Consider the following 57,671-nt stretch of genomic DNA (forward strand, 5'->3'; position numbering starts at 1 on the left):
AAGAACGTCGATTCCGATCGACGCGGGACAGAGCGAAATGAGCGCTAGCGGCGTACGGCGGCTGATCGACGCAGGCGCCGTCGACATCATCAACTTCGATGCCTCCGAAGCCGGCGGGATCACGGAATGGCGTCGCGCAGCGGCACTTGCCCAACTCCACGGCCTGCGCGTGGGGCATCACGAAGAATCACAGATCGCGATGCAAATGATCGCATCGATTCCACACGGTGTTTGCGTCGAATGCTTCGAGGCCGACCGCGACCCGATCTGGGCCGGTCTCATTGCCAACCGTCCCAATCCGGTCAACGGCACGATTGCCATTCCGCAAGAACCAGGATTCGGACTCCAGCTGGACTGGGAGATGGTCAAGCGCTACCGGGTGAATTAGCAACCGCCGCTGGCGGCTTCAATAAAGAAAAATACGGGATCGTCTCTCTGCGATTTTTATCTTATTGAGGAAGAGCCGGGTCATGCAAGGAGGAGACGTGGACGTGCTATCGGAACAAACGGAAATTGATGCATCGACCAAAGTAGCGCGCCGGGTCATTTTCGCACTCAGCCTCGCGACCGTTGCAGAAGGGGTGTTTATCGGCGGAATTCTGCCGGTTATTCCCGCCATCGTGCACAGATACCAGATCACCTCCGGAGAGGCGTTCTGGCTGAATGCGGTGTATCTGCTGGCAGTCGGCGTGACGTGTCCGGCACTCAGCCGTTTAGGGGACATTCACGGCCACAAGAAGCTGACCGTTCTGACGATCATCGTCAGTATCATCGGCATCGCGCTCGATGTGGTGGCGCCGAATTTCGGCGTCTTTCTGGTCGGACGTTTCCTGCTTGGATTCTGCCCGGCGATTACGCCGCTGGCGATCGGTATCTTTCGCAACACCCTGAAGGAAGAGGCGGCGCTCTACGGGATAGGCGCGCTCGCCGCGGCCATGACGGTGGGCCACGCAATCGGGCCGGTTCTCGCCGGCTATGTGCTTGGCAGCACGTCGGGCATCGGCTGGGTGTTTGCGAGCTGGATTGCGTTGCTGGGTCCGGCAGCGATCGCCATCGTCTTTCTTGTGCCGACCTCTTCTCTTCCCGACACGCGCCGTACCATGGATTGGCTGGGCGCCATCATGTTGGGCGTCGGCGTTGCCGCGATCCTGTTCGCATTCGCCTATGCGCCCAAGTCGGGATGGGGGAACATCTTCGTGCTCGGCGCCATTATCCCGGGCATTGCCCTATTGATCGTCTGGTACGCGTATGAGAAACGCACGGAGTTTCCTCTCGTCGATCTGCGTATGCTGAATAACCCGAATGCACGGCCATACTATGTGTCGAGTTTTCTTTGGGGAATCGCGTATTACGGATCGCAGACGACCGTGGTGCTTTTTCTCGTTGCCTCGCATGAGAAACTCGGATTTGGCTTCTCTGTCTCCGTCCTGACACTCGGCTGGCTTCTTCTTCCGCAGTACCTGGTCACCATAATCGGTGCGCTAGGTGTTGCCAGAATCGTTCGGTCGTTGGGTGGGTACAAGGTCTGCGGGCTGATCGGCGGCACGACGCTGGGCCTCGGCTTCGCCGGTATGATCGTTGCGAACCACGTACTCTGGCAGTTCATGTTCTTCAGCATGATGACGGGCTTTGGCTCCGGCCTGTTGCAAACGACGCTGTCCGGTCGGGTCAGCCAGGTGTGTCTGCCCGAGGAGCGGGGCATCTCGGCGGGTATGTATCAAACCCTGAAGAACATCGGCGGAGCCATGGCAAGTGCTTTCGGTTCGGCGATTTTCGCGGCATTTCTGATCGACGGAACGAAGATCGCTTCGGAGCGCGCTTACATCATTGTTTTTTGCGGCTGCCTGCTTGTGTCGATCTGTATCGTGGCTGCGCTGCTAACCGAACGTTCTGACTATCAATCATAAATTCGGCGATGCCGGTATCTTGTCCGTCATCGCGAACCCGTCGACACTGGCGAACCATTAAGACAAAGGCGCACTCCGCGATCCGGCAATGGATCTCTCCATTCGGTCTTTCCCGGGATGGTTGAAGCGACCTGCGCGAGAGCCCGTCACATTCAATGAACGCTGATAAGAAGTGACTGGACGCTCATGCCGGGAATGGTAGGGATGCATCGGCATGCAATGGTCACCACGATATAGCTGGCGTTCTGCTTGCAGTACCAGTTTGTCTCCTTACAAACTTTAACGGGCGACTAAGGGAAAGGGAGTATTGAAACGTTATCTCGGATCACCTCTTATAATGAGGCCCGCAGATAAGTCACAACAGAGAAAACTCCATGTCCGACCAACAGGAACCACGCCGTCGCTTTTTGCGGCAGGTGCTGGCCGTCGTACCCGCCGCGACGGTCGCTTCAGGTGCAACTTTTACTCAAAGTGCCTGCAGCAGTAACGCGACACCCGCCACCGGGAACACCGCAGAGTACCAGCCTACTTACTTCACCGCGGCAGAATGGAAATTTTTGCATGCTGCGGTGGACCGGCTGATTCCCGACGATGAACATGGCCCAGGTGCCGTGAAGGCCGGTGTGCCCGAGTACATCGATCGCCAGATGGAAATGCCGTATGGCCACGGCAAGCTCTGGTACATGCAAGGGCCTTTTCATCCCGATGCCGTGCCCGAAATGGGCTATCAGATCAATCTCGCGCCGCGCGACGTCTATCGTCATGGCATCGCGGCCTGCGACGAGTACTGCGTGAAGCAGCACGGCGGCAAGACCTTTGCTGAACTCGACGTGGCGACGCGCGAAGCGGTGCTTCAGGATATGGAGCACGGCAAACTCGCGTTTGAAACTGTTCCTGCACGCACGTTCTTTTCATTCCTGCTCGGCAATACCAAGGAAGGTTTCCTCTCCGACCCGATCTACGGCGGCAATAAGGATATGGCCGGCTGGAAGATGGTCGGTTTCCCGGGCGCGCGCGCGGATTTCATGGATTGGATCGACCAGCCGGGTGCGAAGTATCCGTATGGTCCGGTATCGATTAACGGCAGGCGGGGGTAAGCAGTGGCAATCAGGAAGAACAAGGTCGATTGCGTGATCGTAGGTTTCGGCTGGACCGGCGCGATTCTCGCGCAGGAACTTACGGACGCGGGACTCGACGTGGTCGCGCTCGAGCGCGGCGCGATGCGCGATACGCCAACCGATGCGAACTATCCGAAAGTGATCGACGAGCTCAAGTATGGCGTGCGCGGCGCGTTGTTCCAGGATCTGTCGTCGGAAACGGTGACCATTCGCCACGGCGTGGATGATCTCGCGGTGCCGTACCGTCAACACGGCTCGTTTCTGCTCGGTAACGGCGTGGGCGGCGCGGGCTTTCACTGGAACGGCATGCATTACCGGATGCTGCCTGAAGAACTGCAATTGCGTACGCGTTATGAAGAGCGCTACGGCAAGAAGTTCATTCCGGAAGGCATGCAGGTCCAGGATTTCGGCGTGACCTATGACGAGATGGAGCCGTTCTTCGATTTTGCGGAGAAGGTATTCGGCACGTCCGGCAAGGCCGGTAATCTCAACGGCAACATCCAGGCCGGCGGTAATCCGCTCGAAGGCAGCCGTCGCAACGATTTCCCCACGCCGCCGCTGAAGAACGGCTTCGGCGCGTCGCTGTTCGAAAAGGCCGCGCGCGAAGTGGGCTTCCATCCGTATCCCGCGCCTGCGGCGAATGCGTCGACCCCGTACACGAATCCGTACGGTGTGCGTCTTGGACCGTGCAACTTCTGCGGCTTCTGCGAAGACTTCGGCTGCTATATGTACTCGAAGGCATCGCCCCAAACGACCATTTTGCCGGTGCTGCTCAAGAAGCCTAACTTCGAGCTTCGCGCGAACTCGTATGTCACGAAAGTCATGCTTTCGCCCGACAGGAAGCGCGCGACGGGTGTCACCTACATCGATGCGCAAGGCCGCGAAGTCGAACAGCCCGCGGACATGGTCATCGTCGCCGCATTCCAGATGCACAACGTGCGCCTGCTGCTGCTCTCGGGCATCGGCAAACCCTACGATCCGAAGACCGGCGAGGGGGTAGTGGGGCGCAACTACGCCTATCAGATGAACGGTGGCATCAACGTGCTGCTGCCGAAGGGCACGCAACTCAATCCGTTTATCGGCAGCGGCGCGGGCGGCGTGGGCATGGACGACTTCAATGGCGACCAGTTCGACCACGGTCCGCTCGGCTTTGTCGGCGGCGCGAGCGTTCGTCATATCCGCACGGGCGGCCGTCCAATCAAGCAGGCGGCGACCGTGCCCGGCACGCCGACCTGGGGCAGCGGCTGGAAGGCCGGTATTTCCGACGCTTACCAGCGCTATATGAGCATCGGTATTTCGGGTTCGGTGATGCCGTATCGCGACGCTTATCTCGATCTCGATCCGACCTATCGGGACGCTCACGGTCTGCCGCTTCTGCGCATGACGTTCGACTGGCACGACAACGAATACGCCATGCTCGGCTATATCGGCACGCGCATGGAAGAAGTTGCGAAGGCGATGAACCCGGAGAAGTACTTCCGCGCGATCCGCAAGAAGGGGCAGCACTACGACACGCGCGTGTACCAGTCCACGCATACCACCGGCGGCGCGGTGATGGGCAGCTCGCCGGCGACGAGCGTCGTGAACAAGTATCTGCAAAGCTGGGATGTGCCGAACGTGTTCGTGATGGGCGCTTCCGCGTTCCCGCAGAACATGGGCTACAACCCGACCGGTATCGTCGCGGCCCTCGCGTTTCACTCGGCCAAGGCCATTCGCGAGCAATACCTGAAGAACCCGGCTCCGCTGGTCCAGGCATAAGGGAGACGGCAAGCATCATGAGAAAAATCACGTTTGCCATCGCTTCTGCTGTCGTCTTTTCGGCTGCGAGCGCCGGCGTCTTCGCACAATCATCCGCGACGGCATTTCCATCCGCATCGGCCGATACGGACGCGCAGCTGATTCAAAAGGGCCGCTACCTCGCGGCCGCGGGCGACTGCATTGCCTGCCACACGGCAAAGGGCGGCAAGCCGTTCGCGGGCGGCCTCGGCATTGCATCGCCGATCGGCACGATCTACTCGACCAACATCACGCCCGACAAGTCGACCGGCATCGGCAACTACACCTTCGATGACTTCGACCGCGCCGTGCGCCACGGCATCGCGAAGGACGGTTCGACGCTGTATCCCGCCATGCCGTACGTTTCGTATGCGAAGGTCAAGCCCTCGGACGTGAAGGCGCTCTACGCGTATTTCATGCATGGCGTCGAGCCGGTTTCGCAAGGCAACCGCGCGTCCGATATTCCGTGGCCGCTGTCGATGCGCTGGCCGCTGCGCTTCTGGCGCATGGCGTTCGCACCGGAAGCCGTCAGCGACGACAGCCCGCTGCCGAACGACCCGATCGCGCGCGGCCGCTACCTCGTGGAAGGCCTCGCGCACTGCAGCGCATGTCATACGCCCCGCGGCTACGGCCTCGAGGAGAAGTCGCTGACCGATGACGGCAAGCTGTTTCTCTCCGGGGGCGTGGTCGATGGCTACCTCGCGAAGAATCTGCGTGGCGACCGCAAGGACGGTTTGGGCAACTGGAGCGCAGCCGATATTGTTGCGTTCCTGAAGAGCGGCCGCACGGCGCACTCGGCGGCGTTTGGCGGCATGGCGGATGTCGTGCAGGACAGCACACAGCATCTGGGCGACCAGGATCTCGCCGCCATTGCCGCTTACCTCAAGACGCTGGCTCCCGTCGACGCATCCGGCAGCACGCTCTCGCCCGATGCAACCGCGGCAAATGCACTGCGCGCCGGCACGGACCATAGCAACGGCGCGCTGACCTTCGTGGACAACTGCGCGGCGTGCCATCGCACGAGTGGTAGCGGTTACGAGAGCACGTTTCCGACGTTGGCGCTTTCGACGGTCGTGAACACGGACGATCCGACTTCGCTGATTCATATCGTGTTGCAAGGGGGAGAGATGCCGTGGACCAAGGCCGGCCCCACGCACTACGCGATGCCGGGGTTCGCCACGCGGTTGACGGATCGCGACGTAGCGGACGTGCTGACTTTCGTGCGATCCAGTTGGGGCAACCATGCTTCGCCCGTGACGTCCGAGCAGGTCGCCAAGGTGCGCAAGTCGTCCGGGTCTGCTTCTCAGCCTGCACGCGCTGAAAATCCGTAGCGTTTGGCGTTCGCGCTTGCGTGTGGGGTTTATTGGCAGGGTAGCTGGTGTTCTGTTCGTTGTTGACCGATCTATGCTCGCTTGGCATGTTGAGGTCAACGGAACGGGACACCAGTTGCTTTAGACGATTTGAGAAGGCTCGTGCGGTAAGGTTGATGTGTTGGAGTGGGATGGTGAGCCTTGTAAGGCTCGGGCAATCCTGTCAGGGGCGGCTGCGGGTGTCTGACTAATAGAAGTTGGGCCAGGGAATAACGCCGCGATACATTCACATTTACCCGTATTGGCCCGAAAACCGTTCTTCCAGCGATCGACGTAACTCCCCTACACCTGCTCCACCCGCCGGCGAGTCGATATCGCGGAAGCCGTCGAAATCACCAGATCCGCAAATCGCTTCTCATCGCAAACGCAGATTTCGAGCCAAATAACATCGATCAGCTTCCTTGATCTGAAGGCGGGAGGGGCTTGATAAACTGCGGTGATTGTCGACGATTCCTTCGTCGATGCCGCACGACTGCTTCCGACAAAGTGAGCGGAACAAGTACAGTCGGCCAGGAATGGTCATGGCGTTCTTTTCGTGGGATGTCAGTTCCTGGCTCGAGGGCGGCCGGTGAGGTCCGATCGGCGAACAACTGTATTCGTAGGAATGTTGACCTCTGCTCGCCACTCCGCCGAGTCGTTGGGCATCGCAAAATTTGGCGTGGCCTACGGACGGATTTTCATCGAGGCGGGCATCCAATCGCTATGTGCGAAGACCCCCCGATTTCGTCACCGATGTATTTCTGTTTCATGCAGATGCGATTCGCATAAATTCACTGGATATATCGCGATTGAGGCGATCGTATCGCAAGATCTAAAATCGGATGATTATGCTGTCGAATTATAATGGGAGCCATATTGCGAAAGCACGTCAGCAGCCCGCGCATACAGGGAAGGCAAATCCATGAACCCAACTGATCTGCTCCAGATCATCCGTGATGGACCGGTCCAGCAGGATCGTCTGATCAAGGCGGATATTCCTACGCTGCCGGACAACGCGCTCGTGCCGCGTCGTGCAGTGACGTATTCAGAAATCGGTCGCGATTTTAGTGTAACGGTCGATATGGTATCAACCGCCGGCGACATCGAGCTCAAGACGCTCATCGCGAAACCGATGACGTTGTGGATTCAGCAATCGGACAAATCATATCTCCCCATCAACGGATACATCCACACTGCGCGCAGACTTGGCGCCGATGGCAGTTACAGTGGCTATCAGGTCACTTATGCATCGTGGATGCATTTTCTGCGTTTTCGCAGTGATATGCGTTACTGGCAGGACAAGAGTGCGGACGCCATTATTACCGATGTATTCAACATGCATCCGCAGGCGCAGGGACAATTCCAGTTCTCGATTCAAAACCCATTGCTCCAGCGTTCGTACTGCCGTCAGAGCGAAACCGACTGGAACTTTGTCCAGCGCCTGATGGAGGAAGAGGGTCTGTTCGGCTTCTGGCGCCAGACAGAAGACGGCAAATCCCATATATTTGTTGTGACGGACAACATTTACGCCCTTGACGAAGTGGCAACAAATCCGATTCCATTCTCGCGATCGGGAACCGGCAGTGAAGCCGATGCGTTCACGCAATGGTCTGGCATGCGGACGCTACAGAGCACCGTCCACACTACGCGTACTTTCGACTATAAGGCTCCGTCTTCGGTTGCGAATCCCAAAGGCACCACTCTGCCGACGATGTCTGGTCAAGGCGATCTCCCAGAACAAGCGGAGATATACGAATACACGGGCGCCTATACGTATCAGGCTCAAGACCGGGGGGAGCATCTTTCGAAGATGCATCTGGAAGAATGGGAATCGCGGGCCAAGCGATTTTTCGCCGCGGGAAGCGTAAGAGCAATCGACGCCGGGCGGCGCTTCGTTTTGAGCAATCACCACGAGCATGATCGCGATCAGGCGAGCCAGCGTGAGTTTGCGACAATCCACGTACGCCGGTATATCGAGAACAATCTCCCGGCGTCGACACACGAAGCAACTTTTCCCCATTGTCTCCAGAAAGAACTGGCGCTCGCGAAAACTGAGTACACCAGCAATGCTGCTGCCAGCGTCACGCATCCGGATGGTTCGACTGGCTTCTACATTGTTGAGGTAGAAGCCCAGCGCGTAACCGTTCCATATCGCAGTCCGTTCGAACACAAAAAACCGTCGATGCACTTGGAGACGGCAATCGTTGTCGGCCCTCAGGGTGAGGAGGTCTATACGGACGAACTGAACCGCGTAAAGGTCCTGTTCATCTGGGATCGCCAGAACAGTGGAGATGCGAGCGCTTCCTGCTGGGTCCGTGTTGCACAGTCCGATACAGGCGGGGGTTACGGAAGCGTCCACGTACCCCGCATCGGCGAAGAAGTACTGATTGGCTACGTAGGCGGAGATTGTGACAAGCCAGTTGTCTTGCACCGCGTCTACAACGGAAATGTTCAGCCGCAGTGGCACGGTAACGGCATTTTGTCGGGCTTTCGTTCGAAGGAGTACTCAGGCTCCGGTTATAACGAAATGGTGCTTGATGATGCAACGGGACAGAATCGGGCGAAACTATTCAGCAGTTCGAGCAACAGCCTGTTGCACCTCGGGTATCTGGTCAATCAGAGCGGTAACACCCGGGGTTCGTATCTGGGATCGGGCTTCGACCTAAGAACCGATTCTTACGGCGCGCTGAGAGCAAACAAGGGGCTGCATGTCACTACGCACAGCACGTCCACCGGAAGCCAGCCGTTTGATACATCGAGCACGCAGCAACAGCTATCACGAGCCGAAAGCGTAACGAAAGGCCTTTCCGATGCGGCCAAACAACGAAAGGCCGAAGATCTGCAAGCAGAGGTTGACTCGCTTCGTCAATACTCGGCAGCCGCAAAGCACACCGTATCGGGCGAGTCGTCAGGCGGAAAGACGGCTGGAGGCGGAACCGGTAGCGCGGGTGCACTTCAAGAGCCATTGATCCTGCTAAGCAGCCCTGCGGGTGTTGGCATCTCCTCCGAGAAGTCCACGCGTATTACTACTGATCAGCATCTAAATCTGGTAAGTGGACAAAATACGCACATTGCTTCCGGGAAGTCTCTGATCGCCAGTGTTGCTGAAAAGATCAGTCTGTTTGTCCAGAATGCGGGCATGAAACTCTTCGCCGCCCAAGGGAAAGTCGAAATACAGGCGCAAAGCGACGGGATGGATTTGATCGCGGAGAAGCAATTGCGTGTAACGAGCGCGGATCAAGATGTGCTAATTGCAGCAAGCAAAAAAGTGGTGGTGACCAGTGGTGGTGCCAGCATCACAATTGAAAGTGGCAACGTAGAGATTGTCTGTCCGGGAAAATTCACGGTCAAGGCGGCTTCGCATTCGTTCGAGGGCCCCGCGAGCGTTGATACTCCTCTTCCTGCACTTCCCCAAGGCAATCTGAAGATCAGCAATATCTATAACCTGTCTCGATAACAACGATGATTATCAGCCCCCCTTTCCTGCCCACAGGTGTCAACAACGGGCACGGTCCGGATGACGATGATGATCCGATGATGACTGCTGTGAATGAATTCGAGCTCGCGCACGGCGTCTACCCAATTGCGGTTGACCGGCGTTGGCATACGGGTATCCATCTGATGCCTGCAAACAAAGGCGACCCGGTACGTGCGATTGCTGACGGAGAAGTCGTTGCCTATCGCATTTCGCAGAAAGCCATCGATGGCGGTTCGGGTGCGCTTGATAGCAACACTGGTTTCGTACTTCTGAAGCATCGCACTGAGACGGGTGATGGACGGTCGATCACCTTTTACTCGCTTTATATGCATCTATTAGACTTGGACAGCTATGCCGATGCTGGAGCGACCTCTGTTCTCCAAAGCTTGCCCGGTTTTCTCCAGAGTGCCACGCCCGACGAAGGGGCGGCTGGCAATAGCTCATTGAAGGTGTACCGGAAAGATGTCCTCGGCGTACCAGGCGCTTGTCATGGCCAGCGGCATATTCATTTCGAAATATTTATGTTGCAGAATGATTTCAAGGACTATTTCCGAAATACAAAGCTGGGCAATGCGCAGCCCACGACAGCAGTAGGAAATGACTGCTGGGGGCACACTTATTTTGTTATCCCCGCAGGCCAGAATTTCAAGAAATTGCCCGATGGTGCCAATCCAACGACTCACACTCTGAACACGATCAAGTTTGTACCGTTGCAAGATGGAACCAATGACACACCTCTGCACGTTGAAGCTTACTTCCATAGAGGAAACAGATACGTCAAAACGTGGAGCGTTGCTCAAGATGGCACGCGCACGCTGCTCACGTCGCAGTCCGTCGAGGAAAATTCCTTCGAATACGGAATGATTCACCGCGCAATCAAGTTGTACGATAACAATCCCAATAACGGCTACGAACAGCTACGTTTCGGTCGGATTCTGTCCGATGATCCGACTCCGCCGGTTGCTGCTACCGACACGTCGACGACCAGTTCGACCGAGTCGCTGAGCAGTACCGCACAATTGACCAACCAGTTGTACGCAGGTTCGACATGGATGCGTATTGCGTTTTCGCAAGATAGGGAAGGGTACATCGACATCAATCCGAGCAATATCGTCAAGTTGTCGGACGCAGATTTCTCTTTCGTCACCGGCTGGCAGAAAATCAGTGAAGAAACTTCGCCGTATAGCGATGACGGCATGTGTGACGTCGATCAACTGAACAAGATTTTGGCTGATGCGGCACCTGTGGCGCTCGATTCCAAAGAGTACGTCGACGAGGACGGGTTGTGCCAGTATGTTTTGGGGCACGATGATGTCAGATCGAAGCTCCGGGGATTCATATGTGAAGCGCCCACCGAATGGGACAAGACGGGCAATTCCGAACGCTATAAACGACTGAATGATCCTGACGGCTTTTACGGTAAGCAGCAGACTAATCCAGACGGCTATCACGATTTTTTGCAGCTTCTCGAGAAATTCCAGTTTTGGGATAAAACCGGAATTTCCAGTGAAAAACTATGGTTCTTTCATCCGCTTGAGTTCATCAGGACGTTTAGGAGATGCGGTTGGCTCAGCCAGGAGGAAATGGCAAGGTGTTTTCCACCTAAGTGGCTATACCTGCAGGGAACGCAGTTCGCGCAGACGACCACTAGATGGAGTACTGCGAATAGCCGTGCCCATGAATGGGTTTTACCGTTCAACAAGGGAACCAGAAAATATGGTGTGTCAGCCACGCGCCAGCGCTTGGCCCATTTCTTTGCTCACGTCGTGCCCGAGACAGGCAATCTTCATAGCGTTAAGGAAATTGGTGGGGAGCATAAGCACTATAACCCGTACTACGGACGCGGCCTGATCCAGTTGACGCTTAAGGAAAATTACGAAGCATACGGAAAATTCAGAAAATTTCCAACCGGTAATGCGCCGGCTCAATTTTCCGCAATTGGCTGGGACCCAAACGCCTTGATTGCGCGAAATAACGAAGGCGACCACAATTGCGATAATTGTGTAGACAGTTCCTGCTTCTACGTGGCCAATCGCGCTGGTATGCTTGGCCACATGGATGCGGGCGTCACTCAGAATGATGCGGCCGTGGTCAGCGGGGATGTAAACGGGCACGTAAGCATAGAGAACCTGAATGGCTACGATGTCAGACTTCAGGCTATTCTTTACATGCGAAAGGTATTGCTCGACGACGTATTTCCGGGTAACTCGATTCCTCTGACTTTCGTATGGCGACGTAATAGCGCAAAAGAACCTGTTCTGGATGAGCATGGAAATCCTGTTCCGGAAACGACTGGACATCCGCCACATGTTGTAATGATCGGCAACCCACCTCATCCGAAAATCAAAACGAAATTCTATTCGACGCAACACACGATAACCGCGTCCCTTGAATTGCAAAAACCTTAAAAATAGAGGGCTATATGAAGAGTCTATGCTTTGTGATTTCTTTTCTTTTTTTGCCTGCCATAGGGCACGCGGAAATCAGTCACGACACGTTTTGCTTTAGTTCTGGAGGGGCCAAATCGATAAATTTTGAAATGGGAACGTACTACGATTCTTCCAGCAAGTTGTCGTGGGGATACGTCGAGTACCAGAATGCAAAACAGTCTATTCCCCTGGTACTTGCAGAATCGACTGGGAAAAAGATGGGCGAGGATGTTCCAGATGAAGCCACGACAACATGGATCGAAATCTATGGGAAACAGATCACCGGCGAGTATCAGATGGTGAGCCAGGGGACCATGGTTCCATCGATGGTCTATACCAACAAAAAAAGCGGTAAAAAGGTAGCATTTGGACTCAACCCTGATGCTTCGACTGACAAGGGCGGCTGCGATTGGAAATGACAAGAGCTGCATTCGCGAGAAGACGTTGAGTCGCTATCGCATGTGATCTACAGAATGCTCTCAGATACTAAACGGCAACGAGACTACCGCAAGTGGAACCGTCGTCGCAGCACATACGATGATCCGGTTCGCCGGCAGGGATGTCACTCACGATGGCGTTCGTGTTTGCTGACACGTGAGTGCGATGTCGGAAAACACGAACGAATATCGATCAATAACGACTTTTTCTCTTTCTTCTTTAGTCTTCGTTCACTGCGAATAATCTTTCAATTTGCCGTCGATCAGGCTGGGACGCGGCTGGTGTTTTGGCCCGAAAACCGTTCTTCCAGCGATCGACGTAACCCCCCCCCCACCCCCTACACCTGCTCCACCCGCCGGCGAGTCGATATCGCGGAAGCCGTCGAAATCACCAGATCCGCAAATCGCTTCTCGTCGCGATCCGCCTGCCAGCGCGAACGCGCCACGGCGATATTGACCGCACCGATCCCCCGGCCATGCGCGTTGGTCACGGCCGCCGCCGTGGAGATATCCGCGACAAAGTACTCGTCTTCCGTATGCGCATAACCCTGCTTGCGAATCTGCGTCAAACGCTCCTTGATCTTGCGCGGCTGATACACGGTGGACGACGTGAACGCAACGAGATTCGTGCGCGAGAGGATGTCGTCGACCTCGCCGTCCTGCAAGGTCGCGAGAATCGCGAGACCGGGCGCCGTGCAGTAGGCCGGCAGCCGCGAGCCGGTAATCACGTGAGCATTGAATACGTTGCGGCTGACGATGCGCAGCACGAACACGATATCGGTGTCGTCGAGCACCGTCAGGTTGGTCGCTTCTTCCGTCTCCGAGCCGAGTTGCTGGAGATACGGCGTCGCGCGGCTCACCAGTTCGTTCGAAATCAGATAGTGGTACGTAAAATCCACCAGTTTCGGCGACAATTCGTATTTGCGGCTGTCCGGGTCTTTGAGCAGGTAGCCAAGCGCCGCGAGCGTGAACGTGAAGCGCTGCGTCGCGCTCATGTCGAAACCGGTTAGCGCGGCGATTTCGGAAAGCGACAGTTGTCGCTTGCTGCCGTCGAACGCGGTCAGCACCTTCATCGCCTTTTCGACGGATTGCACGTACAGTGACGATTCGCTCGGGTCGTCCACTTTTGGGGCGCCACGTGCGGTGCCGGACGTGGCGCCGGATGCGGCACGTTTGCGCGCGGGTTTGGGCTGGGCAGGACTCACGATCGGTAACCGGTGTTGCATGACGCTCCCATTATTGCATACCGCTATCAAGCTATCTGATAGCGATAAGTTTGCTTTTCTCCCGCTCCGCACGCGTCAATGCCGCAGACGGTCCCACGCGTCGTCCACCTCGCGCGACAGCAGGTGCTTGCGAATGCGCTCGCTCGCAGTCAGCTCGAACTGCGCGACCGCGCGGTAATAGCGCGGCAACTGAAAACTCGCGAGCCGTTCGCTGGCCCATGCATGCAGCGACTCCCATGGCACCGCGTGGTCCTTGAACTGCACGTTCAGCAGAATGTCCTGTTCGCCGACGGACGATGCCACGCCGATTGCTGCACTCGCCCGCACCGCCGGATGCGCCGCGAAAATCCGCTCGATTTCCCATGCCGATACGTTCTCGCCGCGCACCCGCATGCTGTCCGTGCGTCGTCCGATGAAGAACAGGTCGCCGTCCGCATCGCGACGCGCGTGGTCGCCGGTATGCAGCTTGCCGTCGCGCAACGCGCTGTGTGTCGCCTCGTCGTTCTTCAGATACATCGGCAGCAGCGCGCCTTCCACCTTGCTGGTCAGCACGATTTCGCCCGGTTTGCCGGGCGCGACCGCGCGCCCCTGCTCGTCGAGCAGTTCGAGATCGAACCACGGCAGCGCTTGGCCGATCGAACCGGGCTTGCCGGTAGAGTTGAGCGTCGCGAAGCTCGAGCATTCGGTCATGCCGTAGCACTCGCGCAACCGCACGCCGAAGCGTTGTTCGATCGCCTGCCACGCCGATGCCGCGATGCCCGCGCCCCATGCGACGCGTAGCGTGTGGTCGTGGGGCTCGCTGCCTGGCGGCAGTTGCATCAGGATATCGAGCATGCCGCCGAGATAATGCAACTGCGTCGCGCCCGCGCGCGCGACTTGCGGCCAGAACTGCGAGGCCGAAAAACGCGCCACGACATGCAGGCTCACCGGCAGCAGGAACGGCACGAGCAGCATCTGCGCACCGCCGATGTGGCACAGCGGCTCCCACATGAAGAGCCGGTCGCTCGCACGCACGTCGGCCACGCGCAATACGGCTTCGCTCGCAATACGCATCATCCGGTGCGTGAAGACAACGCCTTTGGGCGCGCCCGTCGTGCCCGACGTATAGATGATGCAGAGCGGATCGTGAATGCCGATGGCGGGTGTCGCAAGCGAGCGCGGCGCGGCCGCGCCGTCGAACGAGGGTAGCCGCACACGGCGCGCGCCCGCGTAATCGAGGTTCTCGCTGAGCGCGTCGAACTCGGCGTCGATCATGAAGAGTTTCGGCTCCGCGTGTTGCAATACGTATTCGAGGCCAGCCGCGCGCAGCCGCGTATTCACCGGCACCCACACGATGCCGCTTAGCATCAGCGCGTAGATCAGATAGATGTGTTCGGCGGAGTTGCCGAGCATCACGGCCACGCGGTCGCCTTGCACGACACGCTGTTCGCCGAACCATGCCTGCCATTGCGCAATATGCGCGACCGCCTCGCCGCAAGTGATCGCGCGCTCGTCGAATTGAAGGAACGTGCGGAGCGGATCGGCGCTGAGACCGGCCACGAGCAGCGGCACGCAATCGAGTTCGTCGTCGGGATAACGATGCGGAAAATAATTCGGATAGCGATGCATATGTTGTCGTTCTGGAAAGCCGAAAAGCAGCGGGAAATAAACGTGTCAGCGTGAATCCGTCAGCGCGCGCGGCGCTTGAACCATGAAGACACCGCGATCACCAGCGCGATCAGCACGACCAGTGTGGTCGAGACCGCCGCGAGCGTCGGCGTGATCGCCAGTTGAATGTCGTCCCACATCTGCTTGGGCAGCGTGGTATTGATGCCGCCGCTCACGAAGATCGCGATGGTCAGGTCGTCGAACGACACGAGGAAGGCGAACAGAAACGCCGCCGTGACGCTCGCCATCAGCAGCGGCAGCAGCACGGTGCGAATGCGTTGCAATGGCGAGGCGCCCATCACGCGCGCGGCATCGTCGAGCCGCCAGTCGAAACGCTGGAAGCCGGCGGCGAGCGTGACCACTACGTAGGGAATCGCCAGCACCGTATGACCGATGATGAGGCCGGTATTAGTGCCCGTCAGGCCGAAGCGGCTCAGCAGATACAGCAGCCCGACCGCGACCACGATGCGCGGCACGATCAGCGGTGCGACGAGCAGCGCGAAGAGCGGCTTGGTCGCGCGTTGCGGCAGGCGCGTCATCGCGAGCGTCGCGCCGAAACCAAGCGCGAGCGAGAGTACCGCCGTGCCGAAGCCGACTTCGAACGAGCGGATCGTCGCGCTTTGCCACACGGGCGAACCGAGGAACGAGCCGAACCAGCGCAGGCTGAAAAGCTTTGGCGGAAACGCAATGAAGTCGCTCTTCGTGAACGCATACGGCATCACGGAGAGTACCGGCACCACCAGCACGATCAGGATCGCCATCGTGAAGAGGCCGAGCGGGCTGAACACGCGCACGCCCTCGGTGGGCGGCTGCAATCCGCCGCGGCGCCGCACGAGCGGCGCAAAGAGCCGGCCCGCCGACATCAGCACCGCGAGCCGCAGGCCCTGCGCGCGCGAGCCGCGTTGTTTCTCGCTGACTTCGCCGGTCAGCGAGGTCAGGCCAACCACCCGGTCATAGACGAGGAAGATCGCGATCGAGCAGATCAGCAGTACTGTCGACAGCGCGCCCGCGAAGTGCATGTCGAACAGTTCGAGTACCGAAGAGATCACCAGTTGCGCGATCATCGTTTCGCGCGGCGAACCGAGCAACGTGGGCACGATAAAAAAGCCAAGGCTGGAAATGAACACCAGCAGTCCCGCCGCCGCGATGCCTGGAGACGACAGCGGCAGAAACACCGTGAAAAAGCTCGTGCTGCGTTCCGCGCCAAGCGTTTCGGCGGCCTGTGCGAGACGATCGTCGATGCCGCGCATGACCGGCAGCATCGTCATCACGGCGAGCGGCAGCATCGAATGCACCATGCCGATCAGCACGCCGGTCAGCGACGGAATCGTGCCGTTGGTCTCGCGGACCAGACCGAGTGCGAGCGCAAGAGTCGAGAGCACGCCCGTCTTCGATAGCAGCAGCATCCATGCGTAGGTCTTGACGAGATAGCTGGTCCAGAACGGCAGCATGATCCACAGCAGCCAGCGCTCGCGCATGCGATTCGACACGCGGCTCAGCAGATACGCGACCGGATAGCCGAGCACGATCGAAAACGCGGCGGTGAGAAACGAGATCGCGAACGTGATCCACAATACTTTCGCGTAGACCGGCGTGCGTGCGATGCGCTCGAACTGGGCGAAGCCGATCGAGCCGTCGCTCGATACGAGCCCGCCTTGCAGGATCTCGCCCGCCGGCACGATGAAAAACACCAGCAGGAACAGCAGCGTCGGCACCGCCGGCAGAATGCGCAGCGATGCCGCGAGCCATGCGCCGCGGCGGCCCGAAGCGTCGGCTGGACGGTTCGCGCGTAGAGCGAGAGTCATGAAAAGTCCTTGGCGGCGAAGAGGTCTCGACCGTATATCAGGCCTATATCAGGCCTATATCAGGCGTGCAGTAGCGTCGTGCGATAGGGGTCCCACGTGAGCCCGACCGTGTCGCCCACGCGCGGGCTCAGCGTACGTGCGCAGCGCGCGGTCAGTTCGCTGCCGTCGGGCAGCGACAGTTGCACATGCGTATCGCTGCCGAAGAACACCACGTCGTCGATGCGGCCATCGACGAAGCCACGGCTCGGTTCGACCAGCTCCAGTGCCTCGGGACGCAGCAGCAGCGTGTGCCGCGCCGCGGCCGCGACCTGCGTCGTGCGCGGTAACGGAATGCGTGCGCCGGCCGCCAGCAGGATCGGCTCGCCGCTGGCCCCGGTGTCATGCGCGAGCGCGCCTTCCAGCAGGTTCGAATGACCGATGAAGCCGGCTGCGAAGCGCGTCGAGGGCCGGTCGTACAGGTCCGCGGGCGTACCGATCTGTTCGATCTTCGCGTTGTTCATCAGGCAGATGCGATCCGAGAGCGTGAGTGCTTCGTCCTGGTCGTGCGTGACATAGACGAAGGTTGCGCCCAACTCCTTGTGCAGACGACGGATCTCGGCCTGCATATGCTCGCGCAATTTCTTGTCGAGCGCGCCGAGCGGCTCGTCGAGCAGAATCACCGAGGGCCGGTAGGCGAAGCAGCGGGCGAGCGCGATGCGTTGCTGTTGCCCGCCGGAGAGCTCCTTCGGAAAGCGTTTGCCGAACTCGCTCATGCGTACCATCGCGAGCGCACCGTCGACGGCCTCGCGCACTGCGTCGCGCGACTTGCTACGCATGCGCAGGCCGTACGCGACGTTGTCCCATACGCTCATGTGCGGAAACAGCGCATAGCTCTGGAACACCATGCCGATGCCGCGCTTGCCTGGCTCGACGCGCGTGACATCGCGCCCGTCGATCTCGATGCGGCCCGCGCTCGGCGCGACGAGCCCCGAGATCATCTGCAGGAGCGTCGTCTTGCCGGAGCCCGACGGCCCCAGCAGCGTCAGAAACTCGCCCGTTTGCACGGTGAGATCGGTCGGCTCCAGCGCGACGGTTTCGCCGTAACGCTTCGCGAGCCCGATCGCTTCCAGTTTTGCGCTCATGCCAATGCCTCGCGTTTAGTGCGTCATTTAATGCGTCAGGAAATGATCCACGAGTTGAAGCGTTCGGTGACTTTCTGGCGATTGGCCTGCCACCATTGCGGGCTAGGCAGCTTCATCGTCTTGATGTTGTCGGGCGCGGTCGGCAGGAGCGGGGCGCGCTGCGCGGGAATCGATTCGAATGACTTACGATTGGTCGGACCGTACGCGAGCGTTTGCGTGAGCACGGCCTGGCGTTTTGCATCCGCGCAGAAACGCACGAACTGCTTGGCCATTTCCGCGTGCGGCGTGCCTTTCGGAATGCCCCAGCCCTCGATCGAATAGAGGCCCTGATTCCAGACGATCGTCACCGGCGCGCCGGCGTCCTTCGCGGATTGTGCGCGGCCATTCCATAGCGAGATCATGTCGACGTCGCCGCTCTGGATCGCCTGCATCGATTGCGCGCCCGAGGTCCACCAGATCGCGATATGCGGCTTGATCTTGTCGAGACTTTTGAACGCGCGATCGACGTCGAGCGGATAGAGCTTGTCGAGCGGCACGCCGTCGGCGAGCAGCGCCTGTTCGAGCGTGTCGAGCGGACTGCGGCGCAGGCAGCGGCGGCCGGGAAATTTCTTCACGTCCCAGAAGTCGGCCCAGGATTTCGGGCCGTTGTCCTTGAACTTGTCGGCGCGATACGCGAGCACGGTCGAATACACGTCGACGCCGAGCCAGTCGGGCGTAATCGCCTCGGGCATGACGTCGGGGAAGTCCGAGGCCTTCAGGCCGATCGGTTCCATCAGACCTTTTGCTTCGAGGTACGGAATATCGGCGGACAGCGTCAGCGTGGTCACGTCCCACACGTAGTTGTTCGTCTTCACCATCGCTTCGAATTGCGCGACCGGCTGCGATTCGCGCGCCACGCTCACGACCTTGATGCCCGTCGCCTTTTCGAACGGATCGTAGAACGCCTGGCGGTAAGCCGTGGTGTACGGGCCGCCCGGATCGGACACGACAATCTGTTTGTCGTCGGCGCGCACCAGCGCGGGCAGCGTGCCGGCGAGCGCGAGTGCGCCGGCTCCTTGCAACATCCGGCGCCGTTTTTCGTTGAAGTTCTGCGTCATGGCTAAGGTCTCCCGTTCGCTGGCTGGGTCGGTTGGGTACTGGGTGAGGTGGGTGGCGAGCGCGGCTTGCCTGCCGCGCCGGATGGCTTTACTTCGCGCGCTTGCTGAAGAACTCTTCCATCATGCGGGCGGGTTCGCCCGAGTCGTAAGCCTCGCGCTGAATGCGAATACCCGCTTCGATGCAGTCCTGGAAGCCCGGCTCGGTCATTTCGCGGAAGCGCTGCTTGTCGAGGCGCATCGCGACCGGCGGTTTGGCGGCGAGTTCGGTGGCGATCTCCAGCGCCTTTTCGAATACTTTGTCTTGCGCGACGAGGTGATGAATGAGGCCGATGTGCCGGCACTCTTCCGCATCCATCAGACGGCCCGTGAGCGTCAGCTCGATGGTGCGCGACATGCCGAGCATCGCGTTCATGATCCAGGGGCCCGTCGTGCTGGCGATTCCCGCGTTGATTTCCGGCTGCCCCATCCGCACGCCCGGATGGCCGACGCGGATGTCGCCCAGCAGTGCGACCTGGAATGCGGAACCGGCGGCCGTGCCGTTGAGCGCCATCACCAGCGGCTTTTTCAGCCCGCGCAGCACGGCGTAGTAGCGCTGCCACTCCTTGACCCATTCGACCGCGCGCGCGCCGTCGAAATCGTGCGCTTCCGACAGATCCTGCCCCGCCGAGAACGCGCGATCGCCGGCGCCCGTCATGATGATCGCGGCGACGTTGTCGTCGTCGTCGAAGCGCTCGAGTGCTTCGATGATCGCGTTGCGCATCGGCGTGGTCCACGCGTTCAGCTTGTCGGGACGATTCAGCGTAATGACCGCGACGCGGCCGTGATTGGACAACAGGATATCTTCGCTCATTTGTTATTACATAGTAATAGTTAATGGGTGTATTGCAATATAGGTGGGTCAAAAACAGGATGCAAGTAGCAATTGGCCTCATCCACCCCGGTTTTCACGCGGCGTTTACCCCAGGTCGTTTACCCCAGGCTCGGCGGATATGTGTTGTGATGTTTTCGTTGCCGTAGCGTTGATGCGGCGATGGCGGTTTGCAGCGGTTGCCCGGTGGCGGGCGGGAGAGGGCGGAATTCTGGCGCTGGTCTTGCTGTGCGAAGCTTAGGCGAGACCTGTATTGCTGCGAGCCGGCCAAGGCGCTCGGGCCGCGCGGCATGGCGTGATGAGGATCAATGGAGCAGCGACGGCGTTAGTCGTGAGCGAAGGGTTGAGGCAGATCATCAATTTCACGGCCGTTATCGAAAGCGACTGTGGCTTGACGAGCATGGCGAAGTCAGTCGGCGAAAGTCGCTTGCGTGAAATAACGTGTCGTTAGAGCGTGTTAGGCACTGCAAGCAACTGGCCCAATGTATCTACCGCGATGCGGACTTTGCTGCCGCGTTTGCGTTTATAGCCGTCGTAACCGGCGCGAGGCACACTCTCGCAGGTCGATTGCAACATGCCTGAAGTGCCTAACGCGCTCTAACGAGAACGGCATTCCAACCAGCGCGCCGACCCACCGGTTTCACGTCGCCGAATCCTCTTCGCCGCCCAGGCGGTCCGCGATTTCCGCGCCCACGCCGCTCAGCATGCAAGGGGGCACTCCCCCGTCACAAACGGCTTATCGGTCGGTGAAGCATCGCAGCTGTGAGCGACGGCTTCAATTCGTCCGCGGTAAGCACGGGGGATTACTTTTCGTTGGATATGGAGGGGCGCGCGTCCGTAAGCGCGCGCCGGATCTAGGGGGATTCAGAAGAGCCCGATCGATCCTCCGTTCCTCAACCATGCGCGAAACGCCTGCCGGTGCGCTTGTTCCAGCAACGGGGTGACGGTTTGGCGATCGCCAAACAACATGAAGTTCCCGGTGTTGAGTTGTGGCCAGCGCAACAGGCCCGCACCGTTTGGGTTGCCGGTTTTGATGAAGTTAACCCAATATGCCTGCATCACATGCGAGATCGTTCGATCCTTGTCGGTAAACGGGCGGTTTCCAACATCCAGGGTGGCGAACACGTAAGGGATTTCGCTACTATGGAATGTACCAAATCGCGCTGCTCGCGGTCCGGGTTCAGGGTGGACGAATCGGTAGCCGTAAGCGGGTGCAGCATGTTCGGACCGGCCTTCCGACCACGCAACTACGGCTGCCGTTGACGAATCTGCAAGCAATTCGCGAACCTTCGCGGATGCATCCGCATCATTGCCGACAGGATAGAGCAAAGAAAATTGACTGGCCTGAGATTGATAGCGCTCGTCGAGAAATCGCTGATAAGCTTCTTTAGTTTCTATCATCCAGGCGGGACTAAATGCGCTTGCTTCATCTTGATTGGAACCTAACAGAACGGGTACATTAGAACGCTCAAGTTTTTCCCGAAAAGGGATACCTCCTGCGTCTGCAGGTTGAAAACGTGCGCCCTTCCCCAATCGAGGGTCGGTTTGCAAGGCCACCAACTTGTCGGTCGGCACCTCTCGCAGTGCTTTTACATCGGCAGCATTAGCCAATTCTGCAAGCTTCAAGCCCAAGTCGTCGGCATTCGCTTTCGGAACCAACTCAGTGTCCGACCACGAGTTGCTCTCGGCGATAGCTCCTGAAAAGAGACCCTCCGCAGACGGTGCCGCCAGGAGATGATGCACGGAGATCGCACCCGCTGACTGGCCCTGGACGGTAACCCGAGATGGATCGCCGCCAAAACGCGTAATGTTGGACTTCACCCATCGAAGTGCTGCGACCTGATCCATCAATCCAAAAACGCCCGCGCCATCGTTCTCTGCATCAAGAGAAGGATGTGCGAGGAACCCGAACAGTCCTAAGCGATAGTTTATCGAGACGACAACCACGCCTTGACGGGCCAATTGATCCCCGCGATAAAGAGGGACTTCGCCCGATCCTTGAGCAAATCCGCCTCCATGGATCCAAACCACCACAGGCAGATTAGCCCGCGCGCTCAACTTCGGTGTCCAGACATTCAGATAAAGGCAGTCCTCGCTAAATGGCGGGTCAGATAGATACTCCGCCGTCCAGGGAATGGCATCTGACGGCTTCCGCTGCGGTTGCGCGCAACTAGACGCAAATTTCGTTGCATCACGCACCCCCTGCCATGACGCAGGCGGGCGTGGCGAATGCCACCTCAGTTCGCCAACCGGAGGTGCAGCATAGGGTATCCCTTTGAAAACGGATACTCCCTGATTTGTTTCGCCACGCAACGCGCCATTGTCAATCTTTACCATGGTAGCGCCCGAAGCAGCCTGAACTGCCATCGCACACGCAAATATTGCGATCATCCTTTTAGGCATCACATCTCCTCCTTTTGAAAGTATTGGCTTGCTTCTCGCCGCGTCTGTGGTGCAATTCCGATGCGCTGATCTGTTACCCTCAACCTTTTGATGATCACGAGCCGATGAGCAAGCTGAAAGACATCGACGGGTTGTTCAATTGACGTCATTTCGACCGCGAAGTGATCATCCTTTGCGTGCGGTAGTACTTGCGCTACAAGCTGAGCTTTCGAGATCTCGCGGAAATGATGGCGGAACGCGGTCTTTCCCTGGTCCGCACGACGATCATGCGCTGGGTGAAGCGCTACACGCCGGAGTTCATCGAACGCTGGAATCGGTTCGCCGTAGCGGCCGGTCAGTCGTGGCGCGTTGACGAAACCTGTGTCAGGATCCGTGGCAAATGGACCTATCTTTACCGCGCAGTTGACCGAGCGGGAAAGACGATCGATTTCCGCCTCCGTACCAGGCGCGATGTGGCTGCAGCCAAGGTGTTCTTTGTGAAGGCGATCAAAACTCAAGGGCGTGCTCCTGCGACGATTGCCCTGGACGGCTGCGCGGCATCGCATCGAGTCGTCCGCGAAATGAAGACCGACGAGTCACTGCCCCGACGAACGAAATTGCGGTCCTCGAAATACCTGAACAATCTGATAGAGCAAGATATCCGGGAGACGGCCGGCTTCTCACCCGCCCACCGAATTTGCACCACAACCGCTGTGAGACCCCGACGGCAACCACCTCTCTCAATGCCTAAAAAGTTGACAACACGACCGCGCCTCGACTTCCCAGCTTCGTGAAACTCCGCAAGAATCTGTACGTTACGCCATGGCCATTCAGGACGTTGGCGCCCGACTGTGTCGCCGCTAAAATCGCCTCGCCCAAGGCGCCTGATATCGAACCGCATGCCACCAAAGTCCCGGTCGCGACGCCAGCTTTGCCGACATACAGGGCGAAGGTGCCGAACTGCTCTCGGACCATAAAAAGACTGCCATCTCCGTCCAGAGCGATTTCCAGATACTCGGACAACGTGGCCATTGCCTCTGTTGTTGAAGCATCAGTGTGTTCAGGCATCACTCGGTCACCTTGAGAGAGCTCATTACGTTGTGCGCTACCTGGAGAGAACCCGGGCGCCATGCCGAAGCCGAGCCACAGGCGAAATACCGCGAGCGAGACGAAATTCCACGACAGACCGGTGGCTGCCGCACCGGCGGTGAACCAGGCAAGCGTAATTAGCAGCGGGATCTTGCGGCCGATCCTGTCGCTCAGGCCGCCGCACGTGAGCCCACCTATCCAGCGCACGCCATAGGTCGCGGCAGCAGAAGGGAGGCTGTGGAGAGGGCGACATTGAACGTGTTCGCGACGTCTTTCAGGACGAACGTGATGGCGGGAAAGTCGAGCGCGTCGTTGACCCCGTCTCCCCACGCAGCGACGAGTACACGTCACTGCGCGCTGGTGATTTCTTGATACCAGCGCTTCGTAGCTTGTCGATTCTGAGTGATGTCCGGGGACATTGTCTCTCCCTGTGCAGATGTGGCGTTGCGGTTAATGTAACCGGTCTCATAACTTGTGATCAAGAGGTTCAGAGACAAATTGTCACGAACTAGGGAATATACCTAAACGTCTGTATTTGCGATAAAAAATGAAGGAAAAATGATAAAAAGTGATTCATCGAAAAATTGAAACCGATTTCAATTTGGTCTGCGAGGGGATCCTGAGTGGGTTCGGGCCTGCGGGTGTTATGTGCAGGGCGGGCCGCTCATCAACGACGTTGCGCGATACGAAGCGGTGCCGGACTGATAGCCGACACCGTGATTTCTACCGGGTTCTTCCTTAACCGATAGCGTTGAGTGAAGTGCTGCTACAGGCATTTGCAAAATGGATTCTTCACGAGCCTCAGGGCTTGGTGCCTTGAAGGCGCGCCTGACTTATCCGCCATCGATCACACCCACAACCGGTACACCCAGAACGATTCGTCCTCTTTGAATCGCCGGGCGAATTCGCTGGGAGAAAAACCCGTGCTGCGTTTTACGGCGCGGCTGAGATGAGCCTGGTCGGCAAAGCCCTCGTCGTGCGCGATCGCCGCCCAATCCAGTGCGTGGCCGGCTTCGGATTGCGCACGCGCATTGAAGAACACGCTTTCCGTTTTGACGAGCGCTTGCCACTCGCGCAACGAGCGCCCGCTATACGCCTTGATACGCCGCTCCACGTGACGTGGGCTATGAGAGCGCCGCCATTCATGAGCTTGCCAGGCAAGCCGCTTGACCCAGTAACGACCCGCTTCGCGCAGCGACGGCAGAATCGGGCTGGCGCGGTTGACGACGCGCCATCTCGTCGTGAGGTGATGCTGGAGTGCGGCAAGTGCTGCCTCGTCGCTGTCCGAAGCCAGCAGTTCATCGAAAAGCGCGTGCCACTCGTCTCCGAGCAACGCCTTTGCGTCGACGATCACGTCCTGGATCGCGGACAGCTCGATGTCGAAGAGCGCCTGTGCGGCGTGCGCCTCGAAGCAGATCATTCCGGCGCGGCCGCTCGTTTGCGCCCAGCACGTGGAAGGATATGAATGGCTGCCCGAAAGCACGAGCGCCGAATTGAACGGACGCCAGATAAGGCCGCTATCCGTCTGCTCGATACGTCCCGCTTCGACGTCCTGGAACCACGTCAGGTTCACCGTAGGCGTGGCGGGGAAATGCGTCAGACGTTGCGCGTCGTTCAAGGCAAAGCCGCGCGTGTCGCGGCAGAGAACGGCGATAACCGCGCCTTGCAGACCCGGCGGCGCGAGGTGAAGGCGCGTGTGCGGACGCCGGTTGCCCTGCGAAACCCATGGCGCTCGTGCCCGCGGATCGGGACACGTCGAAAGGATAGGCAAGGGCATTGCGTTCATAGCCGCGCAGTATAGGTAAGCCGAATTAGACTGTCGATGTCGTTTGCGTTCAAGCATTGGCGCGGCGACAGGTCCATGATTCGGACAGCCACTGTATTGTTCGAATCCATGCTTATCTAACTCTCCCGACATCATGAACTCGCCATCTCCGCGTCAATGCCCGTTGCATCGGAACCCGTCGCCCGTGACGTCCACTGGCGGCTCACCCGGAGCATGGCCGCCGGGTCCACCGGCCGGTCTCACGGGTTTGCGTCTGCTGGCCACCATGTCGCGCGATTTGCCGCGTGCCTTGGCCACGTGGCAAAAGCAGTATGGCGACATCGTGCATCTGCGCCTCTGGCGAGAACATGATGTGGTCGTGGCCGATCCGCAACTCGCGCGCGAGTTGCTCGTGTCCCATCACGATGCGCTGGTTCGCTGGGAGCGCGGCATTCGCGTCTTTTCGCAGGTACACGGGCATAGCGTGCTGACTTCCGAGGGAGAGGCCTGGCGTAGCCGCCGTCATGCGCTGGTACCCAGTTTTTCTCCCAAAGCCGTACAAGGTTTTTCGCCGACGATCGTCGAGGCCGCGACGCAGGCATTCTCGACATGGCCAGGAGAAGACGCCAACTGGCCAATAGAAACCGCGCTCACGATGCTGACCATGGAGGTGATTCTCCAGATGGTCTTCTCGAGCAGCATCGGCGAGGACGTGCGCGTGGCCGAGCAGGCCATACGCGTGACGAGCGCGGCGGCCAACGCGGAGTTCTACTGGCCGGCAAGCATGCCGGACTGGATGCCCTGGAAGCGCAGGAAACGGCAGGCGCTAAAGAGTCTGAAGGCGCTGATCGAGCGGCATTTGCAAAGCCGTCTGAATTTACCTCGTGATGCGTGGCCGGACGATCTGCTCACTCGTCTCCTGCAATCCGGCGACGATGGGGCCGCGTTGTCGCTGCAAAACGTGCGCGACGAGTGCATGACTATTTTTCTCGCCGGGCACGAGACCACGGCCGCGACACTGGTGTGGTGGGTATGGTGCATGGCCGCGAATCCGGCATCGCAATGCGCCGCGCGCGATGAAGTTCAGCGCGTATTGCAAGGCCGCGCTCCCACGGCTGAAACGCTGCCGGCGCTTGGTTATCTGGCGCAAACGATCAAGGAGACGCTGAGGCTTTATCCGGTCGCGCCGCTGCTCATCAGCCGTCGTGCCACGCGTGCGGTGCAACTGGGCAACTGGACATTCCCCGCGCGAACGCTGTTCATGATCCCCGTGCATCTGATGCATCACGACCCGCGCTGGTTTCCTGATCCTCAAGCGTTTCAGCCCGCGCGTTTCGCGTCCGACGCGCCGGAAGTGCCGCGCGGCGCATATATTCCGTTTGGGGTGGGGCCGCGTGTGTGCCTGGGGCAGCATCTGGCAATGAGCGAGATGACGGTGATCGCCGCCATGTTGCTGCAGCGTTTCGCGTTATCGGTCCCGCAAGGCGCGGCGCCGCCACGGCCCGTAATCAACCTGACCCTGCGGCCGGAGCAACCGATGCATCTGGCAATCGCATCGGTCGGTGCATAGGCCACTTGAACGGCGTGTGCAAGTACTCCGTATTGAGCGGAGCAACTCGCTCATCGATTCACGAGTCCTTTCACTGGAAATGTTTGTACCAGTCCAGAATATGATTTCGCGCCAGCGACGCGCCGCCGATCGAATCGCGTCGCCAGTACATATCGAGTATCTCGCGATGATCCTGGTGCGCCTTTTCGCGGCCACCGGCCGAGACGATCTTCGAGCGATAGCGGCTGCTGTTTTTTAAAAGAAGCTCGACGGTCGCGACCGCGCGTTTGCGGCCTGACGGCTCGCACAAAGCGACGTGGAAGCGGCAGTTCAGGTTGGCAAGCCCGCTCATGTCTGAATCGGGAATGGAAGGGAACTCGTCCAGGATGGCGCCGATTTTGCGTATCTGCGCATCGCTGCACTGCTCGATTGCCAGCCGTATCAGGTTCGGTTCGATCCACAGCCGCAAGTCGAGCAAGTCGCGCAGATCATCGGACGATAGTTCGGAAACGCATGCCCGATGATGAGGAAGCAGCGTCACGAGCCCTTCGGCGGCGAGGTGGCGCAGCGCTTCACGAACGGGAATGCGGCTCACCCCCATTTCATTGGCTATCACGTCTTGCCGCAGCACGGCGCCAGCCGGTATCGCTTCCGAGAGAATCCGTTCGCGGATGCGATCGACCACGCTGGCGGCGAGCGTGATGCGCGTCAACGGTTCAACCGGCGCGAAGCTCTTTTCCTCAAGCAACTCTTCCATGTCATCTTGCGCGTGCGCTTGATGTTCCACGTTCAGTCTCCCTTGTCTGGGCCGTCATCCGGGGCCGTTGATCGCTGCGTTTCAAGAATTGTAGTCGATGCGAGTCAGTGGCGTATACGGGATACGATTTTGATGTCTCAAAATCGACTATTAAAGGTAATAAGGCTAAAAAAAGACAAAATATGACCGTTTATTGCGGGTAAACCACGCCAACAATCCTGATTGACACGGAAATTTTGCATATCCAGTATACGAAAAACGCCTGCTTCAGGGCCAATCCGAGAGGAGAGTTACCTTGCAAGTCGCTACTGTCAATTCGATTGGCCTGTCCAACGATCCGCTTCTGAAGCCGTTTGCGATCAAGGGCGTGACGTTCCGGAATCGGATCATGAGCACGAGCCACGCGTGCGGTCTGGAAAGCGACGGCATGCCCGTCGAGCGTTATCAGCGGTATCACGAAGAGAAAGCCAAAGGCGGACTGGCGCTGACGATGTTTGGCGGCTCGTCCAATGTCTCGCCGGATTCACCGAACGTCTTTCGCCAGTTGAATGTCGGCAGCGATGCCATCGTGGCGCACCTGCAGTCTTTCTCGGCGCGTATTCACCAGCACGACACGCGCTTGATGTGCCAGATTACCCATCTCGGGCGGCGCGGCGAATTCTGGGCATCGAACTGGCTGCCGACCATTGGCCCTTCTCCGTTGCGCGAGCCGCTACATCGAAACTTTCCCAAGGAGATGGATCGGCACGATATCGATCGCGTCGTCAAAGACTTCGGCGATGCGGCATGGCGTTGCAAGGAAGGCGGCATCGACGGCATCGAGGTCATGGCCGCCAGCCATCTGATCGGTCAATTCATGTCGCCCTCGACCAATCGAAGGACCGATTCCTTCGGCGGCTCCCTCGAAAATCGCTGCCGCTTCGCACGCATGGTGCTGGAAGAAGTTCGCCGCCGCGTCGGCGATGATTTTCTCGTCGGCATTCGCCACACGGTGGACGAAGGGACCGACGGCTGGCTGACGTTCGACGAATCGCTCGCGGCTATACATCTGCTGGAGCGGGACGGCCTGCTCGATTTCGTCAACGCCATTTATGGCCGGATGGACACCGACGTCGCGCTAACCACGCATAACATGCCGGGCATGGCCTCGCCGATTGCGCCGTGGCTCGAACGAGTGGGCAGTTTCAAGCGCGAAATCGGCGTGCCGGTATTCCATGCCGCGCGTATTTCCGACATCGCCACGGCGCGCCATGCCATTCGGGACGGCCTGCTCGATATGGTAGCCATGACGCGCGCGCACATTGCCGATCCTTATATCGTGCGCAAGCTGGAAGCGGGCGCCGAGCACTCGATCCGACCGTGCGTTGGCGCGACGCAGTGCCAGTCGCCGCTGCGGCCTGCCTGCATTCATAATCCGTCGAGCGGGCGAGAAGCGACGCTGCCTCATCAAATCGAGCGGTCTGCGCAAGCGGGGAAAAAAGTCGTGGTTATCGGTGGCGGGCCGGCGGGATTGGAAGCGGCGCGCGTGAGCGCGTCGCGGGGGCACCGCGTCGTGCTTTTCGAAGCCGGTCCGAAGCTGGGCGGACAGATATTGCTGGCCTCGCGCAGCGGTTGGCGGCGCGACCTCATCGGCATTGTCGACTGGCGCGCGCAGGAACTCGAACGGCTCGAAGTCTCCGTGCGTCTCGATACCTATGCAGACGACGAGGATGTACTTCGTGAGGATCCCGATGTTGTCGTCATCGCGACGGGCGGCACGCCGGATATGGAGTGGATTCCGGGCGCGGATCGTTGCACTTCCGTGTGGGACGTCCTGAGCGGTAACGTTCAGTTGAAGTCCGACGTCGTCATCTATGACGGAACAGGGCGCAATCCCGCTGCACAGGTCGCCGAGATGGCCGCGCTCGCCGGAAGCAAGGTGCGCTTTTTCTCTTCCGACGGCTTTCTCGCGCAGGAGTTGCCCTATGCCGAGCGGGTGATCTGGAAGAAGCGCTTCTACGAGCATGCCATTAGCCCGGTCTTCGACGTCGAGCTGACCGAAGTGTCCAACGCAGGCGGCCGTCTCGCAGGATCGTTTTTCAATATCTATACCGGCGATGTGCAGGTTATCGAGGCCGAGCAATTTATCATCGAACACGGAACGCTGCCATTCGACTCGCTCTACCACGAGTTGCGCGAGCACTCGTCGAATGATGGCGTGACCAGCCTGAATGAACTGCTGGCGGGCAAGCAACAGCCGAACGGCACGGGCGCCGGCAAGTTTCAATTGCACCGGATCGGCGATGCCGTCGCAAGCCGGAATATTCACGCAGCCATCCTCGACGCTGCGCGACTGTGTGGAGCGCTTTGATCGCGGCGCAAGCGCTCGCAACCCACCTGTACGTTTTATCGAAGAGGTGTCTCGATGCTCGACGTCATTGCACGACCGTTTCAGCACATCAGACTTCCGTTAGGACAGTGGGCGGATGCGCTGGTGACCTGGCTCGTGTTGAATTTCCGCTCCGTATTTCAGGAGATTCGTTATCCGGTGCAGTTTCTGCTCGACATGATCCAGCACCAGCTGAGTTCCGTGCATCCGTTCGTCCTGATCGGTGCGCTGATGCTGGTCGGCTGGCAAGTCGCTGGCGGACGGGCAGGAATTGTGATCGGCGTCTGCCTCTTCGCTTTGGGGGCGATAGGCGCATGGGCCGATGCGATGGATACGCTTTCCATTGTCTTCACCGCGATCGTGCTCTGCGCCATGATCGGCATTCCCGTCGGTGTCGTGGCCGGACTCAGCGCGCGATTCAATGCCTGCCTGCGCGTGTTGCTCGACTTCATGCAGAGCATTCCGTCGTTCGTCTATCTGGTTCCTGTCGTGATGCTGTTCGGCATCGGCAATGTTTCGGGGGTACTGGTGACCGTGATCTACGCGATTTCGCCGATCATCCGGCTGACGAGCCTCGGCATCCGCCAGGTGAGACCCGACGTGCTCGAGGCCGGACATGCGTTTGGTTGCTCCCCGCTCAAGATTCTCTTTCGCGTGCGCCTGCCGCTGGCGCGGCCAACCATCATGGCCGGCGTGAACCAGACCGTGATGCTCGCATTGTCGATGGCGGTCGTGGCGGCAATGATCTCCGTCGCCGGGCTCGGGCAGATGGTCTTGCGCGGCATCGGTCAGCTCGACGTCGCGACGGCGACGACGGGCGGTGTCGGTATCGTGCTCCTTGCGATCACGATCGACCGCATCTCGCAGGGCCTCGGCATGTCGTTGCGCGACCACGGAATGCAGCGTTGGTGCGACAGAGGACCGCTCGGTATGTTGAACCGCATTGTCCGGCGTTTCCATCGCGGGAATCGGGATGTACCGCAACCACGAGATTCGCGGCCGGCATCATTGGTCGAGCGCGATGCGCAGACCTGAGCACCGCAACGCATCGCCAGCATTCGCGGTAATACCGCGAAAACGCGAACCATCAATAGGAGTATCCCAGGTGTCGACTCGAAATCATGATCCGCGTTTCAAAGAGAAGGCCGACTACTTGACGCAACTCGTCAAAGCACGCCGCACAGGCTACAGTCTCGACGCTCCGTTCTATCTGAGTCAGGACGTGTTCGACCTGGACATGCAACTGATCTTCGGGCGGCACTGGATTTTTGTCGGCGTCGAGGCCGCCATTCCCGAACCCGGCGATTACTTCCTCGCCGATTTCGGACCCTATTCGGTCGTAATAAGCCGAGGGGATGAACTCGAACTCACGGCTTTCCATAACGTATGCCGGCATCGCGGCGCGCGCATCCTGCACGAGCAGCAGGGCGCCTTCGCGAACATTGTGTGTCCGTATCACCAGTGGACATACTCGCCCACGGGCGATCTTCTCCATGCGGAACTGCATGGCGATGTCGACAAGGAATGTTTCCGCCTCAAGCCCGTACACATACGCAGTCTGGGCGGTCTGATTTTCGTTTGCATGGCCGACGAGCCACCCGGCGATTTCGACGATCTCGTACGCGAGGTCGGTGCCTATGTCGAGCCGCACCGATTGCGCGACTGCAAGGTGGCTTATCAACTCGATATCGTGGAAGAGGGCAACTGGAAGCTCACGATGGAGAACAATCGCGAGTGCTACCACTGCCTCGGGCATCCCGAACTATTGCAGTCCACGTTCGGCGTGTTCGGATATACCGAAGACGACGAAAATCCGAGCCGGCGCGAGGCCGTTCGCGAACACGACGCCGCGCTCGCCGCATTGCGTGAGATCTGGACCCGGCACGGGCTGCCGTACGAACCGGTCGAACATCTCGACGATCGATCCACCGCCTTTCGCATTCAGCGGGTTCCGCTGACGGGGCCAGGGGAATCGATGACGATGGACGGCAAGGCGGCCTCGCGCCGCCTGCTGGCCGACTTTACCGAGGCCCGGCTGGGCCGGCTCCAGTTTCATCTTCAACCCAATTCGTGGCATCACCTGCAGGCGGATCATTCGATTCACTTTTCGGTTCTTCCGATCGACGAGGGCAAGACCCTGGTTCGCACGACCTGGCTCGTTCATCAAGACGCGGTCGAGGGGCGCGATTATGAACTCGAGAATCTGCTTCATGTCTGGAAGGCGACGAACGAGCAGGACAAGTTTTATGTCGGCTTGACGCAGCAAGGCGCGGTCAATCCGGCCTACGAACCGGGACCGTATGCGCCATCGGAATGGCAGGTCGAAAAGTTTTGTAGTTGGTATATCGGGCGGCTTACTTCTCAACTGAACCGGCTTTAAGCACTCAATCGGGAGCAAACATGAATCACTCGAAAGGTCGTCGACAGTTCCTGATTCAAGGTGCAATCCTCACCGCCTCGTCATGGGGTGGGCAAAAGCTGTTCGCCGCCGAGTTGCCGGGGACCGGCGTGACGGTCAGGCCAACGGGCCTTACCACACCGACGGCGCGATTCCAGAGCGTGATTGTCGAGATGGGGCTGCAACAGCTCGGATACACCGTGAAAGACTACGCGCCGGCGGACCCGGCGATCTTTCACGTCGCCGTCGCGCAGGGCGATGCCGATTTCTGCGCGCAGGAGTGGACGCCGCTCTATGAGTCCTATTACCAGAAAGTCGGCGGTGACACCTCGTGCGTGCGCATCGGTAGAACGGTGACGAACTGCGTATTCGGCTATTGCATCGACAGGAAGACGGCCGATAAATACCAGATCAACAACCTCGGTCAGCTGAAGGACCCGAAACTGGCCAGGCTCTTCAACGCCACTGGCGCCGACGGCAAGGCAACGCTGGTGGCCGGCAATCCGGGCTGGGGCGCGGCGCGCGTTATCCAGCATCACATCGAATACTACGGACTGGGTGCGACCGTCTCTCCCACGTTTGGAAACTACGATGCCCTGATGGCCGACGTCATGACGCGCTACAAGGCGGGAGAGCCGGTTCTGTACTACACATGGGTGCCGATGTGGGTCAGCAGCGTGTTGCAGCCCGGACGCGACGTGGTTTGGCTCAGCGTGCCGTCGCCCGACCCCGCCAATGGAAACAATAATAGCCGCCTGCCGGACGGCCGGGATACCGGATTCCCGATCTACGAAATGAAGGTGCTCGCGAATCGGGAATTCGTTCAGAAGAATCCCGCCGCGAAGAAGTGGTTCGAGCTGGTGACGATTCCGGCAGCCGACATTAGTGCCGAGAATCTTCTCATGCAACAAGGCCAGAACAAGATCGAGGATATTCGCGGGCATGCGAAGCATTGGATTGCGCAAAACCAGAAGCTGTTCGATTCGTGGATTCAGCAATCGATTGCCGCGGCGCATGCCTGAGATTCGAAGCCCAAGACCTGTTCGCTGATCGGCGTTTTATATCAGCGTTTTATGCGAGAGCCCATGATGCCAGAACCGTCCATTCTCCGGCCCGTCCATGCGAATGCGAAACCTGTTATACGGTCCACGCCATCTGCTGTTACGCAGCAGGGAGAAACCGTCATCGAGTGCCGCGACATCTGGAAATTGTATGGGCGCCGTGCAAAAGAAGCGCTGGCGTCGATAAAACGCGAGGGTATCGACAAGGACGAAGTGAAGCGCCGCTTCGACTGCGTGGTCGGGGTGGCTGGCGTCAGCTTCACGGTCAGCCGGGGAGAAACGCTGTGCATCATGGGCTTGTCCGGATGCGGTAAATCGACTTTGCTGCGCCACATTAACCGCCTGATCGATCCGACCGCTGGGGAAATCTGGATCGAAGGCGAGCAGACGGCCAACCTGAAAGCCAAACCGCTGCGGGAATTGCGCGCGAAGCGCTTCGGCATGGTGTTTCAGAACATGGCGCTCTGGCCGCATTTCACCGTTCTGGAGAACGTGCTGTTCGTTCTTCAGGGCCGGGGACTATCGCGCTCCGCACAACTGGATGCTGCTCGAAGCGCGCTCGCGGCGGTTCGACTGTCGGGCTGGGAACATCACTATCCGGATCAGTTGTCGGGCGGCATGCAGCAACGTGTCGGACTTGCCCGGGCACTCTCGACCGACCCGGACATCCTGCTGATGGACGAGCCTTTCAGCGCATTGGACCCCATCGTACGTCGCGAACTCGCCGAGCAGTTCGTCGAAGTCTCGCGCCGCCTCGGCAAGACCGCGGTTTTCATTACGCACGATCTCGATGAAGCGATTCGTATCGGTGACCGTGTCGCCGTTATGAAGGACGGGAAGATCGTTCAGATCGGCACGCCCTTCGACGTGGTCAACATGCCGGTCAACGACTACGTGAAGGATTTTGCAAAAGGCGTCGGGCGCCTGCAAGTTCTGACGGCGGGCGCGATGATGCGGCAGTTCACGAGCGGCTTGCCACATGACGTCTCGTCACATCGCAGCATCGATCTGGATGCGCGGCTGCCTCAGGTGCTGGACGCGTTCGGCGGCGACTCCCGACCTCTCGCCGTCATGCATGAGAAAGAGGTCGTCGGTGTTATCGACTATGCAACAGCACTGGCGGCGATCCGCTCAAAACTGGATTGATCGCTATCTCTTCGACTTGATTTTCAATCAGGCACACCCTGACGGGACATTCTCATGATCGTACTTGTCGCAGTGAAACGCGTGGTCGACTACAACGTGAAAGTCCGCGTGAAGTCCGATGGTACCGGCGTCGATATCGCGAATGTGAAGATGTCGATGAATCCATTCGACGAGATCGCGGTGGAAGAAGCGGTCAGACTGAAAGAAGCGGGAATGGCGACGGAAGTCGTTGCCGTTTCCGCCGGCAGTGCCCAGTCGCAGGAAACGCTGCGCACGGCGCTGGCGATCGGCGCCGATCGCGCGATCCTGATCGAATCCGGCGACGAGTTGCAGCCTCTCGCAGTCGCGAAGTTGCTGAAGGCACTTGTCGATCAGGAGCAGCCGCAACTGGTGATTCTCGGCAAGCAGGCTATTGACGACGATTCGAATCAAACGGGCCAGATGCTTGCCGCATTGGCCGGCATGCCGCAGGCGACATTCGCATCGAAGATCGTCATGGCCGACGGCAAGGCAACGGTCGCGCGCGAAATCGACGGGGGCGCCGAAACGCTGTCGCTGACTTTACCCGCCGTCGTGACGACCGATCTGCGTTTGAACGAGCCGCGCTACGTGACGTTGCCGAATATCATGAAGGCGAAGAAGAAGCCTTTGCAAACAATCAAACCGGAAGACCTGTCGGTCGATGTGCGTCCGCGCCTGAAGACGCTGAAAGTGGCGGAAGCGCCGCAGCGGTCTGCCGGCATCAAGGTGCCGGATGTGAAGACGCTGGTCGAGAAACTCAGAACGGAAGCGAAAATTCTGTAGGGGAAACGGCATCATGACAAATCTGGTTGTCCTCGAACATGACGGCGCCGGCATCAAGGCCGCGACACTCAATACGATTGCCGCCGCGAAGGCTATCGGCGGCGATATCGACGTACTCGTTGCCGGTTATAACGTGGCAGAGGTCGCGGGCGCTGCCGCGAAAATCGCTGGCGTTTCGAAGGTACTCGTGGCGGACGCACCGCAGCTTCAAGCGGGACTCGCGGAAAACATCGAAGCGACGGTGATGTCGATTGCGAAAACGTACTCGCACATACTCGCGCCCGCTACGGCATTCGGCAAGAATATCGCGCCACGTATCGCCGCAAAGCTCGATGTCGCGCAGATCAGCGAGATCACGGCCGTCGTTTCCGGCGATACGTTCGAGCGGCCCATCTACGCGGGCAATGCGATAGCGACGGTGCAATCGACCGATGCAATCAAGGTCGTCACGGTGCGTGCCACCGCTTTCGAGCCGGTCGAGCCTGAAGGCAACCATGCTTCGATCGAGAAGATTGACGTTGCGGCCGACGCCGGCACGTCACAGTTCGTGAGCCGGGTCATGACGCGGCTCGACCGGCCCGAGCTGACCAGTGCCGACATCATCGTTTCCGGTGGCCGCGGCCTTGGCAGCGGTGAAAACTACAGGCGCACGCTGGAGCCGCTGGCCGATCGACTCGGTGCGGCTCTTGGCGCATCGCGTGCGGCAGTCGATGCGGGGTATGTGCCCAACGATTATCAGGTCGGACAGACCGGCAAGATCGTCGCGCCGCAAGCCTATTTCGCGGTCGGCATCTCCGGTGCGATTCAACATCTGGCCGGCATGAAGGATTCGAAAATCATTGTCGCGATTAACAAGGACCCGGAGGCGCCGATCTTCGGCGTTGCCGATTACGGGATCGTGGGCGATCTGTTCGAGGTAGTACCGGAGCTGGTCGACGCGATCAAAGCCTGAGGCGGTGAATGTGGCCGGCCGCGCGACAGGCGGCCGACCGTCTCGCGCATTCGAACAGGAAGGCAGTCCTGAGATGAATTCCACGCAAATGGTATCCGCGTTCCAGACGGCCGACAGGTTGGTCGATGCAAAGACCTGGGAGACCGGCGCAAGATTGTGGAGCAGTTCCGAAGAGCAGGTGCTCAATTGCTGTCGTGTGACGCGGGAAACGCATGACGTGAACAGCTTTGAGTTTCAAACCGGCGACGGTTTGCCCGTGCGTTTTGAGCCGGGCCAGTTCCTGACGGTATCCGCCGTCGTGAACGGACAAGCGGTGCAGCGCTGCTATACCCTTTCTTCTCCCCCGACGCGCCCGTATCTGATTTCGATCACCGTCAAGCGGGTGCCGGGCGGTGTCATGTCCAACTGGCTTCACGACAACATGCGGCCGGGGGGCCAGTTGCGTGCGTTCGGGCCGTCCGGCGTATTTACGCCGACGGTAGCGTCCGCGCCGAAATCGTTGTATCTGTCCGCGGGTTCCGGTGTGACGCCGCTGATGTCGATGACTCGCGCGAGCATCGACCTCGGGCTCGACCGCGATATCGCGTTCGTTCATAGCGCCAGGACGCCTGCCGATATCGTTTTTCGCGAGGAATTGCATCGGCTCGCGACGCTATCGCCACGTCTTCGTCTTTTCTTCGTTTGCGAGGGCATCGGAGAAGAACAGGACTGGACGGGCGCGACGGGGCGACTGAGTTTGCCGCAACTCGCGCAATGGCTGCCCGACTTCAAGGAACGCGAGGTCTTCACCTGCGGCCCTGCCGGCTATATGAGTGCGGTACGGCACATGCTGCGCGAGGGCGGTCACGACCCGGTGCGGTATCACCAGGAGAGCTTCGATATTAGCGAAGGGGTTGCATCTGCGCCTGTATTTGAGCCTGTATCTGAGCCCGCACCCGAGTCCGTGCCTTCCGAAAGCTCTGTCGAGCAGGACACTTTCACCGTGAGACTGTCCCGCTCTTCGAGATCTTTTACGATGCACGCGTCCGAAACGGTATTGGCCGCGGCGAAGAAGAACGGCGTGATGATTCCATCGTCCTGTAGTCAGGGGCTTTGCGGCACCTGCAAGACAAAACTGCTCGACGGCACCGTCGATATGAAACACAACGGCGGCATTCGCGAACGGGAGATTCAGAAAGGGTTCCGTCTGCTGTGTTGCAGCCGGCCCATGTCGGATCTCGTTCTCGAGTTGTGAGATCGCAAACGCGCATTGACACCTGGACTGACACCCGCATTGACGTTGTACGGCTTCGAAACCGTGAACGGTTTGGCACACCCAACTGGGAGGCACTATGTCAGGAAATCGTGGAGTTGTTTATATCGGACCGGGGAAAGTCGAGGTTCAGAACATCGCATTCCCCGAATTGATCGACCCGGCCGGTCGCAAGGCCAATCATGGCGTCATTCTGCGTGTCGTCGCGACCAATATCTGCGGCTCGGACCAGCATATGGTTCGTGGACGGACAACGGCACCGGCCGGCCTCGTCCTCGGCCATGAAATTACCGGCGAGGTGATCGAGGTCGGCTCGGATGTCGTGACCCTGCAGAAGGGCGATCTGGTGTCCGTGCCGTTCAATGTGGCATGCGGCCGCTGTCCGATGTGCAAGTCGCAGAACACTGGTGTCTGCCTCACGGTGAATCCCGCGCGTGCCGGCGGGGCCTATGGCTATGTCGACATGGGCGGCTGGATTGGCGGCCAGGCCGAGTTCGTGATGGTGCCGTTCGCCGACTTCAATCTGTTGAAGTTTCCCGACCGCGACCGGGCTATGGCGAAAATCCGCGACCTCACCTGTCTCTCCGACATTCTTCCCACGGGCTACCACGGCGCCGTCACCGCGGGCGTGGGCCCGGGGGCCAGTGTGTATGTGGCGGGCGCGGGGCCGGTGGGCCTGGCCGCGGCGGCTTCGGCGCGTCTTCTCGGCGCGGCGGTGACGATTATCGGAGATGTGAATCCGGTGCGGCTCGCACATGCACGGCGCGTCGGGTTCGAAACCGTCGATCTCTCGAAGGACGCTTCATTGGCGGACCAGATCGCCGGGCTGGTCGGCGAGCCCGAGGTGGATTGCGCGATCGACTGCGTCGGCTTCGAGGCACGAGGCCACGGTCATGCGGGTTCGCAGGTCGAGGCGCCCGCCACCGTGCTCAATTCGCTGATGGAAGTCACGAGAGTCGCGGGGAACATAGGCATCCCAGGTTTGTACGTCACCGACGACCCGGGTGCCGTCGATGCCGCTGCGCGGCAAGGCAGTCTGTCCGTGAGATTGGGCTTGGGCTGGGCGAAATCGCACTCGTTCTTTACGGGGCAGACTCCGGTCATGAAATACAACCGGAATCTGATGCGGGCAATCTTGTGGGACCGCCTGAACATTGCCGAGGTCGTCAACGTCACGGTCATCAAGCTCGATGATGCGCCGTCCGGTTATGCCGAATTCGACTCGGGGGTGCCGAAGAAATTCGTCATCGATCCGCACGACAGTCTGAAGGCGGCTGCATAAGGACTACCTGAGACTACCTGAGGCAGCGCTTGACAGCCATGCAGGCATGACCGGAAACGAGGGGGCGCGAGCGCGTATAAAGCACGCTCGCGCCCCTCTCGTTTCGCCCAAACCTTAGCGATACACCGGGAAACGCTGGGTCAACTCGGCGACCTGCCCACGCACGCGTTCGATCGTCGCGGCGTCTTCCGGGTTGTCCAGCACGTCGGCGATCAGGTTGCCGACCTGCTCGGCTTCCTTCACGCCGAAGCCGCGCGTGGTCATCGCCGGCGAACCCAGGCGCACACCCGAGGTCACGAACGGTTTTTCCGGATCGTTCGGGATCGCGTTCTTGTTGACCGTGATGTGCGCGGCACCGAGCGCCGCTTCCGCCGCCTTGCCGGTGATCTTCTTCGCGCGCAGATCGACCAGCATCACGTGGCTTTCCGTGCGGCCCGAGACGATACGCAGACCGCGCTTGACCAGCGTTTCAGCGAGCACGCGCGCGTTCTCGACGACCTGCTGCTGATACGCCTTGAACTCCGGCGACAGCGCTTCCTTGAACGCGACCGCCTTGGCGGCGATCACGTGCATGAGCGGACCGCCCTGGATGCCCGGGAAGATGGCCGAGTTGATCTGCTTCTCGAACTCGGCCTTCATCAGGATCACACCGCCGCGCGGGCCGCGCAGGCTCTTGTGCGTGGTGGTCGTGACGAAGTCGGCGTGCGGCACCGGGTTCGGGTAGACGCCCGCCGCGATCAGCCCGGCGTAGTGCGCCATATCGACCATCAGGTACGCGCCGACCGACTTCGCGATCTTCGCGAGGCGCTCGAAGTCGATGCGCAGCGCGAACGCGGACGCGCCCGCCACGATGAGCTTCGGCTTGTGTTCCTGCGCGAGCTTTTCGGCCGCGTCGTAGTCGATGTCTTCGGCTTCGTTCAGGCCGTAGCTGACCACGTTGAACCACTTGCCCGACATGTTGACGGGCGAACCGTGCGTGAGGTGGCCACCATGCGCGAGGCTCATGCCCATGATCGTGTCGCCCGGCTTGAGCATGGCGAAGAACACGCCCTGATTGGCCTGCGAACCGGAGTTCGGCTGCACGTTGGCGGCTTCCGCGCCGAACAGCTGCTTCACGCGGTCGATCGCCAGCTGCTCCACCACGTCCACATATTCGCAGCCGCCGTAGTAGCGCTTGCCCGGATACCCTTCGGCGTACTTGTTCGTGAGTTGCGAGCCCTGTGCGGCCATGACCGCGGGCGAGGTGTAGTTTTCCGACGCGATCAGTTCGATGTGCTCTTCCTGACGGCGGTTCTCGAGTTCGATCGCCTTGAAGAGTTCGGGATCGACGTTTTCTACGGTGCTCGTTGAACGGTTGAACATGTTGAGGTCCGGTTCGTTGAAGGATGCGTTGGAGGAATCTCGTACCGATTGCGTCGCGATGCGCGAGCCTGACGTGATTCTGGTAATTCGAAATTCGTGCGACTAGAAGAATTGCGACAGCGCGCTAGTACGCCGATACCGGCGATGAAAACGACCGACCAGGGCTTTCCCGGAGTGCACACGGCTCAAGCATACGGTCCGCATGTGGCTTGCGTGTGGCCTGCGCGTTGCCTCTGTATACGGCCTGCATGCGGTTTTCCACGCGCGCCCGGCGGCACACCGGAACGAAGAGCGGCCACGCCACGCACCCAATCGGGAAAGTTACACGTGCATGTCGTTTTCCTTCTATCGGAAGTCTTTTGGCGTTGGTGTACTACGCACACTGTCATCAACCGCTGAGTCCACGAGGGGAGCGTCGCATGAACGTCAGCGTTTTCGATCTGTTCAAGATCGGCATCGGTCCGTCGAGTTCGCACACGGTCGGCCCGATGATCGCGGCCTGCCGCTTCGTTTCGCATATCGACGAAGCGAATCTGCTGCGCTTCGTCTGCCGCGTGAAAGTCGAGCTGTACGGCTCGCTCGGCGCGACGGGCAAGGGCCACGGCACCGACAAGGCGGTGCTGCTCGGCCTCGAAGGCCATTTGCCCGACACCATCGATCCCGACCAGATCGAGCCGCGTCTCGCCGCGATCCGCGCGCAGAAGTCGCTGTCGCTGCTCGGCCGGCAGACGATCCGCTTCGAGGAAAAGGAGTGCATCGGCTTCTACCGCAAGCTGATGAGCGGCACGAGCATCGTGCATCCGAACGGCATGCGCTTCCAGGCCTTCGACGAGAACGGCCAGTTGCTGGTCGAGAAAGAGTATTACTCGGTGGGCGGCGGCTTCGTCGTGAATCGCGACGGCGAGCGCGTGAACGGCCAGCGCGGCGCGCACGACGTGCCCTGGCCGTTTCGCACCGGCGACGATCTGCTGCGCGTGTGCAAGGAGAGCGGCCTGTCGATCGCGCAGATCGCCCACGCGAACGAATGCGCCTCGCGTTCGCCCGAAGCCGTGCGCGAAGGGCTGATGACGCTCTGGCACACGATGGCCGCATGCGTCGAGCGCGGCTGCCGGATGCACGGCGAGTTGCCGGGCCCGATGCACGTGCGCCGCCGCGCCGCCGATCTCTGCGCGCATCTGCGCGCGCGCTCCGAAGAGTCGCTGCGCGATCCGCTCTCGATGCTCGACTGGGTCAATCTCTACGCGATGGCCGTCAACGAGGAGAACGCGGCGGGCGGGCGCGTCGTCACGGCGCCGACCAACGGCGCGGCCGGCGTGATTCCCGCCGTGCTCCATTACTACGTGAAATTCGTGCCGGGCGCGAACGAACAGGGCATCGCCGACTTCCTGCTGACGGCGGCGGCGATCGGCATCATCTACAAGGAAACGGCCTCGATTTCCGGCGCCGAAGTGGGCTGCCAGGGCGAAGTGGGCGTCGCGTGCTCGATGGCTGCCGCCGCGCTCGCGGCCGTCATGGGCGGTACGCCGTCGCAGGTCGAGAACGCCGCCGAGATCGGCATGGAGCACAACCTCGGCATGACCTGCGATCCGGTGGGCGGCCTCGTGCAGATCCCGTGCATCGAGCGCAACGCGATGGGCGCGATCAAGGCGCTGAACGCGGCGCGCATGGCGCTCAAGGGCAACGGCCAGCACTACGTCACGCTCGACAACGTCATCAAGACCATGCGCGAAACGGGGGCCGACATGAAGACCAAATACAAGGAAACGTCGCGCGGCGGTCTGGCCGTGAACGTCATCGAATGCTAACGAAGGAAACCGCGAAATGAGCCGCTATTCGATATTCAGTCTGTTCCGCAACGGGTTGTCGTATCACGAGAACTGGGAGCGGCAATGGAAGAGCCCGGAGCCGAAGAAGGAATACGACGTGGTGATCGTCGGCGGCGGCGGCCACGGTCTCGCGACCGCGTATTACCTCGCGAAAGAACACGGCGTGAAGAACGTGGCGATTCTGGAGAAAGGCTGGATCGGCGGCGGCAATACCGCACGGAATACGACGATCGTGCGCTCGAACTATCTGTGGGACGAGTCGGCGGCGCTCTATGAAAAGGCCATGAAGCTCTGGGAAGGGCTCGCGCAGGACCTCAACTACAACGTGATGTTCAGCCAGCGTGGCGTGATGAATCTCGCGCATACGCTGCAGGACGTGCGCGATACCGAGCGCCGCGTGAATGCGAACCGCCTGAACGGCGTCGATGCCGAATTCCTCACGCCCGCGCAGATCAAGGAAATCGAGCCGACCATCAATCTCAACAGCCGTTACCCGGTGATGGGCGCGTCGATCCAGCGGCGCGCGGGCGTGGCGCGTCACGATGCGGTCGCGTGGGGCTTCGCGCGCGGCGCGGACCGTCTCGGCGTGGACATCATCCAGAACTGCCAGGTAACCGGCATTCGCCGCGACGGCGCGCGCGTGACGGGCGTCGATACCGTGAAGGGCTTCATCAAGGCGAAGAAGGTCGCCGTGGTGGCCGCCGGCAACACCACGACGCTTGCCGACATGGCCGGCGTGCGCCTGCCGCTCGAAAGCCATCCGTTGCAGGCGCTCGTGTCCGAGCCGATCAAGCCGGTCGTCAATACGGTCATCATGTCGAACGCGGTGCACGCGTATATCAGCCAGTCCGACAAGGGCGATCTCGTGATCGGCGCGGGGGTCGATCAATACACGGGCTTCGGCCAGCGCGGCAGCTTCAACATTATCGAAGGCACCTTGCAGGCGATCGTCGAAATGTTCCCGGTGTTCTCGCGCGTGCGCATGAACCGGCAGTGGGGCGGCATCGTCGACGTGTCGCCGGACGCTTGCCCGATCATCAGCAAGACCGACGTCAAAGGGCTCTATTTCAATTGCGGCTGGGGCACGGGCGGCTTCAAGGCGACGCCGGGTTCGGGCTGGGTGTTCGCGCACACGATCGCGAACGACGAGCCGCATCCGCTGAACGCAGCGTTTTCGCTCGACCGCTTCTATACCGGCCATCTGATCGACGAGCACGGCGCTGCCGCCGTCGCGCACTGAGTGCCGCACGCACCCGCTTACCAGGAGAAAACCACATGTTGCTGATCGAATGTCCGTGGTGCGGCCCGCGCGCCGAAGCGGAATTCACCTGCGGCGGCGAAGCCGAGATCGCGCGCCCGCTGGAGACCGAACAACTCACCGACAAGGAATGGGGCGACTACCTGTTCATGCGCCATAACCCGCGCGGCGTGCACAAGGAGCAATGGCTGCACGCGCAGGGTTGCCGCCGCTGGTTCATGGCGACGCGCGACACCGTCACGTACGAAATTCTCGGCTACGAGACGTTCCGGCGCGGCGGCGCGACGGGCGACTCGACCACGCCGGCGCAAGGAGACAAGGCATGAGCCAGAAGAACCGACTCGGCACGGGCGGGCGCGTCAATCGCGCGATTCCGTTGAACTTCACGTTCAACGGCCGCACGTATCAGGGCTATCAGGGCGACACGCTGGCCTCGGCGCTGCTCGCCAACGACGTGCATTTCGTCGCGCGCAGCTTCAAGTATCACCGGCCGCGCGGCATCGTCACGGCCGACGTCGCCGAGCCGAACGCGGTCGTGCAGCTCGAACGCGGCGCGTATACCGTGCCGAACGCGCGCGCGACCGAGATCGAGCTGTATCAGGGGCTCGTCGCGACCAGCGTGAACGCGGAGCCGTCGCTCGAACAGGATCGCATGGCGGTCAACCAGAAGTTTGCGCGCTTTCTGCCCGCGGGTTTCTACTACAAGACCTTCATGTGGCCGCGCAAATGGTGGCCGAAGTACGAGGAGAAGATTCGCGAGGCGGCGGGTCTTGGCAAGGCGCCCGAGGCGCTCGACGCCGACCGCTACGACAAGTCTTTTGCGCATTGCGACGTGCTGGTGGTCGGCGGCGGACCGAGCGGCCTGCTCGCGGCGCTCACCGCGGCGCGCAGCGGCGCGCGCGTGATGCTCGTCGACGATCAGCGCGAACTGGGCGGCAGCCTGCTCGCGGGCAAGACCGAGATCGACGGGCGTCCCGCGATTCATTGGGTCGAAAAGGTCGAGGCCGAACTCGCCGCGCTGCCCGACGTGACGATTCTGTCGCGCAGCACCGCATTCGGCTATCAGGATCACAACCTCGTGACCGTCACGCAGCGTCTCACCGAGCATCTGCCGGTGTCCGCGCGCCGCGGTTCGCGCGAAGTGCTGTGGAAGATCCGCGCGAAGCGCGTGATTCTCGCCACCGGCGCGCAGGAGCGCCCGCTCGTATTCGGCAACAACGATCTGCCGGGCGTGATGCTGGCCTCGGCGGTGTCGGCGTATATCCACCGTTATGCGGTGCTGCCGGGCCGTAACGCGGTCGTGTTCGCGAACAACGACGCGGGCTATCAGTGCGCGCTCGATCTGAAGGCATGCGGTGCGGCGGTGACGGTCGTCGATCCGCGCGCGCAAGGCGCGAGCGAGCTGCAAGCGGCGGCGCGCCGCCAGGGCATCAAGGTGATGAACGGCGCGGCGGTGGCGAGCGCGCGCGGCAAGCTGCGCGTGTCGTCGGTCGAGGTCGTCGCGTGGGCGAACGGCCGCAGCGGTGCGAAGCAGGCCGAGCTTCCCTGCGATCTGCTCGCGATGTCGGGCGGCTTTAGCCCGGTGCTGCATCTGTTCGCGCAATCGGGCGGCAAGGCGCACTGGAACGAGGCGAAGGCGTGCTTCATGCCCGGCAAGCGCGTGCAGCAAGAGGTGAGCGTGGGCGCGGCCGCCGGCGAGTTCGGTTTTGCGCGGGCGCTGGCGCTCGCGATCGACGCGGGCGTCGATGCGGCCAAATCGCTCGGCTTCGCGGTCGAGCGCCCGCCGCTGCTGAAGCTCGTCGATCATGCCGAGGCGCCCATCCAGCCGCTCTGGCTGGTCGGCAGCCGCGAGGCCGCGGCGCGCGGGCCGAAGCAGTTCGTCGATTTCCAGAACGACGTCTCGGCGGCGGACATCCTGCTCGCCGCGCGCGAAGGCTTCGAATCGGTCGAGCACGTCAAGCGCTATACGGCCATGGGCTTCGGCACCGATCAGGGCAAGCTCGGCAACATCAACGGCATGGCGATTCTCGCCGATGCGCTCGGCAAGTCGATTCCCGAAACGGGCACGACGACGTTCCGCCCGAACTACACGCCCGTCACGTTCGGCACGTTCGCGGGGCGCGAGTTGGGCGATCTGCTCGATCCGATCCGCAAGACCTGCATTCACGAATGGCACGTCGAGCATGGCGCGATGTTCGAGGACGTCGGCAACTGGAAGCGGCCCTGGTATTACCCGCAAGGCAGCGAGGACCTGCACGCGGCCGTCAAGCGCGAATGTCTTGCGGTGCGCAACGGCGTCGGCATGCTCGACGCGTCGACGCTCGGCAAGATCGACATTCAGGGACCGGACGCCGCCAAACTGCTGAACTGGGTCTATACGAACCCGTGGAGCAAGCTCGAAGTCGGCAAGTGCCGCTACGGCCTGATGCTCGACGAAAACGGCATGGTCTTCGACGACGGCGTGACGGTGCGCCTCGGCGAGCAGCACTACATGATGACCACCACGACGGGCGGCGCGGCGCGCGTGCTGACGTGGCTCGAACGCTGGCTGCAAACGGAATGGCCCGACATGAAGGTGCGGCTCGCGTCCGTCACCGACCACTGGGCGACCTTCGCCGTGGTCGGCCCGAAGAGCCGCAAGGTGCTGCAAAAGGTCTGCGCGGACATCGACTTCGCGAATGCCGGGTTTCCGTTCATGTCGTATCGCAACGGCACGGTGGCGGGCGCGAAGGCGCGCGTCATGCGCATCAGCTTCTCGGGCGAGCTGGCCTATGAGGTGAACGTGCCGGCCAACGCGGGCCGCGCGGTCTGGGAAGCGCTGATGCAGGCGGGCGCCGAATTCGGCATCACGCCGTATGGCACGGAAACGATGCACGTGCTGCGCGCGGAGAAGGGCTACATCATCGTCGGCCAGGATACCGACGGCTCGGTGACGCCTTTCGATCTCGGCATGGGCGGGCTTGTTTCGAAGGCGAAGGACTTCCTCGGCAAGCGTTCGCTCTCTCGCTCGGACACGGCGAAGGAAGGCCGCAAGCAGTTCGTCGGCCTGCTCACCGACGACGCGCAGTACGTGCTGCCCGAAGGCGGCCAGATCGTCGCGCCCGATGCGGTGACGCGTGCCGACGGGACGACGCCGATGCTCGGCCACGTCACGTCGAGCTATTACAGCCCGGTTCTCGACCGCTCGATCGCGCTCGCGGTGGTGAAGGGCGGTCTCGGCAAGATGGGCGAGAAAGTCGTGGTGCCGATGGCCGATGGCCGTCGCGTTGCCGCGACGATCGCGAGCCCGGTTTTCTATGACACGGAAGGGGTGCGTCAGCATGTTGAATGAAACGATCGAACCGGTGCCCCTCGGGGAACGCGCGGCGACGGTGCCGCTGGAGTCGCCGTGCGTAGGCGTGGCCGCGCTGCTCGACGCGCATGAAGCGCAAGGCGAGCGCGTGACGAAGGCGTTCGCGATGCGCGAGCTGCCGTTCCGCGATCTCGTGACGGTGCGCGGCGAGCCCGGCGATGCCGCGTTTGCCGAGGCGTTCGCGCGGGTGGTCGGCTGTGCGGTGCCCGCGCAGCCCAATACGCGGGTGTCCGCCGCGCAGTACGACGTGCTGTGGCTCGGTCCCGACGAATGGCTCGTGCGTTCGCGCGAAGCGGTCAACGCCGGCGTGCTCGAAGACGCGCTCGTGCGGGCGTTGAACGGCATGTGGGCGTCGGCGGTCGATGTCGGCAGCGGCTATACGGTGCTGGAACTGAGCGGCGCGCGCGTGCGCGAAGTGCTCGCGCGCGGCTGTCCGCTCGATCTGCATCCGCGCATGTTTGGCGAAGGTCAATGCGCGCAGAGCTTCTATTTCAAGGCGTCGATCATGCTGATTCCGACCGGCGCGGAGCGCTTCGAAGTGGTCGTGCGGCGCAGTTTCGCCGACTACTTCTGCCGCATCATGCTCGACGCCGCGGCGCCGCTCGTGTCATGAAGCTCGTCGAGGGCGCGTTTGCGCGGCCGTTCGATGCCGCATTCGCGCAGACGCGAGGGCGCGGCTGGAGCGTGTTCGTCGAGGCGTTGAGCGTGCCGGTGCACGTGGGCATCCACGCGCACGAACACGGCGCGCCGCAGCCGGTCGTGATCGACGCGCGGCTTGGCTACGGCGGCGCGCCCGACGAGTCCGGCGAGTGGATCGACTATGACGGCTGGTGCACGCGCATTGCCGACTTCCTCGCGCACAAGCCGCATACGCGGCTGCTCGAAATGCTCGCGGTGGACGTGGCCGCGCTTTCGTTTCGCGAGTGGCCCGCGTTGCAGACGCTCGAACTTGCACTGCACAAGCCGAAGATCCGGCCCGGCACGCGCCGCGTGGGTATCGCACTCGACTGGACGCGCGAAGACTGGATCGCGTGGCGCGGTTCGCAAGCGCTCGCGAGCCAATAAAACCGCCGCGCTCGCCGCTTCTCCATGCAGCCGGTACGTAGTCGATATGCAATCGACAAGTAATCGATAAGCAGGCGCACAACTGAAGGTTCAGATCGCCGTGCCCGCGCCGCGTGCACGGATTACGCGTCTTATTGCGCAGGTACTCCCATGATTGGCGAAAACAAAGAGCAATTCATTCTCACCCTGTCGTGCCCGAGCGGGCCGGGACAGGTCGCGGCGATGGTCAGGGTACTGGAAGCGCATCATTGCTATATCGACGCGCTCAATGTTTTCGACGACGATCTGAGTGGCCGCTTTTTCGTACGCTGCGTATTTCATGCGGCCGGCGGCGAGCCGCTGTGCGTCGATAAACTCAAGCAGCAGTTCGCGCCGGTCGCGGCCGACTTCAACATGGAGTGGGCCGTGCATAGCGCCGAGGTGCGTCCCAAGGTGCTCATCATGGTGTCGAAGCTCGAGCACTGCCTCGCCGATCTGCTGTTTCGCTGGCGCATGGGCGAACTGAAAATGGATATCGTCGGCATTGCGTCGAACCATAACGATCTGGCCGCGCTCGCCGAATCGCACAAGCTGCCGTTCCATCATTTTCCGATTACCGGGGCCGGCAAGGAAGCGCAGGAGAAGCAGTGGCTCGACCTCGCGGAGCGCACGGGCGCGGAACTCGTCGTGCTCGCGCGCTATATGCAGGTGCTCACGTCCGACGCCTGCGAGAAGCTCGGCAACCGCGCGATCAATATTCATCATTCGTTTCTGCCCGGCTTCAAAGGCGCGAAGCCTTATCACCAGGCGCATGCGCGCGGCGTGAAACTGATCGGCGCGACCGCGCATTTCGTCACCGACGATCTCGACGAAGGGCCGATCATCGAGCAGTTCGTCGAACGCGTCGATCATGCGCTGCGGCCCGAGCAATTGCTGGCCGTGGGCCGCGACGTCGAATGCATCACGCTGGCGCGCGCGGTCAAGGCGTTTACCGAGCGCCGGGTATTTCTCAACGGCGACCGCACCGTCGTCTTTCAGTGACGATCGTCGCAGCCGGCGCGGTATGGCCGGCTTATTCGACGCTCACGTCCGGCGTCAGCCCCTGCGATCGCGCCACGCGATACGCATGGGGCGTTTCGCCATATTCCTTGCGAAATTCGCGGCCGAGGTGCGATGCATCGGAGAACCCGCATGACGCGGCGATTTCCGTGACCGAGCGGTCGGAACTCGTGAGCATCCACGCGGCCATGCGCACACGCAATTGCCGGCCATAGGCATGCGGCGATTTGCCGGTTTCGGCCGCGAACAGTCTTTCGAGTTGCCGCACCGACAGATCGACCCGATGCGCGATATCCGCGAGCGGCAACGGGTGCCCGACATGCTGCTCCATGATGAGAATCGCGCGCCGCACCTGCGGATGCGTGGTCGGTGCGAGGCCGGCCGGATACGGCTGCGGCGCGTTGCCCTTTTGCGCCTCGTCGACGATCAGGATGCGCTGGGCTTTCTGCACGATGCTTGCGTCGAAGTGCCGAAGCAGGATGGCCGCGGCAACGTCGATCGACGCGCGGCCGCCCGAGCAGGTAATGCGCCGCCGGTCCATGACGAAGAGCCGGTCCGCGATCAGGCTCGATTCCGGAATCGACGGGAAGCGCTCGACGAAATCCCAATAGTGAAACCAGCTGACGCAGATGCGGTAGCCGTCCATCACGCCCGCGCGGGCCAGTGAAAAAGCGCCAGTGCAGATGCCGACGAGCGTGGTCGGCCGCGCGGCGTTTTCGCGGATGAAGCGCAAGGTCGCGTCGCTGGCGGACGGGCCGGAGTGCAGCAAGCCGCCCACGACGACCAGATAGTCGAAGGCGCCCGCTTCCTCATAAGTTGCCCACGGTGTGACCTGAATGCCGCAGCTTGCGCGGATCGGCACGAGCGTTTCGCCGATGATGGTCCACGAGCACCGCACGGGGCGGCTCATGTCGCCATCGTCGCCGGCGAGACGCAGCAGATCCACGAAACCGGAGAAGGCGGTCAGCGTGAAATTGGGAAGCAGGACGATGCCGAAGCGTAACGGCGGTTTTTGGCCGTCGCGAGGCGAGACTGTCTGGGGCTGCATGGAAGGCATTCCGAGCGAAAGTGTGTGATGCGTGCTAGCCGTAAGCCCACGGTGAGGACGCAGCTATTTTATTGAATATGGTGGGTTGGAGTGCTTGCGTCGGCGCTGTCACTCCGTTCTGAATCTCCCCCGTAAGAATACACGACCTGCCGTGCGCCGGAGCCTTCCAGCGCGGCTTTAAAGCGGGCCTGGCTCGCTGCCCGACACGCGCCGCGCGTACCCATGACATTTTCAGAATGAAAGGAATCGGGCATACGTCCGAATCCCTGCCCCGCACCTGCTGGCTTTTTGTAAATTGATCGTTCAATCAACTTAAAGCCCTGTCCTGTGGGTATTGGCGGCAACGTTTGTCGCTTCTGCGCAATTGCCCGTCGCAATTGCTACGTTGATCGGCTTTTTGCCGGACAACCATGTGTCATGGGACGCACCCCATGACCGGTGCCCCATTCACGCCGATGAGCCGCACGCCGGATTCGATGCGATTTCCCTACGACGGGCCCGGCGGCGCGGCTTCATGACCCGAATTGCCAAGGAGACAACGATGTGCCGATTCCCCGTGCTTAAAACAGGCGCGCTCGCGTGCGCCGCGGTTCTCTGTGCCAGCGCGTATGCCGCCGATCCGATGGCGTGCAAGGACGTGCGCTTCGCCGACGTGGGCTGGACCGATATCGCGGCGGCGACCGGCGTCGCCTCGACGATTCTCGGCGCCCTCGGCTATGCGCCGACGAAGACGATCGCCTCGGTGCCGATCACGTTCGCGGGGCTCAAGAGCAAGCAGATCGACGTGTTCCTCGGCTACTGGTCGCCCACGATGGACCCGATCGTCGAGCCGTTCACGAAGTCGGGTTCGATCAAGGTGCTGCCGACGCCCAATCTCACGGGCGCCAAGTACACGCTCGCGGTGCCCGATTACGTCTTCCAGGGCGGCCTGAAATCGTTCCAGGACATCGCGAAGTATGCGGACAAACTGCAAGGCCGCATTTACGGCATCGAGCCCGGCAATGACGGCAATGCGCTCATCGAGAAGATGATCGGCGCGAACCAGTATGGGCTCGGCAAATTCAAGCTCGTCGAATCGAGCGAGGCGGGGATGCTCGTGCAGGTCAACCGCGCGATTCGCGACAAGCAGTGGATCGTCTTCCTCGGCTGGGAGCCGCATCCGATGAACGTGCAGATGAAGATCGACTATCTCTCCGGCGGCGACGCCGTATTCGGTCCCGACTACGGCGCGGCGCGCGTGTTGACGGCGCAGCCGCCCGATTATGCGGCGCGCTGCCCGAACGTCGCGAAGTTCATCGCCAATCTGCGCTTCACGACCGACATCGAAAACCATCTGATGGTGCCGATCGCCAACAAGGTGGACCCGAACAAGGCCGCCGCCGACTGGCTGCGTGGCAATCCGCAGGTGCTCGACGCCTGGCTCGCGGGCGTGACGACGCTCGACGGCAAGCCCGGCTTGCCCGCCGTGCGCGCCTCGCTGGGCGTGCACTGACAGGCATTCACCCGTGCCGTGGGGCGCCATGGGGCGCCCGTGGGTGGCGAGGCGCGACGCGTGCGTCGGATGCGCGTGGCGCTGCCCCTGAACATCCCTATTGGCGCGGCAATTCTGGTCGATTAACGTTCCGGACAGGAGGCGGCAGATGGAGCAGGCGGGAATCGGTGCATGTGGCGCGCAGGAAGAGACCGTACGAGGCGGGCAGGGTCATGGGCTGCAACGCGGCCTGAACTGGAAAGACGCGTTCTGGGTGACGAGCGGCGTGCCCGCCGGCGTGCTGTTCACGATTGGCGGCGTGTGCGCGACGATCGGCCAGCCGGCCTGGGCTATCTGGATCGCCTCGATTACGATGGGTCTCGTGCAAAGCGCGACCTACGCGGAAATCTCCGGGCTCTTTCCGCATAAGTCGGGTGGTGCTTCGGTGTACGGAGCGATCGGCTGGGTCCGCTACGGCAAGATGATCGCGCCCGTTTCCGTGTGGTGCAACTGGCTGGCGTGGTCGCCGATGCTCGCGCTCGGCTGCGGGCTTGCCGCGAACTATGCGCTCACGACACTGTTCGCGCCCGACGCGGCCATCGTGCAGTGGCACTGGACGCTCGCCAACCTCGGCTTTATCAAGCCCGGCCTGACCTTGCGCATCAACGCCACGTTTCTGATTGCCGCGGCCTTTCTGCTCGTCACGTTCAGGCTTCAGCATAGCGGCGCTTCGAAGGCGGCGAAGACGCAGAAGATACTCGGCATCGCTTCGCTCACGCCGCTGCTGATCGTCGGCCTCGTGCCGATCATCACGGGCGACGTGCCCGCCGCACATCTCCTGCCGCTGCTGCCGCTCGGGCGCGACGCGCACGGCACTCTCACCGCCGCGTACTTCGGCACCTGGAACGGGCAAGGCGTGGTGATGGCGCTGGGCGCGATGTTCATGGCGGGATGGGCGTCGTATGGATTCGAAACGGCGGTCTGCTATACGCGCGAGTTTCGCGATCCGCGGCGCGATACGGCCAAGGCAATCTTCTGGTCGGGCGCGCTCTGCCTCGTGGTGATGACGCTCGTGCCTCTCGCGTTTCAAGGCGCGCTCGGCACGCCGCTGATGCTCGATCCGCGCATCGGCGACGGCACGGGCGTGGGCACCGCCATGGCCGCGATGGTGGGCGGCGGCGCGTGGGTTGGCAACGCCATCGTGGTGATGCTGATGCTCTCGATCCTGCTGATCGTGATGACCTCGATGATGGGATCGTCGCGCACGCTCTATCAGGCGTCGGTGGACGGCTGGCTGCCGCGCTACCTCTCGCGCGTGAACGGGCACGGCGCGCCGACGGCGGCGATGTGGACCGACCTCTGCTTCAATCTCGTGCTGCTGGCGATGTCGGACTATATGACGGTGCTGTCGATCTCGAACGTCTGCTATATGTTGTTCGTGTTTCTCAACCTGCAGTCGGGATGGATTCATCGCATGGATCGCGGCACGCGCGTGCGCCCGTTTCGCTGCCCGACGTGGCTGCTCGCGCTCGGTGCGCTGTGCGGTTATGCCAACCTGGTGTTCGTCGGCGCCGGCGCCGATCTGCAAGGCGAGGGCACGCTGCGCAATGGTCTTCTCGCAATGCTGCTGATCGTGCCGGTATTCGCTTACCGGCACTACTGGCAGGATCGCGGGCGTTTTCCGGCGGGCAGTGCGTCAGATATGAACGTGAGTGTGCCGGCGCGCAGCCGGTGGTTGAATCTGGCGCCGTATGGGGCGCTTGCCGCAGCCGTGCTTACGGTGGCCGTTTCGCATTGGCTGGCGGCTTCGGTTTGAAGCAGCCGCGGAGTTCGGTGGTCGGCGGCGTCATGCGGGAAACCGTTGCGATCGATCGGGATGCCGACGAACCCCACGTCGGCATTCGGCCTGTAAAGGCTATCGTCTTGTAGTGATCCGGGACGGAGTTGAAGATGAGGAAGACTGGCGCTTTTTTGATCCCGCTTCCGATGCGAAGCACCTCGTGATCGAGGACGGCAAGGTCGATCCCTGGTCTTTGTCGTGACCATGCGCCGTCACACCCGCGCCCGGACGTGCAGCGCGGATCATCACGCGCGCGCCGTGGCAACCTTCACCGCCCGCGCCGGCGCGCCGTTCGCCACGAAGTACGCGGCGTTCGAACGCGCCAGCGGCGCGCGTCCGCGAACCCGGTCCGCAATCTTTTCCGCGAGCATGATCGTCGGCGCATTGAGATTGCCGGTGGCGATGCGCGGCATGATCGACGCATCCACCACGCGCAGGCCATCGATGCCGTGCACGCGGCCTTCGCCGTCCACCACGGCCATGTTGTCGTAGCCCATCGCGCACGAGCAGGACGGGTGATAGGCGGTTTCCGCGCGGCTGCGCACGAATGCGTCGATCTCCGTATCGGACCTGAGCGCCGCGCCGGGGCTCAATTCGCGGCCGCGGAAACGATCGAGCGCCGGCTGGGCGATGATCTCGCGCGTGATGCGGATCGCGTCGCGGAACTCGCGCCAGTCGAGTTCTTCGGCCATGTAGTTGAAGAGAATCGACGGGTGTTCGTGCGGATCGCGCGAGCGCAGCTTCACGCGCCCCCGGCTCGGCGAACGCATGGAGCCTACGTGCGCCTGGAAGCCATGCATTTTGATCGCGTTGGTGCCGTTGTAATTGATCGCGACGGGCAGAAAGTGGTACTGGATATTCGGCCAGGGATCGTCGTCGCGCGTGCGGATAAAGCCGCCCGCCTCGAAGTGATTGCTCGCGCCGATGCCGGTGCCGCGCAGCATCCATTCGAGGCCGATAGCCGGCTGATTGCGCATCAGCAGCGCCGGATAGAGCGAGACGGGCTCCCGGCACTCGTACTGCATATACATTTCCAGGTGATCCTGAAGATTCTGTCCGACTCCGGGCAGATCGAGCACGACAGGAATGTCGAGTTCGCGCAGCCACGCGCCGGGGCCCACCCCCGAGCGTTGCAGGATCTGCGGCGAAGCGATCGCGCCCGCGCACAGCAGCACTTCGCGGCGCGCATGGCGGGTGATGCGCGTGGCGCCGTCGAGAAAGACGACGCCGCAGGCGCGCTTGCCGTCGAACAGAATGCGATCGGTAACCGCATGCGTGACGATCTCGAGGTTCGGCCGTTGTCTCGCCTGGTCCAGGTAGCCGCGCGCGGTGCTCGCGCGCCGGCCCTTTGCCGTGACGGTGCGATCCATTGGGCCGAAGCCTTCCTGGCGATAGCCGTTCAGATCGTCGGTGCGCGGATAGCCGGCCTGCACGCCGGCCTCGATCATCGCCTCGAAGAGCGGATTGACGCCGGGCTTGCTCGTCGTCACATGCACGGGGCCGTTGCCGCCGTGATAGTCGTTCGCGCCGACGTCGCGCGTTTCGGCCTTGCGGAAATAGGGCAGGCAGTCCAGATAGCTCCAGTGCTCCAGCCCCTTGCGTTCGGCCCAGCCGTCGTAGTCGAGCGCATTGCCGCGGATGTAGCACATGCCGTTGATGAGCGACGACCCGCCGAGCCCCTTGCCGCGCCCGCATTCCATGCGCCGGTGGTTCATATGCGGCTCGGGCTCGGTTTCGTAAGCCCAGTTGTAGCGGCGGCCCTGCAGCGGGTAGGCGAGCGCCGCCGGCATTTGCGTGCGGAAATCGAAGCGGTAGTCGGGGCCGCCGGCTTCGAGCAGCAGCACCTTGATGTCGCTATCCTCGGTGAGGCGGGTGGCGAGCACGTTGCCCGCCGATCCCGCACCGATGATGATGTAGTCGTACTCTTGCGCGGCCATGCGGGACTCCCTCAGAAAACGGGCTGATACGGTCCCAGTTCCACCTGGACCGATTTGATGCGCGTGTAGTGCTCGAGTGTCGTGATGCCGTTTTCGCGGCCCACGCCGGATTGCTTGTAGCCGCCCACGGGCATTTCGGCCGGCGACTCGCCCCATGTGTTGATCCAGCAGATGCCCGCTTCGAGCCGATGGATCACGCGATGCGCGCGCGCGAGGTTGTCGGTCACGACGCCGGCGGCGAGGCCGTAGAGCGTTTCGTTGGCGCGCGCGATCACTTCGGCTTCGCTCGCGAACGTGAGAATGCTCATCACCGGGCCGAAGATTTCTTCCTGGACGATCCGCATGTCGTCGCGGCAACCGGAAAATACGGTGGGCTGCACGTATTGGCCGCGCGCGAAATCGCCTTGCGTGAGGCGTGCGCCGCCCGCGAGCAGCCGCGCGCCCGCGCGCTTGCCGCGCTCGATATAGCCGAGCACCTTGTCGAGTTGCGCGGCGCTCGCGAGCGGCCCGAAGTTGGTGGCGGGATCGGCGGGATTGCCGACGCGAATGCGCTGCACGCGTTCGAGCACGCGCGCTTCGAACTCGGCGATGACGGCTTGATGCACGAAGACGCGCGTGCCGTTGGTGCACACCTGGCCCGAGCTGAAGAAATTGGCCGTCACGGCGATATCGGCGGCGCGATCGAGGTCGGCGTCTTCGAAGACGATAAGCGGCGATTTGCCGCCTAGCTCCATCGTGACTTCCTTGAGCGTGGAGCCGCCCGCTGTCGCCATGACCTTCTTGCCGGTTTCGACGCCGCCCGTAAACGAAATCTTCTCGATGCCCGAATGCATGGCAAGCATCGCGCCCACGCGCCCGTCGCCGTGAACCACGTTGAAGACGCCCGGCGGCACACCCGCCTCGATATAGATCTCCGCGAGTTTCGTCGCCGACAGCGGCGTGACCTCGCTCGGCTTGAAGATCATTGCGTTGCCGGCGGCGAGCGCGGGCGCCGATTTCCAGCAGGCGATCTGGATCGGATAGTTCCACGCGCCGATGCCGGCCGTGACGCCTAGCGGCTCGCGCCGCGTGTAGACGAACGAGGTCTCGCGCAGCGGAATCTGCTGGCCTTCGAGCGCGGGGGCGAGGCCTGCGTAATACTCGATCACGTCGGCACCCGTGACGATGTCGACGGCGCGTGTTTCGGCGATGGGCTTGCCCGTGTCGAGGGTTTCGAGGTCCGCGAGTGCGTCGTTGCGCGCGCGTAGCAACTCGACCGCGCGGCGCAGCACGCGCGAACGCTGCATGGCCGTCAGTGCGGCCCAGGCGCGCTGACCGGTGCGCGCCGATTGCACGGCGCGGTCGATATCGGCCGCGCTCGCGTGTTGCACCGTGGCGAGCTTCTCGCCGGTGGCGGGGTTGAAGGTGTCGAACGTTTCGCCACTGGTGGCGTCCGTGTAGGCACCGTCGATAAAAAGGCGTTGCACGGGGAAAAGAGGCGTCGAAGAGGGCATCGAAGTGGCTCCGGGACGGGTTATCTGGATGACTTGCCCGGGCGCGCCTTGGCGCGCGCGTCGAGCAGCAGGTCGATGTAGTCGTTGGCGATGCGCAGCGCGGTTTTCGTGTCGAACGGCTCTCCCGTCAGCGCGCCGCGCAGCCAGAGACCGTCGATCAGCGCGGCGAGGCCGCTCGCGGCACGGCGGGCCGCCGTGTTCGGCAAGACCTGCTCGAATTCCGCGCACAGGTTCGAATGAAGCCGTCGCGTGTTGATGCGTTGCAGCCGGCGCAGCGCGGGCTGATGCATGCTCTCGGCCCAGAACGCGAGCCATGTTTTCATGACGGGCGAGCTCACCTGCGAGACGTCGAAATTGGCGGCGACGATCGCGCGCAGCCGCGCGCGCGGCTCGTCTTTCGCGGCCTGGCGCCGGCGCATCGTCGCTTCCCACAGGTCGTGCAGCACATGGCGCATGGTGGCTTCGAGCAGGCCATCCTTGCCGCCGAAGTAGTGGCTCACGATGCCGGTGGAAATGTTCGCGTGCTGCGCCACGCTCGCGAGCGTCGTGCCTGAAAGACCCGACTGGTCGATCGATTGCAAGGTGGCGTCGATGAGTTGCGCGCGACGTATGTCGCGCATTCCGATCTTGGGCATGGTGGTTCGGGACACTCCTGGAAGGTTCTCACTTTAGGTTTTTTTTATTGATTGTTCAATCAATAAAAACGCAATAAAGGCGGGATCGGCGGATTTTATAAAGTCGATGTCGGATTGCCGATGATCGCGCTGTCGAAGTGCCAGGAAAGCCCGCCGCATAACGTTTTGTGCCTGTTTTGCAGGGGTTTTCGCGTTGCCGGGTGTCGTTCCAGCACCAGCGGATGTCGTGTCCGCGCAAGTCGGCCGAGATTTGGACTTGTACGTTCTGTTCGTCCGCGCCGGA

General features: G+C 61.1%; 41 protein-coding genes and 3 pseudogenes (1 of these 44 only partly in view). 28 read left to right on the plus strand and 16 right to left on the minus strand.

Annotation, left to right across the window (positions count from 1 at the left end; genetic code table 11):
• From F3J19_RS25895 to F3J19_RS25930, 8 genes are all read left to right on the plus strand, one after another.
• A protein-coding gene (locus F3J19_RS25895) for a mandelate racemase/muconate lactonizing enzyme family protein (RefSeq protein WP_167048138.1) crosses the window boundary here: on the plus strand, window positions 1–388 show its end. It extends 719 nt beyond the left edge of the window; the window shows 388 of its 1,107 coding nt (coding positions 720–1,107); the start codon falls outside the window, past its left edge; the stop codon is at window positions 386–388.
• 97 nt (window positions 389–485) lie between these two features.
• Window positions 486–1,907, plus strand: a complete 1,422-nt coding sequence (locus F3J19_RS25900; protein WP_167048141.1) for an MFS transporter — start codon at window positions 486–488, stop codon at window positions 1,905–1,907.
• A 374-nt stretch (window positions 1,908–2,281) separates the two neighbouring features.
• Window positions 2,282–3,004 (plus strand): gluconate 2-dehydrogenase subunit 3 family protein, encoded by a 723-nt coding sequence (locus F3J19_RS25905; RefSeq protein WP_167048144.1) that lies wholly within the window; start codon window positions 2,282–2,284, stop codon window positions 3,002–3,004.
• Between the two features lie 3 nt (window positions 3,005–3,007).
• Complete coding sequence (locus tag F3J19_RS25910; protein WP_167048147.1) at window positions 3,008–4,783, plus strand: GMC family oxidoreductase; 1,776 nt, start codon at window positions 3,008–3,010, stop codon at window positions 4,781–4,783.
• Between the two features lie 17 nt (window positions 4,784–4,800).
• Complete coding sequence (locus tag F3J19_RS25915) at window positions 4,801–6,132, plus strand: cytochrome c (RefSeq protein WP_167048150.1); 1,332 nt, start codon at window positions 4,801–4,803, stop codon at window positions 6,130–6,132.
• 940 nt (window positions 6,133–7,072) lie between these two features.
• Window positions 7,073–9,607, plus strand: a complete 2,535-nt coding sequence (locus tag F3J19_RS25920) for a type VI secretion system Vgr family protein (protein ID WP_167048153.1) — start codon at window positions 7,073–7,075, stop codon at window positions 9,605–9,607.
• Window positions 9,608–9,612: 5 nt separating this feature from the next.
• A complete protein-coding gene (locus F3J19_RS25925; protein WP_167048156.1) occupies window positions 9,613–12,036 on the plus strand; it encodes a M23 family metallopeptidase in 2,424 nt (807 codons plus the stop codon).
• A 14-nt stretch (window positions 12,037–12,050) separates the two neighbouring features.
• Window positions 12,051–12,476: a hypothetical protein gene (locus tag F3J19_RS25930; protein WP_167048159.1), complete on the plus strand. Its 426-nt coding sequence runs from the start codon at window positions 12,051–12,053 to the stop codon at window positions 12,474–12,476.
• A 356-nt stretch (window positions 12,477–12,832) separates the two neighbouring features.
• On the opposite strand, the gene F3J19_RS25935 is transcribed toward F3J19_RS25930, so the two are convergent.
• From F3J19_RS25935 to F3J19_RS25970, 8 genes and pseudogenes are all read right to left on the minus strand, one after another.
• Complete coding sequence (locus tag F3J19_RS25935) at window positions 12,833–13,618, minus strand: IclR family transcriptional regulator (protein WP_345891067.1); 786 nt, start codon at window positions 13,616–13,618, stop codon at window positions 12,833–12,835.
• Window positions 13,619–13,795: 177 nt separating this feature from the next.
• The gene (locus F3J19_RS25940) at window positions 13,796–15,328 is read right to left on the minus strand and encodes an AMP-binding protein (protein WP_167048162.1); all 1,533 of its coding nucleotides are present in this window, start codon (window positions 15,326–15,328) and stop codon (window positions 13,796–13,798) included.
• Window positions 15,329–15,387: 59 nt separating this feature from the next.
• Window positions 15,388–17,172, minus strand: a complete 1,785-nt coding sequence (locus tag F3J19_RS25945) for an ABC transporter permease subunit (RefSeq protein ID WP_167048165.1) — start codon at window positions 17,170–17,172, stop codon at window positions 15,388–15,390.
• Between the two features lie 59 nt (window positions 17,173–17,231).
• On the minus strand, window positions 17,232–18,293 hold the full coding sequence (locus F3J19_RS25950) for an ABC transporter ATP-binding protein (RefSeq protein WP_167048168.1): 1,062 nt from the start codon (window positions 18,291–18,293) through the stop codon (window positions 17,232–17,234).
• A gap of 35 nt (window positions 18,294–18,328) precedes the next feature.
• Window positions 18,329–19,390 (minus strand): ABC transporter substrate-binding protein, encoded by a 1,062-nt coding sequence (locus F3J19_RS25955; RefSeq protein ID WP_167048171.1) that lies wholly within the window; start codon window positions 19,388–19,390, stop codon window positions 18,329–18,331.
• Between the two features lie 88 nt (window positions 19,391–19,478).
• A complete protein-coding gene (locus F3J19_RS25960) occupies window positions 19,479–20,240 on the minus strand; it encodes an enoyl-CoA hydratase/isomerase family protein (protein ID WP_167048174.1) in 762 nt (253 codons plus the stop codon).
• Window positions 20,241–20,720: 480 nt separating this feature from the next.
• A pseudogene (locus F3J19_RS32780) lies at window positions 20,721–20,831 on the minus strand (IS5/IS1182 family transposase); the annotation flags it as partial.
• A gap of 291 nt (window positions 20,832–21,122) precedes the next feature.
• Window positions 21,123–22,595, minus strand: a complete 1,473-nt coding sequence (locus F3J19_RS25970; protein ID WP_205193245.1) for a carboxylesterase family protein — start codon at window positions 22,593–22,595, stop codon at window positions 21,123–21,125.
• Between the two features lie 227 nt (window positions 22,596–22,822).
• Between F3J19_RS25970 and F3J19_RS25975 the strand changes: the two are divergent.
• Window positions 22,823–23,305 (plus strand): annotated as a pseudogene (locus tag F3J19_RS25975) (IS6 family transposase); the annotation flags it as partial.
• Window positions 23,306–23,387: 82 nt separating this feature from the next.
• On the opposite strand, the gene F3J19_RS32785 reads toward F3J19_RS25975, so the two are convergent.
• On the minus strand, window positions 23,388–23,936 hold the full coding sequence (locus tag F3J19_RS32785) for a hypothetical protein (protein WP_345891068.1): 549 nt from the start codon (window positions 23,934–23,936) through the stop codon (window positions 23,388–23,390).
• A 640-nt stretch (window positions 23,937–24,576) separates the two neighbouring features.
• Window positions 24,577–25,515 carry a helix-turn-helix domain-containing protein gene (locus tag F3J19_RS25990; protein ID WP_167048180.1) on the minus strand — a complete coding sequence of 313 codons (939 nt, stop codon included), beginning with the start codon at window positions 25,513–25,515 and terminating at the stop codon, window positions 24,577–24,579.
• A 184-nt stretch (window positions 25,516–25,699) separates the two neighbouring features.
• Between F3J19_RS25990 and F3J19_RS25995 the strand changes: the two genes are divergently transcribed.
• Window positions 25,700–27,064: a cytochrome P450 gene (locus F3J19_RS25995; protein ID WP_345891069.1), complete on the plus strand. Its 1,365-nt coding sequence runs from the start codon at window positions 25,700–25,702 to the stop codon at window positions 27,062–27,064.
• Window positions 27,065–27,134: 70 nt separating this feature from the next.
• Here F3J19_RS25995 and F3J19_RS26000 read toward each other — a convergent pair whose 3' ends face one another.
• Complete coding sequence (locus tag F3J19_RS26000; protein ID WP_167048186.1) at window positions 27,135–27,830, minus strand: GntR family transcriptional regulator; 696 nt, start codon at window positions 27,828–27,830, stop codon at window positions 27,135–27,137.
• Between the two features lie 265 nt (window positions 27,831–28,095).
• Here F3J19_RS26000 and F3J19_RS26005 point away from each other — a divergent pair, with 265 nt between their 5' ends.
• The 9 genes from F3J19_RS26005 (at window position 28,096) to fdhA (ending at window position 39,063) form a co-directional block, all read left to right on the plus strand.
• On the plus strand, window positions 28,096–30,150 hold the full coding sequence (locus F3J19_RS26005; RefSeq protein WP_275691494.1) for an FAD-dependent oxidoreductase: 2,055 nt from the start codon (window positions 28,096–28,098) through the stop codon (window positions 30,148–30,150).
• A gap of 249 nt (window positions 30,151–30,399) precedes the next feature.
• Window positions 30,400–31,203: an ABC transporter permease subunit gene (locus tag F3J19_RS26010; RefSeq protein ID WP_205193246.1), complete on the plus strand. Its 804-nt coding sequence runs from the start codon at window positions 30,400–30,402 to the stop codon at window positions 31,201–31,203.
• 70 nt (window positions 31,204–31,273) lie between these two features.
• Window positions 31,274–32,548 carry an aromatic ring-hydroxylating dioxygenase subunit alpha gene (locus tag F3J19_RS26015; protein WP_345891070.1) on the plus strand — a complete coding sequence of 425 codons (1,275 nt, stop codon included), beginning with the start codon at window positions 31,274–31,276 and terminating at the stop codon, window positions 32,546–32,548.
• The gene (proX, locus tag F3J19_RS26020) at window positions 32,506–33,588 is read left to right on the plus strand and encodes a glycine betaine/L-proline ABC transporter substrate-binding protein ProX (RefSeq protein WP_167048195.1); all 1,083 of its coding nucleotides are present in this window, start codon (window positions 32,506–32,508) and stop codon (window positions 33,586–33,588) included. Before F3J19_RS26015 ends, proX begins: the two co-directional genes overlap by 43 nt.
• A 63-nt stretch (window positions 33,589–33,651) precedes the next feature.
• On the plus strand, window positions 33,652–34,773 hold the full coding sequence (locus F3J19_RS26025; RefSeq protein ID WP_205193247.1) for a betaine/proline/choline family ABC transporter ATP-binding protein: 1,122 nt from the start codon (window positions 33,652–33,654) through the stop codon (window positions 34,771–34,773).
• Between the two features lie 54 nt (window positions 34,774–34,827).
• Window positions 34,828–35,577, plus strand: coding sequence for an electron transfer flavoprotein subunit beta/FixA family protein (locus tag F3J19_RS26030; RefSeq protein ID WP_167048198.1), 750 nt, complete (start codon window positions 34,828–34,830; stop codon window positions 35,575–35,577).
• Between the two features lie 13 nt (window positions 35,578–35,590).
• Window positions 35,591–36,529: an FAD-binding protein gene (locus F3J19_RS26035; RefSeq protein WP_167048201.1), complete on the plus strand. Its 939-nt coding sequence runs from the start codon at window positions 35,591–35,593 to the stop codon at window positions 36,527–36,529.
• A 73-nt stretch (window positions 36,530–36,602) separates the two neighbouring features.
• A complete protein-coding gene (locus F3J19_RS26040) occupies window positions 36,603–37,763 on the plus strand; it encodes a hybrid-cluster NAD(P)-dependent oxidoreductase (RefSeq protein ID WP_167048205.1) in 1,161 nt (386 codons plus the stop codon).
• 97 nt (window positions 37,764–37,860) lie between these two features.
• Window positions 37,861–39,063, plus strand: coding sequence for a formaldehyde dehydrogenase, glutathione-independent (fdhA, locus tag F3J19_RS26045; RefSeq protein ID WP_167048208.1), 1,203 nt, complete (start codon window positions 37,861–37,863; stop codon window positions 39,061–39,063).
• Window positions 39,064–39,177: 114 nt separating this feature from the next.
• On the opposite strand, the gene glyA is transcribed toward fdhA, so the two are convergent.
• Window positions 39,178–40,425, minus strand: a complete 1,248-nt coding sequence (gene glyA, locus F3J19_RS26050) for a serine hydroxymethyltransferase (protein WP_167048211.1) — start codon at window positions 40,423–40,425, stop codon at window positions 39,178–39,180.
• Between the two features lie 419 nt (window positions 40,426–40,844).
• Between glyA and F3J19_RS26055 the strand changes: the two genes are divergently transcribed.
• The 7 genes from F3J19_RS26055 to purU all read left to right on the plus strand — a co-directional run bounded on the left by F3J19_RS26055 (window position 40,845) and on the right by purU (window position 48,946).
• Window positions 40,845–42,230 carry an L-serine ammonia-lyase gene (locus tag F3J19_RS26055; protein WP_167048214.1) on the plus strand — a complete coding sequence of 462 codons (1,386 nt, stop codon included), beginning with the start codon at window positions 40,845–40,847 and terminating at the stop codon, window positions 42,228–42,230.
• Window positions 42,231–42,246: 16 nt separating this feature from the next.
• On the plus strand, window positions 42,247–43,491 hold the full coding sequence (locus F3J19_RS26060) for a sarcosine oxidase subunit beta family protein (RefSeq protein WP_167048217.1): 1,245 nt from the start codon (window positions 42,247–42,249) through the stop codon (window positions 43,489–43,491).
• A 35-nt stretch (window positions 43,492–43,526) separates the two neighbouring features.
• Window positions 43,527–43,835, plus strand: coding sequence for a sarcosine oxidase subunit delta (locus tag F3J19_RS26065; protein WP_167048220.1), 309 nt, complete (start codon window positions 43,527–43,529; stop codon window positions 43,833–43,835).
• Window positions 43,832–46,840 (plus strand): sarcosine oxidase subunit alpha family protein, encoded by a 3,009-nt coding sequence (locus tag F3J19_RS26070; protein ID WP_167048222.1) that lies wholly within the window; start codon window positions 43,832–43,834, stop codon window positions 46,838–46,840. The genes F3J19_RS26065 and F3J19_RS26070 overlap by 4 nt, the downstream gene beginning before the upstream one ends.
• A complete protein-coding gene (locus F3J19_RS26075; protein WP_167048224.1) occupies window positions 46,830–47,474 on the plus strand; it encodes a sarcosine oxidase subunit gamma in 645 nt (214 codons plus the stop codon). Before F3J19_RS26070 ends, F3J19_RS26075 begins: the two co-directional genes overlap by 11 nt.
• Window positions 47,471–47,926: a dihydroneopterin aldolase gene (locus F3J19_RS26080; RefSeq protein WP_167048226.1), complete on the plus strand. Its 456-nt coding sequence runs from the start codon at window positions 47,471–47,473 to the stop codon at window positions 47,924–47,926. Before F3J19_RS26075 ends, F3J19_RS26080 begins: the two co-directional genes overlap by 4 nt.
• Before the next feature lie 150 nt (window positions 47,927–48,076).
• The gene (gene purU / locus F3J19_RS26085) at window positions 48,077–48,946 is read left to right on the plus strand and encodes a formyltetrahydrofolate deformylase (RefSeq protein WP_167048228.1); all 870 of its coding nucleotides are present in this window, start codon (window positions 48,077–48,079) and stop codon (window positions 48,944–48,946) included.
• A gap of 31 nt (window positions 48,947–48,977) precedes the next feature.
• Here purU and F3J19_RS26090 read toward each other — a convergent pair whose 3' ends face one another.
• Window positions 48,978–50,012, minus strand: coding sequence for a GlxA family transcriptional regulator (locus tag F3J19_RS26090; RefSeq protein ID WP_240159234.1), 1,035 nt, complete (start codon window positions 50,010–50,012; stop codon window positions 48,978–48,980).
• A gap of 541 nt (window positions 50,013–50,553) precedes the next feature.
• Between F3J19_RS26090 and F3J19_RS26095 the strand changes: the two genes are divergently transcribed.
• A complete protein-coding gene (locus tag F3J19_RS26095) occupies window positions 50,554–51,504 on the plus strand; it encodes a choline ABC transporter substrate-binding protein (protein ID WP_167048232.1) in 951 nt (316 codons plus the stop codon).
• 208 nt (window positions 51,505–51,712) lie between these two features.
• Window positions 51,713–53,299 (plus strand): annotated as a pseudogene (locus F3J19_RS26100) (APC family permease); the annotation flags it as partial.
• Between the two features lie 269 nt (window positions 53,300–53,568).
• Here F3J19_RS26100 and betA read toward each other — a convergent pair.
• The 3 genes from betA to betI are packed head-to-tail and all read right to left on the minus strand — an operon-like array spanning window position 53,569 to window position 57,388.
• The gene (gene betA, locus F3J19_RS26105; protein WP_167048235.1) at window positions 53,569–55,260 is read right to left on the minus strand and encodes a choline dehydrogenase; all 1,692 of its coding nucleotides are present in this window, start codon (window positions 55,258–55,260) and stop codon (window positions 53,569–53,571) included.
• Window positions 55,261–55,271: 11 nt separating this feature from the next.
• Entirely contained in the window at window positions 55,272–56,753 is a 1,482-nt protein-coding gene (gene betB, locus F3J19_RS26110; RefSeq protein WP_167048237.1) for a betaine-aldehyde dehydrogenase, read from the minus strand.
• Between the two features lie 20 nt (window positions 56,754–56,773).
• Window positions 56,774–57,388: a transcriptional regulator BetI gene (betI, locus tag F3J19_RS26115; RefSeq protein WP_167048239.1), complete on the minus strand. Its 615-nt coding sequence runs from the start codon at window positions 57,386–57,388 to the stop codon at window positions 56,774–56,776.
• Window positions 57,389–57,671 lie beyond the last annotated feature (283 nt).

The organism is Burkholderia sp. Ax-1724, from assembly GCF_011752995.1.
Lineage (GTDB): Bacteria > Pseudomonadota > Gammaproteobacteria > Burkholderiales > Burkholderiaceae > Paraburkholderia.

Bases quoted from the DNA above. Each gene is read 5' to 3' on its own strand.
- F3J19_RS25930 (WP_167048159.1), top strand. From the start codon at position 12,051: ATGAAGAGTCTATGCTTTGTGATTTCTTTTCTTTTTTTGCCTGCCATA.
- F3J19_RS26065 (WP_167048220.1), top strand. From the start codon at position 43,527: ATGTTGCTGATCGAATGTCCGTGGTGCGGCCCGCGCGCCGAAGCGGAA.
- betA (WP_167048235.1), bottom strand. From the start codon at position 55,260: ATGGCCGCGCAAGAGTACGACTACATCATCATCGGTGCGGGATCGGCG.
- F3J19_RS26075 (WP_167048224.1), top strand. From the start codon at position 46,830: ATGTTGAATGAAACGATCGAACCGGTGCCCCTCGGGGAACGCGCGGCG.
- F3J19_RS25950 (WP_167048168.1), bottom strand. From the start codon at position 18,293: ATGAGCGCAAAACTGGAAGCGATCGGGCTCGCGAAGCGTTACGGCGAA.
- F3J19_RS26040 (WP_167048205.1), top strand. From the start codon at position 36,603: ATGAATTCCACGCAAATGGTATCCGCGTTCCAGACGGCCGACAGGTTG.
- F3J19_RS26080 (WP_167048226.1), top strand. From the start codon at position 47,471: ATGAAGCTCGTCGAGGGCGCGTTTGCGCGGCCGTTCGATGCCGCATTC.
- F3J19_RS26060 (WP_167048217.1), top strand. From the start codon at position 42,247: ATGAGCCGCTATTCGATATTCAGTCTGTTCCGCAACGGGTTGTCGTAT.
- F3J19_RS25945 (WP_167048165.1), bottom strand. From the start codon at position 17,172: ATGACTCTCGCTCTACGCGCGAACCGTCCAGCCGACGCTTCGGGCCGC.
- F3J19_RS25915 (WP_167048150.1), top strand. From the start codon at position 4,801: ATGAGAAAAATCACGTTTGCCATCGCTTCTGCTGTCGTCTTTTCGGCT.
- betB (WP_167048237.1), bottom strand. From the start codon at position 56,753: ATGCCCTCTTCGACGCCTCTTTTCCCCGTGCAACGCCTTTTTATCGAC.
- F3J19_RS26090 (WP_240159234.1), bottom strand. From the start codon at position 50,012: ATGCAGCCCCAGACAGTCTCGCCTCGCGACGGCCAAAAACCGCCGTTA.
- F3J19_RS26030 (WP_167048198.1), top strand. From the start codon at position 34,828: ATGATCGTACTTGTCGCAGTGAAACGCGTGGTCGACTACAACGTGAAA.
- F3J19_RS25955 (WP_167048171.1), bottom strand. From the start codon at position 19,390: ATGACGCAGAACTTCAACGAAAAACGGCGCCGGATGTTGCAAGGAGCC.
- glyA (WP_167048211.1), bottom strand. From the start codon at position 40,425: ATGTTCAACCGTTCAACGAGCACCGTAGAAAACGTCGATCCCGAACTC.
- F3J19_RS25990 (WP_167048180.1), bottom strand. From the start codon at position 25,515: ATGAACGCAATGCCCTTGCCTATCCTTTCGACGTGTCCCGATCCGCGG.
- fdhA (WP_167048208.1), top strand. From the start codon at position 37,861: ATGTCAGGAAATCGTGGAGTTGTTTATATCGGACCGGGGAAAGTCGAG.
- F3J19_RS25905 (WP_167048144.1), top strand. From the start codon at position 2,282: ATGTCCGACCAACAGGAACCACGCCGTCGCTTTTTGCGGCAGGTGCTG.
- F3J19_RS26025 (WP_205193247.1), top strand. From the start codon at position 33,652: ATGATGCCAGAACCGTCCATTCTCCGGCCCGTCCATGCGAATGCGAAA.
- F3J19_RS25960 (WP_167048174.1), bottom strand. From the start codon at position 20,240: ATGAGCGAAGATATCCTGTTGTCCAATCACGGCCGCGTCGCGGTCATT.
- F3J19_RS25920 (WP_167048153.1), top strand. From the start codon at position 7,073: ATGAACCCAACTGATCTGCTCCAGATCATCCGTGATGGACCGGTCCAG.
- F3J19_RS25940 (WP_167048162.1), bottom strand. From the start codon at position 15,328: ATGCATCGCTATCCGAATTATTTTCCGCATCGTTATCCCGACGACGAA.
- betI (WP_167048239.1), bottom strand. From the start codon at position 57,388: ATGCCCAAGATCGGAATGCGCGACATACGTCGCGCGCAACTCATCGAC.
- purU (WP_167048228.1), top strand. From the start codon at position 48,077: ATGATTGGCGAAAACAAAGAGCAATTCATTCTCACCCTGTCGTGCCCG.
- F3J19_RS26070 (WP_167048222.1), top strand. From the start codon at position 43,832: ATGAGCCAGAAGAACCGACTCGGCACGGGCGGGCGCGTCAATCGCGCG.
- F3J19_RS26035 (WP_167048201.1), top strand. From the start codon at position 35,591: ATGACAAATCTGGTTGTCCTCGAACATGACGGCGCCGGCATCAAGGCC.
- F3J19_RS26095 (WP_167048232.1), top strand. From the start codon at position 50,554: ATGTGCCGATTCCCCGTGCTTAAAACAGGCGCGCTCGCGTGCGCCGCG.
- F3J19_RS26055 (WP_167048214.1), top strand. From the start codon at position 40,845: ATGAACGTCAGCGTTTTCGATCTGTTCAAGATCGGCATCGGTCCGTCG.
- F3J19_RS25970 (WP_205193245.1), bottom strand. From the start codon at position 22,595: ATGGTAAAGATTGACAATGGCGCGTTGCGTGGCGAAACAAATCAGGGA.
- F3J19_RS26010 (WP_205193246.1), top strand. From the start codon at position 30,400: ATGCTGGTCGGCTGGCAAGTCGCTGGCGGACGGGCAGGAATTGTGATC.
- F3J19_RS25925 (WP_167048156.1), top strand. From the start codon at position 9,613: ATGATTATCAGCCCCCCTTTCCTGCCCACAGGTGTCAACAACGGGCAC.